Origin of the sequence: Roseovarius aestuariivivens, from assembly GCF_004761875.1 — a bacterium.
GTDB classification, from domain to species: domain Bacteria; phylum Pseudomonadota; class Alphaproteobacteria; order Rhodobacterales; family Rhodobacteraceae; genus Roseovarius; species Roseovarius aestuariivivens.
Window position 1 is genome coordinate 1 of the sequence record NZ_SJEY01000005.1, and the last position, 55,067, is coordinate 55,067.

The window sequence follows — 55,067 nt, forward strand, 5'->3', positions numbered from 1 at the left end:
TCTCTACACGCATGCTTCTCTTGGCCTTCCCAGAAACGAGATGGAAGAGGAGCGAGAGCCTGACTTAGTCGTAATCGATGAAGGCTTTCTGAGCAGTATGGTGGGTGACTTCCCAAAGGTATCCGCAGAAGATGTTCGGAGACACATCAAGCACGATTCATACCGTTATCTGGGTAGGTGGATTGTCGATGCATTAGCTGACGAGGATGGGGCAAGGTGTTTCGAGCTATTAAAAGATAATGGTGTCACGAAGGAAGACCTGAGCGAGATCGACCTGTCGGCGATTGCTCCGAGTGTTTCGTTTGAACCAGAGTCCGACCGCCCTGCGAGCCTGCCGTCAGCGAAGACATGCAACGCTCTGAGGGGGTTGATCCGCGTGCTTCGAGAGGAATGGGACTTGCCACACCGGACGTCTCCAGCACGTCTCTGGTACGACGCTGACAGCAATGAGGTCACAGTATGCCGAAGGAAAGAGCTTAGGATAAATGACCGAACACCCGTCTTGTTGCTGGATGCGACAGCGGACCCGCTCTTGTTGGACGAGTTGTTGCCGTTCACTGACTTCAGTCGGATAGACGTGCGCCAGAACGCCATTGTTGTTCAGGTTTACGACCAAACCGGCAGCAATACGTTTTGGAACGAAAACGAAGACAAGGTCGAACAGCTTGTTGAAGTGCTGAAGGCTTGGGTCTCTAGTGGTGAGAGGCCGTTACTGATTTCTCATAAGCCTCTGGCCGCAAGACTTCGGACAATGAATCTGGAAGGCGTAAAGGTGGGCCACTTCGGGGGCATAAGAGGGAGTAACGAGTTTGAATATTGCACGGTGGTCTTCATTACCGGTCGGAACTCGCCGCCCGCTGCACTTGTAGAACAGCAAGCCAGAGCAATCTTCTGGGAAGCTGAGCCACCTTTGGTATTCGAGGACACCAGCGATCACTTGCCTTTGATGCTTCAGGGATATTGGCAGTCCGAGAAGAACCAGCAGCCTCAGTCTGGGGTTTTGATTAACGTGTTTCGGGACCCAAGGATTGCTGCAGTCCATCAACAGATTAGGGAAGCAGAGACAATCCAAGCCATAGCGCGCCTGAGGTTAGTCTGGGCTGAGCACCCGAAGTACGTTTTCATGCTGGGCAACTTGCCTGTTGAGCTACCAGTGGACCGCCTGCGTACCGCAAGTGATATGTTTCCCGATAGGCTTGAACTGGAGTTGCTGAAGGACGGTCATATCCCTCTGACAGCTAGGAGTTTGAGAAAGCTGAAACCAGACCTTTGCACCAGCGAAGATGCGGCAAGGATGATGTTAAGCAGGTCCAACGTTACCGATCCGACCGCACTCGATTTTCTCACTCCGCAGATGAAAGCTCTGGCCACCAAAGCTACTTATCGTGCCGGTGATCCACGCCTCACTGAACATACCCATTTGTTTCTGCCGACGTGCATCGAGCCTCTCGAAGAAGGGAGCCATGTTCTGTTTGACGGGACTGTTGGCAATTTTCGGGACCTCAGCGAGATCGAGGCGCTCTTGGAGGAAGGCTGGGGGGAGGGCAACGTGCAAGACTTGCGCATCGACGGGTGGGCAGCAGACGGGACAGAGGTAGACCCGTGATCCTTAAACGAACAAAGTCCTATAAGTATCCTATAGCTTCTTGTTCGGTTAACGGTTGATTCAGGTGTCCCGACTTGGCAATCCGGCTTTCCCTTGGCGGCACGGCATGAACAACAAAAGGTAAAAGAGCAGACATTCACGGCGAGTTGCGTCAAGTTCTGCTGTGCGGACAAACCATCCGGTCCGTCATCATAATTCGAGCTGTGTTATCGGCCCAAAGCGGACCTTCGGCAACGCCTCCACGACCGCGACCACGCCTGTAAAGCTAGATCTGAGGGACAGCTATGGGCAGTGGCATCACATGAAGCACGGTCCAAGCGGCGTTGCGCATTAGGCGAGTCCTTGCGCAGAAGGCGAGGCGTCGATGCCTGCATAGATGAGTTTACTGGACAGTTGGATGCAAGCGACCGACATCTGTGCCGTTCGTTGACTTGGCATTGCTGTGCTAAACTCGTGACAGGCTTACTTTGGAGGGCGCAATGGTACTTGATGAATCAGACGATACGGACTTTGTGAAATTCTGGAACGCGGTTTTAGAGCCCAAGTTCACCAAGTACCGACATATTCTCCAGGGAGGCCTCTCGCGTCATTCAGCAGCCGTATTGCCAAATTTGCCCTTAGTTAAGGGCATGAAGGTTCTCGACGTGGGCTGTGGTTGGGGCGACATGTCTGTTCAGGTTGCCGAGATCGTGGGGCCCGAAGGGCACGTCGTCGGTATTGACTGCGTGGATGCCTTCCTCGAGGAGGCGCGCGCGGACGCAGCGGCCAAGGGGCTGGATAATGTCGAGTTCCGTCGCGGGGATGCTGAAATCGCTCTGCCTGAAAACGCGTTCGATTACGTCATTGCCAGATTCGGCACGATGTTCTTTGCAAACCCGGTCGCCGCTCTGCGCCGGATGCGCCTTGCACTCCGACCCGGCGGGCAAATGACCCACATCGTCTGGCGGCGCCGCGAGGACAATCCGGCCTGGCAGGCAGCAAAGGACATCACCCTTCGCCACCTTCCCCCGCCCGGCGATGATGCAGACACATGCGGCCCGGGTCCTTTCTCGATGGGCAATCAGGAAATGGTCACGGCCATGATGGAAAGTGCAGGATATGAAGACATCGTCTTTGCGCGCGTCGACGAGAAAATCATGGTCGGAACGTCACCTCAGGAATGCATCGATTTTGCACTTGCCGTGGGTCCGGCAGGCGAGGTCTTTCGCGAGGCTGGCGCGGAACTCGCAGATGCAAAACGATCCGAGATCGAAGCGGACATGAGAGACTTTTTCGAAAGCCAGGAAATAGATGAAACAGGCATTTGGGTGCCCACATCGTCTTGGGTCATTTCGGCGCGCAATCCTGCTTGAGCCATGGATTGCTTGCTGGGCGGGAGCATTCGATGGCCTGCAAGCAAAATACGAAACGACGCCAACCTGTGATACCTTGCGCATAGCCATAAGAACTGGGGAGGACAAAAATGGCCGATTCACATAAAGGACAGTGTTTTTGCGGGGCCGTCGAAATCGAGGTTACGGGAGAACCGGCTGGCATGGGATACTGCCATTGCGAGAGCTGCCGACACTGGTCCGCAGGCCCGGTCAATGCCTTCACGCTCTGGGAACCCGAAAAGGTCAAGGTGACGAAGGGCGAGGAGCATTTGCAACAATACAATAAAACGGAAAACACTGACCGGAAGTGGTGCGCCAAGTGCGGCGGTCACGTCATGTCCGGACATCCTGGCCTGAAGCTTGTGGATGTGTACGCAGCAATCATACCTGATCTCGCGTTCAAGCCGGGCCTGCATGTAAACTACTCCGAAACGGTGTTGCCCATGAAGGATGGCCTGCCCAAGATGAAGGACTTCCCGGCAGAGTTCGGCGGATCCGGTGAGGAAATGCCGGAGTAAGCGCCACGGGTGCGACGTCGCCCCTGTCAGGTTGCACGGGACTTGGCGCTCTTTGATGTCGCGAGCCGGTCCGTATCGTCTGGCCGCGCGGAAACGATTTTCTGCAGGCCAGCTCGATCTGGGTCGGGTCCGCGACATGAAATTCAGTCGCCTGCAATCGGCAACCAACAGACCTCGTTGGGAGGCAAAACAAGCTACCACCCCCTTTTAGATCAGGAGACGATCATGGCGGATCTCAAAACAGCCTGTGACACGATCTTGTCCGATGCCGTAAATGGCCCACTGCGCGTTCCTGGTGTGGTTGCCATGGTGACGAACCAAGACCGGGATATTTACTCGGGGGTCATGGGTGATCGGCGGATCGATGGTCCAGCCATGACCGAAGATACCGTCTTTGCGATATTTTCAACGACCAAGGCGATTACAGCGACAGTCGCACTGCAATGCGTTGAGGAAGGTCTGCTCGACCTGGATGCACCTGCAGCGACCTACGCCCCCTGGATCGCCAAGCTTCAGGTGATCGAGGGGTTTGGCGACGACGGTTCGCCAATACTTCGCGCGCCGCGAAACGAAATCACGACCAGGCAGCTTCTGCTGCATACGGCCGGCTTCGGATATGACTTTTTCAACAAGACTTACCAACGCCTCGTAGAAGAGCATGGGCAACCCTCTGTCGTGACAGCCTTGCGCGCCAGTCTCGAAACACCCTTGCTGTTCGATCCCGGTGACCGCTGGGAGTACGGAACCGGCATGGACTGGGTAGGACAGGTGGTCGAGGGCGTGCGCGGCAAAAGGCTGGGCAAGGTTATTCAGGATCGTGTCTTCGACCCACTCGGGATGCAGGATGTCGCGTTCACGCGCACCGACGACATGAAGTCGCGCACCGCGACCATTCATGCCCGAGGCCCGGACGACGGCCTTACGCCCATGGATGACTTCGCTCTTCCTGACGACCCGGAGATCGACATGGGCGGGCACGGGCTCTACGGAACAATCCCTGAATACATGAAGTTCATCCGCATGTGGCTGAACGATGGGCGGGGACCGAATGGGCCTGTGCTCAAACCCGACACAGTTGAGTGGGCTGTGAAGGGCTCTCTGGTGCCGCCACAACAGGTCAAGATGTTACCGGGGGTTAACCCGTCTCTTTCGAATGATGCCGATTTCTTCCCCGGGCTTGCCAAGGATTGGTCCTACCCGTTCATGGTGAACCTGGAAGAGGCGCCAACCGGTCGGCCTGCGGGGTCATTGGGGTGGGCCGGCTTGGCTAATTGCTTTTTCTGGATCGACCTGAAAAATCGATTGGGAGGGTTCTGGGCAACGCAGGTCTTGCCCTTTGCAGATCCGGTCTCGTTTAGCGCCTTCATGGATTTTGAAACCGCGGTATATAGAGCGACTAAAAACATTAGTGCACCTTGATGTCGTTAGACGGGAGTGAAACAGAATCTTTGATTAGGTCTCAATTTCGATCAGAAGCCCAACCTTCGGCGCGTTGGGACAAAATCACCCACGGACCCGACGCCATCATCTGAGCCTTTTGGTCTGGGATATCAGTGTTGAACGACCGCTTTTCTGCTAGATTTGAGTTCCATTAGTTTCCGAAGCGAAGGACTAGGAGGCGCCCGGCCTTACTCATGACAGGTAAGCCCGTTTACGCCCGCTTGAAGGTACGCTCGTTGGAGTTCGTCACCGGATGCCGCAACTGCAGAGAACGACTGCTAACCGTCCTTTTGGACGAATGCTGCGGTTCACAGCAACGACTGGCCTGGGCTCACAGCTGCCAATCGCTGCATATCGCCTGAATGACCGCAATCAGCGCCCCTCCGGCTAAGGCCCGGATATTTGTGCAACACCTCTGCAGAGACTCTCTGCCGGTTGCTTGCAGCACGCTCTGATTCCACCTCATGAAAATGTTCTGCCAAGGCCGTCATTTGGGGATCGAACTATGTCTAGCGTTGTGGTCTTAATTGGTTTGTTCACCGTTGCTGGGCTCCTGATTGCTTTGATCACGACTTCGGATAGGGATCGTGTCTGACGGGCATACTCTGCAACGGTTCAAGTGTCCGCAGTTGCTTTGGAATACAGCTCCACAAACACGACTTGCTCCACGCTAGGACTGTCTTAAAAGCGTCCTGCCCAAAGTGATTTACAAACCCCTAGCCCCCATCTCTGGCAGAGGCTGTCTACATAATACCGGGATACCCCCAGTGGCCCATGCCTACCCCCTGCAGTTCCCGTGGTCTCTTCGGCTTGTCGCTCAAGGCTACTGGCAAGCAGATATCGGACTGATCACAAGGGGAATAAGGCGCAATAAGCTGTTAGGTGCTGGGTAGCCTGAGGGCCAGTTCTGGCAGTTTTCTGAGTTCCAAGTATCGGTAAAGCTGAGTACACTCAAACCATAGGTGTCCTTGAAGACAACCGATAGCGCTTTGACGACGCCAGATTCGGGCCACCGTCGGAGCTTCAGGGTCATTTTCGCATAACAAAACACGCGTCCGTTAGCTTGTTCGACAAAAATGGTACACAAATCCAGTGCGAAACGGTACACATTTGCAGACCTAAAAGCCGCGAGACCCAGCAAAACTAGGGATTCAGGAAATTCATGGTGGGCGGTGAGGGACTCGAACCCCCGACATCTTCGGTGTAAACGAAGCGCTCTACCAACTGAGCTAACCGCCCGCTGCGCGCGCTTTAGCAAATCGCACACGGCGCGCGCAAGGCCTGATGCGTCGGGCACGCGATGACACCTATGTGTTGTGTCGCGGAGAAATATCCCTAAAAGTCCCGCCCGGGGAAAAGTCGGATTTCGAACATGTCTGTCTGGTTGCTGATTCTCGGCTTGCCGCTCGCGGTCTACCTCGCTCTGGCGGTTCTACCGGTCGGGCGTCCTGCTTTCCTCGTCAGCCTCGGCTTTACGGCTTTGCTCGGCCTCGCGTGGCTAGCCTTTGCCTATGATATCGCCGGGTTCGCGGGGCGCGAAGGCCCGCGCGGCGCCTACACGCTGGTCGCGCTCAGCGGGCTGAGCGTTGCCGTGGCCCTTGGCGCCAGCCTTCAGGCGCTGCGCCTGCGCCTGCCGGGCGGGTGGCCGGCTTGGGTCTGGCCGCTTTGCGTGGTGCTGGCGCTGATTGCTGTTGCGATACCGCTCATGCGCACATTCTGACGAAAAGCGCGTCCCCGACCCGGCGGGTCAGGATCCGTGTCAGGCCACGGGAGGGGCGATGACCCGCGCCGTGCCCTGCCGCAGATGGTGCACCACCCCCTGCCCGCCCGGCACCGACCCCAGCGCCTCGAGCGCGCGGCCCAACGCAAGACAGCGCAGCATGCGCGACGTGACGCCGTGGGTGACGATCACCGCCGGCCTGTCGAGCGCCGCCAGGAACGCGGTCAACCGCGCCGCCATCTCCTCCAGCCGCTCACAGCCCGGGCCCGTGAATTTCCACAGATGCGGATCGCGTGCTTCCTGCGCCTCAGGGATCTCGGCCACACGCCGCCCCTGCCACGCGCCGAGATCGATCTCGAAAAGCGCGGGATCGGTTTCTATGAGCGGGCCCAGCCCATCGGCCGCAATCCGCGCCGTGTGCAACGCGCGGCCCGAGGGGCTTGAGATCACGCGCAGGTCATGCGGCAGCGCGGCGGAGCGCAGGATCGACCCCTGCGCCCTGGCCTGCGCCATGCCCTGCGCCGTCAGCGGGCTGTCCAGGCGTCCCTGCAGACGGTCCTCGACATTCCATTCGGTCTGGCCGTGGCGCAGAATCCAAAGTTCGGGCAGGCGAAGGGGCTGGTCTGGGGTCATGGCGCGGGCTTTGGCAAGGTCGTGTCCGGCCGGGCCATCCAAGGCGCGGCGCGCAGGCGATAAAGGGCGGACATGGTGGGCGATAGAAGATTCGAACTTCTGACATCTTCGATGTGAACGAAGCGCTCTACCACTGAGCTAATCGCCCGCCGGGGCGTTATCTAGCGCCACTTCCAAAGCGACGCAACACCAAAGGAGAGCGCTTTGGCGCGGGGGCCCGAAAAAACCGCCGCAGCCCCGATCACTCGGCGTCGCTGTCCGCGCCGGTCTCGGCCGAACCGGCCGCGCCGGGCTTTTTCTGGCGGATCTTGACGACGGTCACCCGCGCATTCGGCGTGTCCTTGGTGCGCTGCTGTTTGAGCTTGCCGAATGGCTCGAGGTTGAGTTCGCGGCCCTCCGCGATCGCCTCGCCTAGCACTTCCATCATCGCCTCTACCACGGGCTTGACCTGGTTCTTGTTCATGTCGCACCGGTCGGCCACGAGTTGCAGCAATTCGCGCTTCTTGAGGTCGGATGCCGCGCCATCGGGCTTGGTTTCGGTCACCACACCCGGGTCCGGCACATCCGGTCTGGGGCCTGCGGGCAATGCTGTGACCTTGCTTTTGACGGTGCTCGATTTTGCCATTCTGAACCTTTTTCGTTGTGCTCATGGCAGCGCCGCGCGCTACTGTTGTCACAATACCCCATGCCGGATCAATTGCCAGCGACGAGTTGACCTGTCGCCACACGCGCAGTTATTACCTGAAAAGATACCAATTTTCGGGGAAGTGAAGCCGTGAAGAAACTCATTCCTGTCATCGCCTTGGCCGCGCTTGTCGCCGCCGAGCCCGCGCTGGCCGCCTCTTTGGGAGAGCCTGCAATGTCCTCCGACGTCGTCGCCGCCGATGCGGCGAACTACACGCTCGACAAGACCGACGGTCTGATCCTGACCGTGGCCTATATCGTGCTGTTCATGCTTGCAGGCGGCGCGCTTTAAACCGCAGCGCTTGCCGATAGCGACCCGTTGATCACCCCGCTTGCCGCGCAAGCGGGGCATTTCGCGTTTTGAACCGGTGTCGTGATCCCAACAGCGTTTTTGAACCCCCGCACCGTCCCGCGCGACCCAAGGGACAGACCATGAGACGGTTCATGGCCGACAGCGGAGCAATGGCGCAATGTCCTATATTTATGGAACCAACGGCGACAACTGGCTTTTTGGCACCTCGCAGAACAATCAGATCAACGGCTTTGGCGGCCATGACCGCCTTTACGGCGGCTACGGCAACGACACGCTTTCGGGCGGCGCGGGCAATGACAGCCTTAATGGTGGCTCGGGCTATGACACGTTCTATGCCAGCACCGGGCAGGACGAATATTATGGCGGCGCGGGCAACGACGCGTTCATGTTCTCCTTCGGCTTCGACGCCCCCGCGCGGATCGACGGCGGCACCGGGCGCGACACGCTCGATTACAGCTGGGCCTCGGAGGGTCAGTTCATCTATCTCGACGCGCCTCATGTCTTCCTCGTCGAGGATGCGCGCGGTTCGTCCTTCGACGACCACATGATCGGCACGCAACAATTGGCCAACCGGCTGGAAGGCGAGGGCGGCAATGACACGATCTTTGGTCTTGCAGAGGATGACACGCTTCTGGGCGGCGCGGGGAACGATCAGCGATTTCAACACGCTCGAGGGCGACCAGATCCGCATTTCGATCACCTGGCGCGACTTCGGCACGCATGACACGACCTTTATCGGCGGCGCGGCCTTTACCGGCGCGGGCAAGGAGGTGCGCGTCACCCGCGATCCAAACGATTTCTTCCGCGCGATCGTCAGCATCGACAGCGATGGCGACCGGCGCACGGACGGCCATATCGTGGTGGAAATGACGCATTTCTTCGACCTGCCGGGGGCCGAGGATTTCGTTCTGATCTGAGGCCCGCGCCACAACGAAAAAGGCGCCCCGTTCTCGGGACGCCTTCGGTGTTTTCGCTGGAACAGGGATCAGTGCGCGACCGCGCCCTGCCCGTCTTGACCTTTCATCGCCGTCTCGGCGGCGGCGGCCTCTTCGGCGGCCTCGTCCCACTCGACCGGCTCGGGCGTCTTGACCAGCGCCAGCTTGAGCACATCGCGCACATGCTCGACCGGAATGATCTTGAGCCCTTCCTTGACGTTGTCAGGGATCTCGGCGAGGTCCTTCTCGTTTTCCTGCGGAATAAGCACCGTCTTGATGCCGCCCCGCAACGCCGCGAGAAGCTTTTCCTTCAGACCGCCGATCGGCAGCGCGTTGCCGCGCAGCGTCACCTCGCCGGTCATCGCGATATCCTTGCGCACCGGGATCCCGGTCAGCACCGAGACGATGGAGGTCACCATCGCAAGGCCCGCGCTCGGCCCGTCCTTGGGCGTCGCGCCCTCGGGCACGTGCACGTGGATGTCCCACTTTTCAAAGCGCGGCGGTTTGACCCCGATTTCGGGCGCGATGGACCGCACGTAAGAGCTGGCCGCGTCGATCGATTCCTTCATCACGTCGCCCAGCGTGCCGGTGGTCTTCATCCGGCCCTTGCCCGGCAGGCGCAGCGCCTCGATGTTCAAAAGCTCGCCCCCGACCGAGGTATAGGCAAGGCCCGTGACAACCCCCACCTGATCCTTCTCCTCGGCCAGACCGTACTTGAACTTCTTCACGCCAAGGAAATCGGCGATGTTGTCCGCGGTGACATGCACCTCGGTCGCCTCTTTCTTGATGATCTTGGTCAGCGCCTTGCGCGCCACCTTGCCGATCTCACGCTCAAGGTTCCGCACGCCGGCCTCACGGGTGTAATGCCGGATGATCGCGGTCAGCGCAGAGTCATCGAGGCTGAATTCTTTCTGCTTCAGCCCGTGGTTCTTGATCTGCTTGGGCAGCAGATGCTGCTTGGCGATCTCGCGCTTTTCGTCCTCGGTGTAGCCCGCCAGCGGAATGATCTCCATCCGGTCCAGGAGCGGCCCGGGCATGTTGTAGGAGTTCGCCGTGGTCAGGAACATCACGTTCGAGAGGTCGTATTCCACCTCCAGATAGTGATCGACGAAGGTGCTGTTCTGCTCGGGGTCGAGCACCTCAAGCATGGCCGAGGCCGGATCGCCGCGGAAATCCTGCCCCATCTTGTCGATCTCATCGAGCAGGATCAGCGGATTCGTCGTCTTGGCCTTTTTCAGCGCCTGAATGATCTTGCCCGGCATGGAACCAATATATGTCCGGCGATGGCCGCGGATCTCGGATTCATCCCGCACGCCGCCAAGCGAAATGCGGATGAATTCGCGCCCCGTCGCCTTGGCAACGGACTCACCCAGGCTCGTCTTGCCCACACCCGGCGGGCCGACAAGGCACATGATCGGGCCCTTCAGCTTTTTCGACCGCTGCTGTACGGCAAGGTATTCGACGATCCGCTCCTTGACCTTCTCAAGGCCATAGTGGTCCTTGTCCAGAATGTCCTGCGCCCGGCTCAAATCCTTCTTCACGCGGGATTTCACCCCCCACGGAATTGACAGCATCCAGTCGAGATAGTTGCGCACCACCGTGGCCTCGGCGCTCATCGGGCTCATGTTCTTGAGCTTCTTGAGCTCGCCCTCGGCCTTTTCCTTGGCTTCCTTGCTGAGCTTGGTAGTGGCGATCTTTTCTTCGAGTTCGGCAATCTCGCCTTCGCCCTCTTCGCCGTCGCCAAGCTCCTTCTGAATGGCCTTCATCTGCTCATTCAGATAGTATTCGCGCTGCGTGCGCTCCATCTGGGACTTCACGCGCGTCTTGATCTTCTTCTCGACCTGCAGAACGCTCATTTCGCCCTGCATCAGGCCATATACCTTCTCAAGCCGCTCGCTCACGCTCAGCGTTTCCAGAAGCTCCTGCTTCTGCGCCACTTCGATGCCCAGATGGCCCGACACCAGATCGGCCAGCTTCGCGGCATCGTCCGCCTCCGTCACGGCGGCCAGCGCCTCGTCGGGGATGTTCTTCTTGACCTTGGCGTAGCGTGCGAACTCATCCGTCACGGTCCGCAAAAGCGCTGTGATCGTCGCCGCGTCGCCCGGCATTTCCTGCAGGTATTCCGCACGCGCCTCGAAGAAGTTCTCGTTCTCAAGGTAGTCGGTGATCTTCACTCGCGCGACGCCCTCGACCAGCACCTTTACGGTACCATCGGGCAGCTTCAGCAGTTGCAGGACATTGGCCAGCACGCCGGTCTTATAGATCCCGTCGGCAACGGGGTCGTCCTCGCCCGGGTCGATCTGGCTCGACAGCAGGATCTGCTTGTCATCCTGCATCACCTCCTCCAGCGCGCGCACCGATTTCTCGCGGCCCACAAAGAGGGGCACGATCATGTGCGGAAACACCACGATGTCCCGCAGCGGCAGCACCGGGTAAGAGGCGTTGAGTGGGTCTTGCATGCTCGTTTTCCTGTTCTAGCAAGAAGGCACCGGTCCCGCGTCTGCAGCAACCCCGGCCTTCTCCGTTTCGCTTCCGGATATTTGGGGCTCTCGGGACCCCATTTCAACCGCGCTCCGCGCAGAATGCCCCTTGCGCGCAGGCAGGGCAAGCCGCAATTCCCGCCCGCGCGCGTCGCGCTCAGGCCAGCATCAGCGCCGCCAGAACCGCCACACCCGCCCAGCTTGCCGTGAAAATCGCATAGGCCATGACCCAATCCTCCTGCCAGTTTTGCCTCTATGCGTCGGGCTTAGGCGGCAAAGGGTTCACAATCTCTCAAAGGACGCGGGCGCGATCCTAAGAATTGTCGTCAAAGCGCCCCGACACGATCCGCGCGTCGCCCAAATCGGGTGTTAGACGGCCAAGGCTACTTACACGCGAAAGGACCCGCCCGTGTTCGCCCGTCTTGCCCGCCAGTACCGCCGCTTTTTGCTCGGCTCGGTCCTGTTGACACTCATCATGGGCGTCGCGGTGCTCAACGGTCTGGTAGATCCCGGCGCGCTCGATCCGCCGCCCGCCACGCCACTCATCGGCGTGCTTGCCTGGCTCATCCTGCTCGTTCTGCTGATCGGAACGCCGATCCTTGTCTTCGGCCTGTTTCTGCCCGGGCTTCTGCCGCTGGGAGAGATCTGGCTTCTCGCGCTGCTCGGCCTGACGCTGATCGACCCGCTGATCCGGGGCGCGATGACGGCGCTCGGCCTGCCCGGCTGGGCCTATTGCCTGGTGCTCTTCACCGCCTTCCTCGTGACCGAGCGCAGCCTTTACGGCCCGTGGTTCGCGCGGCTGGGCCGCCGCGACATGCGCCCGCGCAGCAAGACCCTGATCCTGCCCGGCACGCCAGAGACGCTCTGGCCCGCGCTGGTGCCCGACCCGTCTCATGCGGGGCGCTACTACTGGCCGGGCGCCAGTTTTCTCGCGCCGAACGACGACAGCGGTGCGGACATGATCCTCTGCCTGCCCCGACGGATGGGCGCCAAGGACACGCTTTACGAGATCCATGTCGATGCCTGCCGCGCTCAGCGCGACATACGCTATCGCGCCCTGCCGCGCCCCGGCACGCAGGACCCCGCGCAGGCGGTGTCGATCACCCTGACACCCGTGACCGACACCGAGACGCGCGTCACCTTCACCCGACAGCTTCTGGACGTACCCGCCGGGCAACGGCTTTTCCTCTGGCTCACGCATGACTTTCGCGACAGCTGCGCCAGCCTGCGCGCGCGGCTTTCCGGCCGGCCGGACCGCAGCCTGCAGGGTGCGCAGATGCTTCGCACCTGACCGGCCCCTCCTTTAACTGCGGCACCTCCTCACCTAGGTCGAAGGGAGACACTTAGGAGGACCAATTGCCCGGAAGCCCGACACGCTCTCCCGAAATCGACGCAAAGAACGCCGCCCTGATCGAGGAAGCAGGCGCCACCATCACGCCGCTCGATCCCATCGGCACCGAGGTGCGCGGCCTCGATCTCGCCTCGGACACGCCCCCGCCGCGCCCGGTGCTCGACGCGCTGGAACTGGAAATGGCGCGCCGCGGCTTTCTCGTGTTCAAGAACGACCGCGAACTGGGGCACGAGGATTTTCTGAAGGCCAGCTGCTGGTGGGGCGGGCGCGACCTGCACAGCACCCATGGTGTGCATCCCGAAACGCCGGACGGCAATCCGCATATCTTCCGCCTTTCGAACGACCGCCGCCATGGCATCCCCGATGTCGGGCCGCAATGGCACAATGACGGCAGTTTCCTGCCTGCCACCTTTTCGCATTCCGGCTATCATATCATCCGCCCGGCCGAGCACGGCGGCGGCACGCATTTCGCTCATCAGGGTCTGGCCTTCGCGGCCCTGCCAAAGGCCACGCAAGAGCGCTGGCAAAGGCTGTCCTCGGTCAATTCCGCCTCGGGCGTCGTGCATCCGATGGTGCATGAGCATCCCCTGACCGGAGAACCCTGCATCTGGCTGCATCTGGGCATGACCGGCGCCATCATCGAAAAACTGCCCGACGCGGACGGCTTCCGCCTGCTCGACGCGGATGAGATGAAATCGGTCTGCCACGCCTATAACGACATTCTCAATGCCGGGCTGGACCACGGCTATGCCACGGCGTTCGAGTACAGCCGGAACGACTGCGTCTTCATCGACAATCTGGCCATCGCCCACCGCGCCGCGCCCGAGGCGCATAGGCCCGCCGAGCAGCAGGGCCTGCGCATCATGCACCGCAGCACGGTCCGCGGGGTTCACGACCTCGCCCCGCGCCACGGCCTGCCGCAATACGCCAGGATCGACGGCCCGAATCCGACTGGACAAGGCGTCTGGCAGGGCGGCGATGTCGGGTTCCGCTGGGACGACCATATTCCGATGCGAAACTAGTCTCCGGGACGGCGGGCGGGGCGACCCGCCCCGAGGCTGGAGCGCCGGACCGCCGTCACACCGACAGCGTCAGAGCGGCGGGATATCCCCGTCGGCACGGCCCGCGTGAAACGCGGCCTCCCATTCGGCAAAACGGCCGTCAGCGATGGCCCCGCGCATCCCCGCCATGATCTCCTGATAGTAACGCAGGTTATGCCAGGTCAGCAGCATCGAACTGATAATCTCCTGGCTGCGGAAGACGTGGTGCAGATAGGCTCGTGAATAATTCCGGCAGGCCGGACAGCCGCACGTCTCGTCCAAAGGCCTCGGGTCGTCCTGATGCCGTGCATTCTTGATGTTGACCACACCGGCCCTGGTAAACGCCTGTCCGGTCCGCCCCGAGCGTGACGGCAACACGCAATCCATCATGTCCACGCCACGCTTCACCGCGCCCACGATATCGTCGGGCTTGCCCACCCCCATCAGGTAGCGCGGGCGGTCCTGCGGCAGATACCCGGTGGCATAGTCCAGCACGCCGAACATGGCCTCCTGCCCCTCGCCCACGGCCAGCCCGCCGATGGCGTAGCCGTCAAAACCGATCTCCACCAGCGCCTTGGCACTCTCCTCGCGCAGCTCCTGCGTGACGCCGCCCTGCATGATCCCGAAAAGCGCGTGCCCGGGCCGGTCGCCGAAGGCGGCCTTCGACCGTTCCGCCCACCGCATGCTGAGCCGCATCGCGCGCGCCACCTCCGGGTCTTCGGCGGGAAGCGCCGGGCATTCGTCGAAACACATCACGATATCCGAGCCCAGAAGCGCCTGGATCTCCATGGATCGCTCGGGCGTCAGCGCGTGCTTGGACCCATCGATATGGCTCTTGAAGGTCACGCCCTCTTCGTCGAGCTTTCTCAGCCCCGCAAGGCTCATCACCTGAAAGCCGCCGCTATCGGTCAGGATCGGGCGCTCCCAGTTCATGAACTTGTGCAAGCCGCCCAGCCGGGCAATCCGCTCTGCCGTGGGGCGCAGCATCAGGTGATAGGTGTTGCCCAGCAGGATATCCGCGCCCGTCTCGCGCACGCTTTCGGGCAGCATCGCCTTCACCGTCGCCGCCGTGCCCACCGGCATGAAGGCCGGCGTGCGCACCTCGCCGCGCGGCGTGCGCAGCACCCCGGTGCGCGCGTGGCCGTCCTGCGCCAGTTTTTCGAAGGTCACCCGCACCTGCTTGCCCCGTCTTAGCTTCGCCTCGGGCGTCTCCTTACTGCGCTTTGCCCGCCGGTGCAAAAGCCAATCCGATTGTGCGCGCGCCCGGCCCGGTGTATCCCGGACCGGCCCGCTATCGCCGCCTCAGGAAAGCCCCGGACATGCCCCCTAAGGACAAATCGGCCTATTCCCGCACCTGGGACGCGTATGTCACCAAGTCGTTTCCCAGGATCAAGGCCGGCCCGCCCCACCAGGCCGAGAACCTGCAGCCCTGGCAGGTTCTGAACACGACCGATGCGGAATACACCTGGCCCGGCGACGAATGGGGCGACGCCCGCGCGGTCGCGCAGATCCTCGACACGTGCGTCGCGCCTTATCTCGGTGCGGCGCCGCAGGCGATCTGCGAAATCGCCTCGGGCGGCGGGCGTTTCACGCAGGCGCTTCTTGACCGGTATCCGGATACGCGCCTTCATTGTTTTGACATCTCGCAGGCCTTTCTCGACCAGATGCAGCGCCGCTTCGCCGACGAAATCGCCCTGGGCCGGGTCCGCACGCACCGCCTGACCGACCGGCCCGCGCTGATGTTCAAGACGCTCGAAAAGGCCGGTCTGCGCAGAACGCTCGACGCCGTGGTGTCCTTCGATGCGATGGTGCATGTGGAACTGCACAGCGTGCTGATCTATGTCGCCACCGCCGCCGCGACGCTAAAGCCCGGGGGGCTTTTGGCGATGAATGTCGCCGACGGGGCCAACCCGCGTGCGTTTGAGAAACTGCTCTGCAACGCGCCCGGCGCGTTCCGCCTTGGCGGACAGGCCGGCCCCCATTTCCAGTTCATGTCGCGCGAGATCGTGGACACCATGCTGTCCCGTATGGGGTTCGTCTACGACCTGCACGACTGCAACGGGCGCGATCTTTTCTTCTCCGCCCGTCTGGACGATCCCGAGGCCGCGCCCCGCGCGTTCAAGGACGCAGGATCAAACTGGTTGCCCGCGGCCTGACAGGGTCAGGCTTGCGGCGGCTCACTTGGGCGGCTTTTTCGAACTGGAGGTGCCGCGCAGGGCCATGATGCCTTTCCAAAGCGCGCCCAGCAGCACACCGGCCGCCAGACCCACCGCCATCAGCACCAGGATACCGCCCTCTGTATCCGGCTCGGCCATGGTGACAAGGAACAGGCCCAGCCCGAAGCCGATCGCGCCGAAAGGGCCCCATTTCAGAAAGAACTCGCTCATCCCTCGTCGGGTCCCCAGCCCATCATCGTCATGACCGGTGCGCCCCAGCGATCCGCCCAGGCCCCGATTAGATCCCACATGTCTTCTTCCTGCCAACCGTCGATCCAGAGGTCCTGACGCTGTTCGACTTCGGCGCCCCAGGCGACGAAGCGCTCGCGAAAGCGCGGCGCGGTGACGACATCGCTCATATCGACCCGCAGGATCAACGCATCCGGCTGGCCCTTGGCCGTGCCGGGATTCCACGCAAAGAGAAACGGGCCGCGCGCCTCTCGGATACGCGCCTTGTCCTCGGCGCTGACCTTGACCGAAAGCTCGACGTGATCGAGCGCCGTCTGTGCGAGGGCCAGACCGTAGTGATCGACGGCATGGGTGCATTTGCCAAGGATATCCGTCTCGGCGGCAATGGCCTCGACCGCCGCCTGATCCGTCAGCGGCCAGACCGTCACCAATTGCCTGTCGCGCGGCACCGCGGCCTCGGACGGCGTCATGAGAGCCGCGAGATACCCCTTGCAGGCGTTGAGGCGGCGCAGCCGGTCTTCCGGCAGGACGCGCGACTTGAACACCACGATGGCATAGGCCGCGAATTCCTCGGGCGGAAAGGCGCCCGGCGCGGCGAAGATGCGCGTCGCCCGACCGTCGGCGCGCTGCGCCGGAGCCGTGTCCGCTCCGGCCGTGGTTTCGGACCAGCCATAGCCCGACCAGTTGCCGGCAGGCTGGCCCGGCCTCGGCGGGTACGCGGGATAGTAATTCTGGTACCCTGAGGCCCCCGCCGGACGGTCCGCCGTCGTCACGCCCCCGATGCCGCGCGTCTGCGATGATCCGTTCGGCGCCGGACAGATGAACCGGTCGTCCACAAAATAACAGCCGGGCGCGTCGGGCCATATGGTCGACTGATCCGCACCCAAAGGCGCGGCAAACACTGTCGCGGCCACCAAGGCCGCCAATCCCTGTCGAAAAAACATCGTCGCTTCCTCATAAATCAACTTATGAAAGCGTTGCCAGCATAGCAGAAAATCCAGCGTTGAGTAAGGGCAAGGCCCGCCCACGCGACCGTCCCGGGCGGCGCGGCACCTTGAGTTCCCCTGCCAGACGTGATGCAATGGTGCCTCACCAGGATTTCAGGGGCCGCCTTTCGCGGCCCTTTTTTGAAGACCACGACGAAAGGACAGCCCATGACCACACCTCCCGACATGCCCGAACCCCTGCAATTCGGGTGGGAGGAATGGATTGCGTTGCCCTCTCTCGGCGTGCCTGCGCTGCGCGCCAAGGTCGATACCGGCGCGCGCACCTCGGCGCTGCATGCGTTCGACATCGAAACCTTCGGCTCTTCGACAAAGCCCAAGGTCCGCTTCACCGTGCACCCGATCCCGGGGCGTGACGATCTGGTGATCCCCTGCTCCGCGGCCATTATCGACCGGCGCGAAGTCGCGTCATCGAACGGCGAAAAGGAACTGCGCTACGTCATCGAGTCGAAGCTGTCGGTCAACGGGCATTCCTGGCCCATCGAGATCACACTGACCAACCGCTCTTCGATGACCTCGCGCATGCTTCTGGGCCGGCAGGCGCTCAAGGATCACATCTCGATCGTCGCCACCGACCGCTTCCTGCAGCCTGAACTCAGCTTCGACATCTACCACACCCAGAAGATCCGCGAGGCACAGCCCAAGCGCGCGCTGCGCATCGCGGTCCTGAGCCGCGAGGACAACTATTCCACCCGCCGCCTTGTCGAGGAGGGCGAGAAGCGCGGTCACACGGTCGAGGTGATCGACACCACGCGCTGCTACATGACGATCAACACGCTGGCGCCCGAGGTGCATTACGACGGCAAGCGCCTGCCCCGTTACGACGCGGTGATCCCGCGCATCGGGGCTTCCATCACCCCTTACGGCACGGCCATCGTCCGCCAGTTCGAGACCATCGGCACCTATTGCGTGAACCCCTCGTCGGGCATCACCGCCAGCCGCGACAAGCTGCACGCGCATCAAATCATGTCGCGCGCCAAGGTGGGCATGCCCAACACCGCGTTTGCCGCCTCGCCCAAGGACACCGGCAACCTCATCGGGCTGGTGGGCACCGCGCCGCTGATCGTCAAGCTGCTGGAATCGACCCAAGGTAAGGGCGTCGTGCTGGCCGAAACCAAGAAAGCCGCCGAAAGCGTCATCGACGCCTTCCGCGGTCTGCGCGCCAATTTCCTCGTGCAGGATTTCGTCAAGGAGGCCGCGGGCGAGGATATCCGCTGTCTCGTCGTGGGCGGCAAGGTCGTCGCCTCGATGAAGCGCACCGGGGCCGAGGGCGATTTCCGCTCCAACCTGCATCGCGGCGGCTCAGCCAAGTCGATCCGCATCACCAAGGAAGAACGCGACACCGCCCTGCGCGCTTCCCGCGCCTTTGGGCTGGGGCTGGCGGGCGTCGACCTGCTGCGCTCCGAGGCGGGCCCGAAAGTGCTCGAGGTCAACTCCTCGCCGGGCCTTGAAGGGATCGAGAAATCCACCGGCAAGAATATCGTCGCCAAGCTCTACGAGGATATCGAGGCCAAGGTCCGGCCCCTGCCCGTCAAACGCCGCACGGCCAAATCCGCCAAAACCGAGTCGTCGGCCTGACGTCGCACAACCCAGAGCCTTCATAAGGTTTGATTTTTCGCGCGCCTCCGGGCAGGTTTTTTGCCATATGACCTGTCCGAGAGGCGTTTTCATGCGCGAAGCGGACAAGCTTATCGCGAAGTGATACGGTCCTTTAGCTAGAGGCGCTCATGCATCCAAGAACCGCACTTTACGGAGGACGGATGAATGATCATGCGAATATTTCAAGTCGTGACCAGGCCAGGCAAAGAGGAAGAGTTCGGAAAGTTCTTTCATGAAACTGCGATCCCCTTGATGAAGGGTACGAATGGCATCGTTCATGTGCTTCCTGGTGCCCCGCGCACCGAAACACCAAGGGAATTCAGCTTCGTCATGGTGTGGGACAGCTTGGAGTCACTGAAGGCATTTGTCGGCGACGACTACCAGAGCCCACACATTGATCCCGCAGAGGCTGAGTTGGTCGAGTCACGGTCGATCAAGCACTATGAACTGGTCGAATAGAAGTTGTTGATCGCAGTTTGAATCAGCTGCTTGGAGGATAAGATGCTTAAAGGGAAATGCGGCTGCGGCGCAGTAACATATCAAATGGCGGCACCGCCAATGTTTGTGCATTGCTGCCACTGCAGCGAATGCCAGCGACAGACTGGAGCAGCCTATGTATTGAACGCTATCATCGAGGCTGATCGGGTAGAATGGGAGGGACCAACCACAGAACATGAGCTTCCCACGCCAAGTGGAAAAGGTCAGATCATCACTCGTTGCCGGGATTGCGGTGTCGCCGTGTTCAGTAGCTACATGATCCGCCTCGGCAAGCTAAGATACGTGCGTGTCGGAACGCTGGACGATCCGGATCAGTGCCCTCCCCACGTGCAGATCTTCACAAGCAGCAAGCAAGCCTGGGTGCCACTCAGCGAGGACATTCCCATCTTCGAGGAGTTCTACAAGTTCGATGAGGTGTGGTCGCAGGTATCGCTTGATCGCTTGAAGATTGCGCTGGCCTGACCGGACTAGTCGCCACGGCAGGATGGTAGCTTCTTGCGCATAGCAACCGCGCCTTCGGCTGATTTGCATCTTCATTGTTCTTGGATAGTTCGGAAATTCTTCGGAAGCTAGTTCGACTTTGCGCCCGAAGACGTGCGTGAAGGCTGTGAACGAAAAACAAGTCCAATGCAGAGCGACCCAAATTTACGCGGCGTCATCCATGGGCCAGAATTAACTTTTGAACGTCTTGTACCTCATCACACCCCCGGTGTACGACCTGTGTACGGCTTGTGTACGGATGTCACAGCGCCCCATCCACCCAAAATCCAAAGGTTAATCCACCGCACGCCCTCTGGACCTCGCGCGTCATAAATCTTATATGTTTGGTCAGGAAACGAGGCCAGGAGCCGGTATGACCCAGCACGCAGACCCCATCGAAGGCGCGCCCCTGATTGCGCCCTCCAGCACCGATCACCCGCTCTACGATCAGGTCGTCGAGGCCTGCCGCTCGGTCTATGATCCTGAAATTCCAGTGAATATCTATGATCTGGGCCTCATTTACACGATCGACATCGACGCCGAAAACGCCGTCCACGTCACCATGACCCTCACCGCGCCCGGCTGTCCCGTTGCCGGCGAGATGCCCGGCTGGGTCGCCGAAGCCATCGAGCCCCTCGCCGGCGTCAAGCAGGTCGACGTGGTTCTGACCTGGGAGCCGCCCTGGGGCATGGACATGATGTCCGACGAGGCCCGCCTCGAACTGGGGTTCATGTAAGCAAGTCAAAATACTTGCATTTTGAAAAAGCAAGCCTTATAGCTTGCATCATGACCTCGCAGAACAGCCCTCCTATTTACGCCGTATTCACCGGCGATCTGATCGGATCGCGGGATGCCGAACCTGATGCCGTCGAGGCCAGTTTGTCCGTGCTTCGGGACACCGCCAACCGCCTCGGCGAGCAGCATGATTTCGATCCCCGCTTCACGCGGTCACGCGGTGACGGCTGGCAAATCCTGCTCCCCCAACCGCGCCGGCTGTTCGACACCTACCTCGCCCTCGTGGCCAGCCTCACCGCGCAAGACACTGGTTTGGCGACAAAAATTTCCATCGGCATCGGCCAGGTTTCTTCGGCGGGCAGCACGGATCTCTCCGATGCGGACGGGCCGGCCTTTGTTGCGGCCGGCGACATGCTGGATCACCTGAGCACCTCTTCCGGCCCTATACGCGTCGCGATTGAAGGCCCCGGCAGCACCCAATGGCAAAGGGGCATTCTGCGCATGACCGATTGGATCTGCCAATCCTGGAGCCGCCAGCAGGCCGAGGCTGTGGCGCTCTACCTCCTTCGCCCGGACCTAGGCGCGAACGCCGACCGGGCCGCCGTGCTTGGCATCACGCGACAGGCCTTCGAGGCCCGGTTCAAGAGTTCTGGCTTCCCTGCCCTCGACTATGCCCGTCAGGCCTTTGCTGACCATGATTTCGGATCTCCCGCATGATCGAAACCTTCCTGGCCCTGCTATTTGCCCATGTTCTGGCCGATTACGTGTTTCAGCCCGGCTGGATGGTCGCCCGAAAACGCAACCCGTTGGTTTTGCTGCTTCATTCCGCGCTGGTGCTGGCGCTCTCGCAGGCCGCTACTGGGCATGTGATGGCCGAACCCGTGGTCTTCCTCGCCCTTGCCCACGGCGCGATCGACGCAGTCAAGACCTGGGGCTTTCGCGATACCCTGGCTACGCATCTTGTCGACCAAGCCGCGCATCTTGTCGTCCTTGCCGCCATCGCCGCACATGCGCCCAACCTGTGGTCGACCGGGTCCTGGGCTGACCTGTCCGCCTGGCTCCCCCATCTCATGGTCCTTGCGTCCGGGGCCCTCCTGGCCACCCGGGCGGGCGGTTTCGCGATGGAAAAACTGATGGCGCCCCTGGCCGAAAGCTTCACCTCCGACGGCCTGCCGCGCGGCGGCATGCTCATCGGCCAGCTAGAGCGAGGCCTCATCTTCCTGCTGATCCTCTTCGGGCAGACCACCAGCGTAGGTTTCCTGATCGCGGCCAAGTCCATCATGCGCTTCGAGGCCTCGAAAGAGCAGAAAGCGGCCGAATACGTTATCATCGGCACGCTGGCCTCTTTCGGCTGGGCCATCCTCGCCGGACAGGCCACGGTCGCCCTCTTCGACCTGCTCCCACCCCTTGAGATCACCAGCGGCATTCCATAGATTAGGCATGAAACGGAAGGATCAAACCGCATGTTCGGCATTCCCGGAAAACAGGCCGTCACGATGACCCCCAAAGCGGCGCATCAGATCGCCAAGCTGATGGCGCGCGACAACCATCAGGGACTGCGCATCGGCGTCAAGAAAGGCGGCTGTGCGGGCATGGAATACACCATGGATTACGTGACCGAGGTCGACCCGCATGACGAGGTGGTCGAACAGGACGGCGCGCGTGTGATGATCGCGCCGATGGCGCAGATGTTCCTCTTCGGCACCGAGATCGACTATCAGGTGTCTTTGCTGGAATCCGGCTTTGTCTTCAACAATCCCAACGTGACCGAGGCCTGCGGTTGCGGCGAGTCGATCAAGTTCGAAGGCATGTAAGCATTGCGCCCCATGCCCCTGAGAGTTAACACGAAACCGATCTGATACAGGGGCTTGAACACGATGCGCAAACTGGCGGCCGGAAACTGGAAAATGAACGGGACCCGCGCCGCCCTGTCAGAGCTTGAGGCCCTGGCGCAAGCGCATCCCACCCCCTCCGTCGACATCCTGATCTGCCCGCCCGCCACGCTTGTTCAGCCGGCGGCCGCCCTTCTGGCCGACGCGGCCGTCGCCATTGGCGGACAGGATTGCCACATGGCCCGGGCCGGCGCGCACACCGGCGACATCGCAGCGGCGCAATTGGCGGATGCCGGGGCGACGGCGGTGATCGTCGGGCATTCCGAACGCCGGGAGGATCACGGGGAAACTTCGGACGTCGTGCGCGAAAAGGCGAACGCAGCCCATGATGCGGGGCTGATCGCGGTCATCTGCGTGGGCGAAACGCTGGCCGAGCGCGATGCCGGACATACGCTCGATGTCATCGGCGCGCAACTGGCCGCCTCCCTGCCCGAAACCTGCACCGCTGCCAACACGGTGATCGCCTATGAGCCGGTCTGGGCCATCGGCACGGGCAAGATGCCCACGCTGGATCAGATCGCCGAGGTGCACGGGTTTCTGCGCGACACGCTGGCCGCACGGTTCGGCGACAGCGAGGCTGCGGGCATGCGCCTTCTTTACGGCGGCTCGGTCAAGGCGACCAACGCCGCAGAGATTTTCGCGGTGGCCAATGTAGACGGCGCGCTTGTCGGTGGCGCCAGCCTGCGGGAAGACGATTTTTCACAAATTATCAGCGCCTTGCAGGACGCCCTTTAAGCCACATCAAAAGGCAACATCGTTGTCGACTTGATTTCCTCCATCGACAAAAGCGCGGTCACATTGTGCACTTTCACCTCTGATATCAGCGCCTGATAGAACGTGTCATAGGCGCGGGCATTGGCCACGACGACCTTCAGGATATAATCGATATCGCCCGCCAGCCGGTGCGCCTCGAGCACTTCCGGACGCGCGTTAAGCGCCTTGAGAAACCGCGCCTGCCAGTCCGCGTCATGCTCCGACGTGCGGATCAGCACGAAAAAACACGCCTCGAACCCGAGCGCTTCGGCATCGAGCAGGAAGGTCTGCTGTTTGATCACACCCGCCTCGCGCATCTTGCGAATCCGATTCCAGACAGGCGTCTTGGAACTGCCCACCTGCTTGGCGATCTCGTCCAGCGACTGCCCACCGTCCTGCTGCAGCTCGTTGAGAATTTTCCGATCCAGATCGTCCAGACGAACGGCCATTCCAGCTTTTCCCTTTTCTTGAAACGTCCCACATGACTTTCTGCGAAACAGGAACGTTTGTTCTTATCTTCTCAGCCATATGGCGAATAAGTGGGAATATTTTCTATATTGGGGTCAAAGTCAATCGGATCACAAGGTTCGACCTCATGAAACATTTTCCCATCTTCGTCCGTCTCGAAGGCCGGCGCGTGGTGCTTTCGGGCGGCGGCGAAGCTGCGCTGGCCAAGCTGCGCCTGCTTCTCAAGACAGAGGCGCATCTGACCGTCTTTGCGCCCACCCCCGCGCCCGAGATCGAAGGCTGGGCCGCCGAGGGCCGTTTGCGCCTCGTCCGCCGCGCGATGGAACCAGGCGATGCGACCTGCGCCGTGCTATTTTACGCTGCGGATGAGGACGACCTTGAAGACGCGCGCACAAGTGCTCTGGCCCGCGCGGACGGGGCCATGGTCAATATCGTCGACAACCTCGAAGACAGCGCCTTCATCACCCCCGCCATCGTCGACCGTGATCCGGTGACCGTCGCCATTGGAACCGAAGGTGCCGCCCCGGTTCTGGCGCGTGCGATCAAGGCCGATCTGGAGGCGCGCCTGCCCGCGACGCTGGGAACGCTCGCTCGTCTCGGCAAAGCCTTTCGTCGCGCGGCGGATGTGCTGCCGATGGGCCGCAAGCGGCGTGACTTCTGGGCCGATTATTATTTCGGCGCAGGTCCCCGCGCCTTGCAGGATGGTGGTGAGGCCGGCGTGAAGGACGCGCTGCAAGACCTTCTTGAAAAACACGAAAATGTGGCCGAGCGCGAGGGACATGTGGCCTTTGTCGGGGCCGGTCCCGGCGATCCCGAGCTTCTAACGCTAAAGGCGCGCAAGGCGCTCGATTCCGCCGACGTAGTGATCCATGACCGCCTCGTGACGCCCGAGATCCTCGAACTCGCCCGCCGCGAGGCGATCCTTATCGATGCCGGGAAAGAGGGCTTCGGCCCCTCCATGAGCCAGAACGAGATCAACGCGCTGATCGTCGAACATGCGCAGGCCGGCGCGCAGGTCGTTCGGCTCAAGGGCGGTGATCCGACCGTTTTCGGTCGTCTGGACGAAGAGATCGACGCGGTCACGGTCGCCGGCATCGCGTGGCACGTGGTTCCCGGCATCACCGCCGCCTCGGCCAGCGTCGCGGCCATCGGGCAAAGCCTTACGAAACGCGGGCGCAACGCCTCGGTCCGCCTGCTTACGGGCCATGACATGAAGGGCTTTGCCGATCACGACTGGCGCGCGCTTTCGCGGCCCGGAGAGGTCGCCGCCGTCTACATGGGCAAGAAATCCGCGCGGTTCATTCAGGGCCGGCTCATCATGCACGGTGCCGACCGCGCCACGCCCGTCACCCTTGTCGAAAACGCGTCACGCCCCGATCAGCGCCGCATCGCCACCACGCTCGACCGGCTGGTGCGCGACATGGACGACGCCGATCTCACCGGCCCCGCCCTCATGCTGATCGGCCTCGCGCCGCGCGCCGTCGAGGTAGAAGACACCAAGACAAAACAGGAGTTTGCCTGATGGCCAAGCCCTTTACCCCCAAGATCGTCACCGCCAATGCCCTGCTCGAGGGCGACGTGGTCTACCTCACCGCCGATGACCGTTGGACGCGGGCCATGCACGAGGCCGAGCTTATCACCGACGCAGACACCGCGCGCCTGCGGCTGCTGATCGCCGAGGGCCAGCCCGAAGAGGTCGTCGGGCCTTATCTGGCCGATGCGAAACCGTCGCCCACAGGCCCCGAGCCGGTGCATTTCCGCGAGGAATTCCGACGCACCGGCCCCTCCAACTATCACCACGGAAAACAAGAGGCGCTCTGAAGATGTACGACTATACCGAGTTCGACGCCGCTTTCGTGGCCGAGCGTAACCGCCAATTCCGCGCCCAGGTCGAGCGCCGTATTGACGGCTCTTTGACCGAGGACGAGTTCAAGCCGCTGCGCCTGATGAACGGGCTTTACCTGCAGTTGCACGCCTACATGCTTCGCGTGGCGATCCCTTATGGCACGCTCAACAGCGGTCAGATGCGCCAGCTCGCCTATCTCGCCGAGCGGTGGGACAAGGGCTATGGCCATTTCACCACACGTCAGAACATCCAGTACAACTGGCCCGAACTGCGCGACGTGCCGGACATGCTCGATGCGCTGGCCGAGGTGGGCATGCACGCGATCCAGACGAGCGGAAACACGATCCGCAACGTGACCGCCGACCATTTTGCCGGGGCCGCGGCGGACGAGGTCGCAGATCCGCGCCCCGTCGCCGAACTCCTCCGGCAATGGTCCACCGACCACCCGGAATTCCAGTTCCTGCCGCGCAAGTTCAAGATTGCGGTCACCGGGTCCGAGAACGATCGCGCCGTGATCCGGGCCCACGACATCGGCCTTCAGATCGTCGCGCGCGACGGGCAATTGGGTTACCGCGTGATCGTCGGCGGGGGCCTTGGCCGCACACCGATGATCGGCAAGGTGCTGAATGACTTCGTCGCGCAAGAGGACCTGCTGCCGTATGTCGAGGCCGTGGTCAGCGTCTGGAACCAGCTTGGCCGGCGCGACAACAAGTACAAGGCGCGCATCAAGATCACGGTGCACGAGCATGGTATCGACGAGATCCGGCAGCGCGTGGAAGACCGCTATGCCCTGATCCGCCCGACCTTCGCCGGCATCGACCAGCAGCTTTTCGAAGACATAAAGGCCGCTTTCGCGCCCCCTTCCTTCAAAACAGCCAGCACCGCCGTCTTCGAGACCGCGCGCAAGACCGATCCGATCTTCCGCGCGTGGTCCGACACCAACCTCGCGGCGCACCGTGCACCGGGCTATGCCATCGTGCAGGTCAGTCTCAAGGCCCACGGCGCCACGCCGGGCGACGCCACGGCCGAGCAGATGCGCGTACTGGCCGACCTGGCGGAATTTTACGGCCATGACGAGCTGCGCATCAGCCACGAGCAGAACGTGATCCTGCCGCATGTCCATAAATCCGACCTGCCAAGCGTCCACGCGATCCTGAAAAAGCACGGGCTGGCCACCGCCAATATCGGCCTCATCTCCGATATCATCGCCTGCCCTGGCATGGATTACTGCGCGCTGGCTACGGCGCGTTCGATCCCCATCGCGCAGGAGATCGCCACGCGCTTTGATGAGCTGAGGCTCGAGCACGAGATCGGCGAGCTCAAGATCAAGATCTCGGGCTGCATCAACGCCTGCGGGCATCACCATGTGGGCCATATCGGCATTCTGGGCCTCGACCGCGCGGGCGTCGAGAACTACCAGATCACGCTGGGCGGCGATCACACCGAAACCGCGGCCTTGGGCGAACGCACAGGCCCTGGCTTTTCGGCGGACGAGATCATCCCGGCCATCGAACGCCTGATCGACGCCTATCTCGACCATCGCTGCGGTCCGGAAGAGACCTTTCTGCAGACCTACCGCCGGCTGGGCATGGCCCCGTTCAAGACTGCACTCTATGACCGAGAGGCCGCCTATGCCGCCGAATGACGTCACATCGCGAGTTCAGGGCCTGAATGACTGGTACCGGCAGCATGCGGCGGTATCGGTGCTGGAGCATGCGCTCTTGCGGCCCGAGACGGGGCGCATCGCACTCGTGTCCAGCTTCGGCGCGGAGTCGGTAGTGCTTTTGCACATGATCTCGGTCATCCGGCGCGACACGCCGGTGATCTTTCTCGATACCGAACTGCTTTTCACCGAAACGCTGGTCTACCAGCAGGAGCTCAGCGAACGTCTTGGCCTGAAGGACCTGCGGATCATCCACGCCGACAGGGTCGAGGCACAGGCCGAGGACCCCGACAAAACGCTCCACCAGCGTGACCTGGAGGCCTGCTGCGCCCTGCGCAAAACGCGGCCCTTGGAGCGCGCGCTGCAGGGCTTCGACGGCTGGATCACCGGGCGCAAGCGCTATCACGGCGGTACCCGCACGGCGCTCGACTTCTTCGAAACCGATGCCGCGACGGGCCGGATCAAGGTGAACCCTCTGGCCCATTGGACCAAGGATGACGTGCAGACCTACATGGAGGAAAACCGCCTGCCCCGGCATCCGCTGGTGGCCAAGGGGTATCCGTCCATCGGCTGCATGCCCTGCACCGCGCCCGTGGCACAAGGCGAAGACATACGCGCGGGTCGCTGGCGCGGCTCGGACAAGACCGAATGCGGCATTCATTTCGTGAACGGCAAGGCCGTCCGCCAAGGAGAGAGAGCATGACCGACACCATCCTCGTGACCGATCAGGGCTTTGGCCCGGATGACTTCGACGCCCCCATCGCGGCGCTCAACGACGCGCATCCGGGCTGCGGCATCGACCTTGCGTCGTCCAATGATCCGAATGAACTCGCCGGGCGGCTGGCGGATATCCCGCTCATCCGCGTGGATTTCCCCAGCTTCGCGGACGGGCGCGGGTTTACCATCGCACGGCAGTTGCGTCTGATGGGCTATCAGGGGCGGCTGCGGGCGCGCGGGCATGTCATCGCGGATCAATACGCGATGGCGCGCCGCGCCGGGTTCGACGAGGTGGAAATCCCCGCCGATCTGGCAAAACGTCAGCCCGAGGAGCAGTGGCTTTCCCGCGCCGACTGGCGCGCGCATGACTACCAGGCGCGCGTGCGCGGAACGGCATCGGGCCGGATTGCCGCGGAATAACCCCTTCACCTGACCTGGATCAATGAGTATCAGAGGGTGTCCGTGCGAGAGCACGGGCATGACGCATGACATGAACGAGACCGTATCCTTGACCGACGCCAAGCCCGTCAAAGTTCCCACCGTTCCCGACGCCCAGACCGTGACCCAGGTCAAGCACTGGACCGACCGGCTGTTTTCCTTCCGCGTGACACGGCCCGCAAGCTTGCGCTTCCGGTCGGGCGAATTCGTGATGATCGGGCTGATGCAGCACGACGAGAAAACCGGCAGGGACAAGCCGCTTCTGCGCGCCTATTCCATCGCCTCGCCGTCATGGGATGACGAACTGGAGTTCTACTCGATCAAGGTGCAGGACGGCCCGCTGACCTCGCGCCTTCAACATATCGAACCGGGTGACGAGATCATCCTGCGCCCGAAACCCGTCGGCACGCTGGTGCACGACGCGCTTCTGCCGGGCAAGCGGCTCTGGCTTTTCGCAACGGGTACGGGCATCGCGCCCTTCGCCTCGCTGCTGCGCGACCCGCAGACCTATACCGACTATGACGAGGTGATCCTGACCCATACCTGCCGCGAGGTAGGAGAACTGAGCTATGGCGCGGATCTCATCGCGAAAATCCGTTCGGACGAGCTCTTGGCGGAACTGATCGGCGAGGGATTTGCGGATAAACTGCGGTATTACCCCACCACCACCCGCGAAGAGAGCCCGAAAATGGGCCGCATCACCGATCTCATGCGCTCGGGCGAGGTGTTCAAAGATCTGGACGTTGCGCCGCTCTCACCGGAAAACGACCGCGCCATGGTCTGCGGCAATCTCGCCTTCAATCTCGAGATCAAGGACATGCTCGAAGACTACGGTCTGCGCGAGGGCGCCAATTCCGCGCCCAAGGAATACGTGGTCGAGAAAGCCTTTCTGGACTGATCCATGCGAGAAATCGGAACGAAAAAACCCGCGCCGGCGACCGGCGCGGGTTTTTTAATTCAACGTACTGGGGCTAATCAGCCTTCGTTCGCCCCAAGCCCAAGCGCGTCGCGGACCCGCTCGAGGATCTGGCTCAGCGCATCGGGATTGTCGCGCGCCTGATCCAGCCCGGTCTTCAGCGTTGTCTTCTCCATGTCGCCAAGATCGGAGTTGTCGATCGCTTCGGTTACCTTGTCGAAATCGAACCCGTCGACGGTGAAGACCTCCTCAAGGCTTGCCATCGCGTCGCTGCCGGCCTCGGCGGTGGCTTCTGCAGCGGCATCCGCGGTTTCGGCGACCTCAGCGGCAACCTCGCCTGCCTCTTCTACGGCGGTCTCGGTGGCGTCCTCGGCCGTCTGCGCGGCACTGTCCACCGCGTCGGCGGTTTCTTCGGCAACATCGCTGGCCGTCTCGGTCGCGGCTTCGGTGGTTTCTTCGGCGGCCACGGCCGTCTCATCCGCCGCTCCCTCGGCCATATCGGCCGCTTCGCTGGCGGTGTCGGACGTGGCATCCACGGCCTCTTCGGCGGTCTCCATGGCGCTCTCCGCCGCATCGCTCGCGGTTTCGCTCGCCTCGGACACGGCCTCCTCGGTGGCCTCTGCCGCCTCGCTGGCGGTGTCTTCGGTGGCTTCTACAGCCTCAGCAGCCGCCTCTTCCGTCGCGTCTACCGCGTCTGCTGCGGCTTCTTGCGTCGCCTGCGCCGCGTCGCTGGCGGTCTCGGTCGCGGCCTCAACGGCCTCTCCGGCGGCGTCGACTGCGGCCTCGCCAGCCTCGACGGCCTCATCGGCGGCCAGCGACAGGGCCTCGCCCGCCTGATCGACAGCGTCCCCGGCCATCTCGGCGGCGGTCTCGCCAGCCTGCGCAGCCACGTCCGCAACCTCGCCAGCGGCCTCTGCTGTTGCCTCCACGGCGTTCTCCACGGTCTCGCCCGCCGCTTCGGCGGCGCTGTCAAGCTCCTCCGGCGCGGTGACCGTTTCGCTCACCTCCGTCGCGATCTCCTGCGGCGACTTGCCAGAAAACAGCATGTATCCGCCGGCCAAGATTAGAAGGGCGACGAGCACCCAAATCAGGTTTCTCATGGTCCAGGACCCCCTTGATTGCCGCGTTCCACGCCGGGAACGCGCGTTTGCATTCATATTAAGCGCAGATGGCCTCCGCACGCAAAAGGTGCAAGCGGAATTTCCACCGACATCGGCCCGCTTCTGCCGATTTTGCCGCTTGAATCGCCCCTCGCCCGGCGCTACTTTCCAGCCTCGAACAGCAACTATTCCGGAAGGATCAAGACCATAGCCCGCAGACCGCACAACGCGCCGCCGACGCGCGACACAGGACCCAGAGTCAACGACCGTATCCGCTGCCCCGAAATCCGCCTAATCGGCGCAGATGGTGAAAATGTCGGGGTGGTCTCTCCGGAAAAGGGTATGGAGCTGGCCGAGCAGGCCGGGCTCGATCTGGTCGAAATCTCCCCCAACGCGACCCCGCCGGTTTGCAAGGTGATGGATTACGGCAAGTTCAAGTACGAACAGCAAAAGCGCGAATCCGAAGCGCGCAAGAAGCAGAAAATCGTCGAGGTGAAGGAGGTGAAGTTCCGCCCCAACACCGACACGCACGATTACGACGTGAAGATGCGCAACGTGATGCGCTTTCTCGAACATGGTGACAAGGTCAAGGTCACGCTGCGCTTCCGTGGCCGTGAAATGGCGCACCAGGATCTCGGCCGCGATCTGCTGCAGCGCGTGGCGACCGATGTCGAGGGCGTCGGCAAAATCGAGAACATGCCCAAGATGGAAGGCCGCCAGATGATCATGATCATCGGTCCGGCCGGCAATAAATAAAGGCATTTCGTAGTCCACGACACGCGGAAATTGATTGGAAAGGCGCGCCGCTTTCGCAAAAAGGGCGCGCCTTGCACTTTTTCCGGACCGGTGGTTCTATGCCCCGGTAGTTAGGTGGTACGTGCGTTTTTTCTAGGCTCCAGCAGGTTCGCGACCATCCTCCGATGCGCCGGTTCAGGCCGCTGTGGCATGACCCCAGAGGCGGATCGAACCGCCCGTGACAGGAGCGCCTGCAATGCATATCTCCCGTTACCTGATCGGTGCGCTGGCCGCACTTGGTCTTGGTCAGGCGGCGCTGGCTGACCGTGGAACCGACGGTCAGGTCAACATCCTCTACTGGCAGGCGCCTTCGATCCTCAATCCCTATCTCTCGGGCGGCACTAAGGATCTCGAGGCGGCAAGCGTCGTCCTCGAACCGCTCGCACGTTACGACGAAACCGGCACCATGGTGCCTTGGCTGGCCGAGCGGATCCCGACGCTTGAGAACGGCGATGTGGCCGAGGATCTGACATCCATTAGCTGGCGCCTACGGAACGGCCTTTTGTGGTCCGACGGCACGCCTGTGACCTCGCGCGATGTGCAATTCACCTGGGAATACTGCACCGCGCCGGGCGGCGGCTGCGCCCAGATCGAGAAATACGGCGGGATCACCGCCATAGACACGCCCGATGCCCGCACGGTCGTCGTCCATTTCGACGGGCCAAAGCCCTTTCCCTATACCGCCTTCGTCGGTGCGCAATCTCCGATCCTGCAACACGCGCAGTTCGCCGACTGCACAGGTCCGCGCGCGCCCGAATGCACGGCAGAGAATTTCGCCCCGATCGGCACAGGCCCCTTCGCGGTCGAGGAATTCCGCCCCAATGACGTGGTGACCTACACCGCCAATCCGAATTACCGCGATCCGGACAAGCCCGCGTTCGCGCGCGTTCTGCTCAAGGGTGGCGGCGATGCCACGGCGGCGGGGCGCGCGGTGCTCGAAACCGGCGAATTCGACTACGCGTGGAACCTGCAACTGGCCCCCGACGTGCTCGACCGGATGGAAAGCGCAGGACTGGGGCAAGTCATTTCCACCTTCGGCGCGCTGGTAGAACGCATCGTGCTCAATCTCACCGATCCCGCGCCGGAACACGGCAATGAGCGGTCCACAAGGGCGCACCCGCACCCTTTCCTGACCGACCCCGCGGTGCGAGAGGCGCTGAGCCTCGCCATCGACCGCCCGCTTCTGGTCGAGCTGGGCTATGGGCCGGCCGGGCGCGTTACCTGCAACATCGTCCCCGCGCCCGAAATCTATGCTTCGGACGCCAATGACGCCTGCAAACTTCAGGATATCGCCCGGGCCAACGCGCTGCTCGACGCGGCAGGCTGGGTTGACAGCGATGCCGACGGCGTGCGCGACAAGGACGGCGCGGCCCTGCGGATGCTGTTCCAGACCTCGACCAACGCCGTACGCCAGGACTTCCAGGCGCTGATCAAGCAATGGTGGTCGGAAATCGGCGTCGCGACCGAGCTGCGCAACATCGACGCCAGCGTGTTTTTCGGCAGCGACCCGGGCAGCCCGGACACCTTCCAGAAATTCTTTGCCGATGCCGAGATGTTCGCCAACAATTTCGACGGCACCGATCCCGAGGCCTATCTTGCCAACTGGCATTGCGACCAGATCCCGACGCCCGAGAACCAGTGGCAGGGCAGCAATATCCCGCGCTACTGCTCGGGGGCCTACAACGCCCTCGTGGACCAGATGCGCCGCACCGGCGATCTGGAAAAACGCGCCGAGCTCGCCCGCGCGATGAACGACACGCTAATGCAGGAGTTCATTCTGCTGCCGCTGGTCGACCGGGGCCGCGTGTCGGCTAATGCCAACAGCCTCGGCGGCGTGCGGCTCAATATCTGGGACAGCGAATTGTGGAATATCGCGGACTGGTATCGCAAGGACGGCTGACGCCCACGTTGCACAGCGCCGGACCCCGGTCCATAGTTGCCCGCATCTGACCCTCAAAGGCCGCCCCGCGCATGCTGAGCTACACGATCCGACGGCTGGCGCTTGCCATCCCGACGCTTCTGGTCATCTCGCTCATCATCTTTCTGCTGCTCGATCTGGCGCCGGGCGATCCCATGGCGCAGGTGCCCCTGACGGTACCGCCCGAGGTCAAGGCGCAGATGCGCGAGGCCTTGGGTCTCGGCGAGCAGGTTCATATCCGCTACTGGAAATGGCTGGTGCAGATGACTTGGGTCGAACCGCAGGTGCTGATCGATCACCTCTTCGGCACCTCGCTCTCCGAGGGCAAGCTGCGCATTCTCAGCTGGCAGCATCGCGGCCCGGTGATGGACGTGGTGGTCCAACGCCTGCCGCAGACGCTCTGGGTCGTGGGCACGGCCTATCTGGTCGGTATTCTCATTGCCCTGCCCATCGGCATTTGGTCGGCATACCGGCGTGCCTCGCTTTTCGATCAGGCGGGCACCTTCGTCACCGTTGTGGGCTATGCCATGCCGCCCTTCTTCACCGGCCCGCTCGTCATTTTCATCTTCTCGGTACAGCTTGGCTGGCTCCCCTCGATCTACGACACCACCCACCGCGTGACCGACTGGAATAGTTTCACGGTGCAGCTTCGCCAGATGGTGCTGCCGGTGATGGTGCTGGCGCTCCAGACCACGGCGCAGATCTCGCGCTACATGCGCGCAGCCGTGCTCGACTCGCTGGGGCAGGATTACGTGCGCACCGCGCGCGCCAAGGGGCTGCCAGAGGCCGCGGTGCTGGGCGTGCACGTGCTGCGCAACGCGCTCATCCCTGTGGTGACGGTGATCGCGCTCGGCCTGCCGGCGGTTTTCGGCGGCGCGATCATCACCGAACAGATCTTTTCCGTGAACGGCATCGGGGCACAGCTGATCGGGGCGATCCGCGCCGGCGATCTGCCAACCGTGCACACGATCACCTTCATCTTCGCCGTGCTGATCGTTCTGGCCAATCTTCTGGCCGATCTGCTCTACGGCTGGCTCGATCCGCGGATCCGCTATGAGTGAGCGCGCCTCCCTCCTCCGCCGCCTCGCGCGGCACCCCGGTGCCGCCACTGGCGGCGTGCTGTTCGCGGCCATCCTGGCGGCGGTCTGGCTCGGCCCGCTTCTCTGGCCGCTGGCGCCCGATGTGATCGACGTGCGCGCGCGCAACCTCGGGCCCGGCCTCGCCCATCCGCTAGGTACCGATCAGCTGGGGCGCGATACGCTGGCAAGGGTTCTGGCGGGCGGGCGCCTGTCGCTCTCGGTCGGGCTCGCCGCCATGGCGATCGCGCTCGGCCTCGGCACGCTCATCGGCGTCTGCGCGGGGTTTTTCCGCCGGCTCGACGGGCCACTCATGCGGCTCACCGATCTCTTCCTCGCGCTGCCGCTCCTGCCGCTCTTGCTGGTCATGCTGCTGCTCTTCCGCGACAGTCTCGCGGGAATTTTCGGCCCCGAGGGCGGGATCTTCGTGCTCGTGGTGGGCGCCATCGGCCTGACCAGTTGGATGCCCACCGCGCGGATCGTGCGCGGCGATACGCTGGCGCTGAAGGAGCGCGAATTCGTTCTGGCCGCCCGCGCCGCGGGCACCGGCCCCATCGGCCTGATGACGCGCCACATCCTGCCCAACGTGCTCTCGCCCATTCTCGTCTCCGCCGCGCTGGGGCTTGCGACCGCCATCGTCACCGAAAGCGCGCTCAGCTTTCTGGGCCTGGGTTTTCCGCCTGATTTCCCCAGCTGGGGCCGGCTTCTCAGCGACGCCACGATCTATCTCGCCGATTATCCCGAACGCGTGATCGCACCCGGCCTTGCCATCTCGCTGACCGTGCTCTCGGTCACCTATCTCGGCGACGGGCTGCGCGACGCGCTCGATCCGCGCCTCGGGCGCTGAGCGCGCCCTGCTTCGTCTTGACATAGATACTCCCGGGGGGCGAACGGCCCCCTGCCCGGCCTCATTCGGGCGCCATGATCTCCAGTTCCGCGCCTTCCCGCACCGCCGTGTAAAAACAGCTGCGCCGGTTGGTGTGGCACGCGGGCCCGGTTTGTTTGACCCGCACTAGAAGACAATCGCGGTCGCAATCCACCCGCATCTCCACCAGCCCCTGCACATGGCCCGAACTTTCGCCCTTCACCCAGAAGGCCTGCCGCGAGCGGCTCCAATAGGTCACGCGACCCGTCTCCAGCGTGCGCGCCACGGCCTCGGCATTCATCCACGCCATCATCAGGACCTCGCCGGTGGCCGCTTCCTGTGCGATGGCGGGAATCAGACCTTGGTCGTTATAGCGCAGGGTCGCGGGATCGAAGATCATGGGAAAAACCTTTTGAAACTCTGTCTTGACCCATTACTTATGAGGCCAAACCGGAAAGGGAAAGCCATGACCGGCGACAGCGACCTGATCAAACTCTACTCCGCGCGCATTCTCGAACTGGCGGCGGACATGCCGCATACGGGCCGGCTCGACGCGCCCGACGCCACGGCCAAGCGCCGCGCGCCGCTTTGCGGCTCCAACGTCACGGTCGATCTCAAGACCGAAGGCGACAGGATCACCGACTATGCCGCCGACGTGAAGGCCTGCGCGCTCGGTCAAGCCGCCGCCAGCGTCGTGGCCCGGGCCATCATCGGCTGCACCGAGGAACAGGTCATTGAGGCGCGCGACGCGCTCAAGGCGATGCTCAAATCCGACGGGCCGACGCCGCCTGCGCCCTTCGACGGGCTCGAGGTGCTGCGACCCGCGCGCGATTACAAGAACCGCCATGCGTCGATCATGCTCACGCTCGAGGCCGCTGCCGAAGCGATGCACGAGGCCCGCGCCTCCGCCTGATCCTGCCGAACCGGTCTTTCCCACACGTCAATTCGTCCTAGCTCTGTCGCAACCGCAGCGGGAGAGACTTGGATGATCGACCAGAACAGCGCCGCCATCGGGCGTTTCGACAAGTCCTTTCTCGTGCACATGATCAAGGATTTCTTCCTGATCCTCGTGCTCGTCACCATCGTCGAATTCTCGATCAAGGCCGCGCTGGTCTACACCAATTACGCCACTAACGGCGAGACAGAGGCCGGTCGCGTCGCCGGCGAACTGTCGGACAATGTGCGTTCGATCATGCGCAACGAGGGCGGCCCGGTGGCCGCGCGCACCATGTATCCGATCCTCGAAACCAACTGGAACGATCTGGGTTATGAGATCGCGATTGTGCCCGCGCCGGTAACCATCGATTCCATCGAGGAAAATTTCGGTTTCACGCCCGAAGGCATTCCCGCCGGTCCCTGGCCCGAAGGGCGCTATAAATCCTTTTCCGAAGATATTGTGGCCGAACCGTTTTGCCTGGCCTGTCACACCGCCGCCGATGTCGGCGATGTTCTGGGCACGGTGACGGTGCGCAACTATCTGGCCAAGGATTTTGTGCTCTGGTTCAAGGACATTCAGCTCTCGGGCGGGCTCGCGATCGGTAAGATCCTCGTGCATTCGGTACTGCTTTTCCTGATCCTGCGCGCGCGGATGGAGCCGCTCATCGGCCTGCGCGCCGTGGTCGCCAACCTTGCGCGCGCCTATGGCGGTCTGCATCACCGCGCCGAAATCCGCACGGCGGACGAGTTCGGCGCGCTGGCACGCGATCTCAACCAGTTTCTCGACCGCATCAGCCGCGTCATCGGCGAGCTCGACGTGGTGCTGGGCCGGGTCGTGACGGTCAATGACGACATCGTGCGCGTCCAGGGCGATCTGCGCGACCGGATCGACAGCGTCATCGGACGGCTGCGCAAGCTCGAACGCGGCGCGATGGTCTCGGCCAAAGGCGAACCGCGACTGTCGCAGCGCTGGTTCGAGGCGGCGCGCCTCTCTCTTCAATCCCGCCAGGAGCAGGACCGCGACCCCGACGCCACCGCCGCCCTGCTGGACGAACTGCAAGAGGTCATCGCCAGCGCCGAGGCGCAGATCCGCAATTCCGAGGCTCTCTTTACCGACCTTGCCGATCTGGGCGAAGAATCCGAGACCCTGCGCGACGCAATGGCCGAAATGACCCGGCTCGAGGAACGTCTCAAAGGCATTATCGAAACCGGCACGACGCTGGTCCAGCGGGTGCGCCCCGATGCCAGCCACGTCAACTCCGACGCCGAAACACCTGAAAAAGCATAAAAAAAACCGCCGCACGCTGGAACCAGCGGCGGCGGAAGGAATGCGGATCCCGTGGGGGCCGTCGCGGCGCCCGGGGCGAGGCAAAAGCCGCCGGGGACCAGACGATGGGACAGTGTCGAATGCGCGTCGGATTTGGGACAGGAGACGCGGATTCAGGCGACGGGCACGGGAAGTCGCAGGCAGAAACGGTTACATCAGACCGGGCAGATAAAGGCTCCCGACAAGCATCACGCTCAGTGCGGCGGCCCCGATGAAATCTCCCAGCAGCGTGTCACTGGAACGCTTTGCGGCGGTCTTGATCTGGCTGAGCATCGGGCGGGTCCTCTTCAGTCGTTCGTGTTGCTCCTTTGTTCTCATTTCCGGACAAAAATGTAAAGAACTTTTTAAGAACATTTGCGAACTTTTAAGGATTTCATGCGAACAGCCCTTGTTTTACAGGACGCGTCAGCCGACGCCGATCAGGCGGATCGCCTCGTCCTGACCCATCAGCCACAAAAGAACGCGCGCCGCCCGACCGCGCTCGGTCACCAGTTCCGGATCGTCGCCCAGTAATTTGCGCGCGTCCGTCTGCGCCACCGCCATCAGGGCGGCCTGCGCTTCCAGATCGCCCACCCGGAATTTCGGCAGCCCGGATTGCGCCGTGCCGATGAGGTCTCCTACCCCGCGCATCTCCAGATCGACCTCGGCGATACGGAACCCGTCCTCGGTCTCGCGCATCGTGTCCAGCCGGCGCTGGCCGCCCTCGCTCAGCGGCGCCTGATACATCAGCAGGCAGGTCGAGGCCGCCTCGCCCCGGCCCACGCGGCCGCGCAACTGGTGCAGCTGCGCCAGCCCGAAATGCTCGGCCCGTTCGATCACCATGATCGAGGCATTGGGTACATCCACCCCCACTTCGATCACCGTGGTGGAGACAAGCACACTCGTCTCGCCGCGCTGAAACGCCGCCATCGCGGCATCTTTCTGCTCGGGCGGCATCTGGCCATGCACCAGCCCCACGCGCCCGTCCCCGAGCGACGCGCGCAGCCGCTTGAACCGCTCTTCCGCGCTGGAAAGGTCCACCGCCTCGCTTTCCTCGACCAGCGGACAGACCCAATAGGCCTGCCGCCCTTCCACGATGGCATTGCGAAGATGCTCGACCACCTCGTCCATCCGGCCCATGTTGACCAGCGCCGTCTTGATCGGTTTGCGCCCGGGCGGCTTTTCATCCAGCACGCTCACATCCATGTCGCCATATTGCGCCAGCGCAAGGCTCCGCGGGATCGGAGTGGCCGTCATCACCAGCACATCGACCGCCACGCCTTTTTTCCCCAGTTCCAACCTCTGGCGCACGCCGAACCGGTGCTGTTCGTCCACGATCGCCAGCCGCAGATCGGCAAAGTCGACATCCTTCTGAAAAACCGCGTGCGTGCCCACAAGGATCTGGATCTCGCCGCTGGCCAGCGCCGTCAGCTTTTCGCGCCGCACCGCGCCCTTGTCGCGCCCGGTCAGCAGTTCGATGCGCACACCCGCCGTCTCGGCCAGCGGCCGCAGGCCCTCCAGATGCTGGCGCGCCAGGATCTCGGTCGGCGCCATCATCACGCCCTGCCCGCCTGCCTCGACAGCGACGAGCAGCGCCATCAGCGCGACCAGCGTCTTGCCCGCACCCACATCGCCCTGCAGCAGTCGGTTCATCTTTTGCGGGCGGGCCATGTCGGTGGCAATCTCCTCGATGGCGCGCCGCTGCGCCGCGGTCGGGCTATAGGGCAGCGCCGCGCGCACCTTGGCCTGAAGATCGCCCGTCCCGACGCTGACCCGTCCCTTGCCGCGCCGCAGTTTGGCCCGCGCCAGCCCCAGCGTCAGCTGATGCGCCATGAACTCGTCATAGGCCAGCCGTTCACGCGCCGGGTGGCTGGGCGACAGCTCTCCGATGGTCAGCGGATGATGCGCCGTCGCGACCGCCTCTTTCCAGTCAGGCCAACCGGCGCGGGTTTTCTGCGCCGGGTCGATCCATTCCGGCAGGTCCGGCACACGCGTCAGCGCGCCCGCCACCGCCTTGGCCATCACCCGCTGCGTGATCCCGGCAGTTAACGGATAGACCGGCTCGAAATCCGGGATCTCGCCGGCCTCCTCTGGCGGCAGGATGTGATCGGGATGCACCATCTGCGCCAGCCCGTCGAAAAGCTCCACCTTGCCCGACACAACGCGCCGCGCGCCGGTGGGCAGCACCTTGGTGAGGTACGTGTCGCGCCCGTTGAAGAACACCAACTGGAAAGAGATCTCGGCATCCTCGACCGTGATCCGGTAGGGCCCGCCGCGTCTGCTGGGCGGCTGATGCCGGCCAACCGTCACCTCGACCGTCACCACCCCGGGCAGGTCCGCGCCCTTGACCGTGCTGCGTTTGCGCCGGTCGATCCCCGAATACGGCAAGGTCAGGATCAGGTCGCGAGGCCGCGCAATATCGAGCGCGGCCAATGTCTGCGCCGTCTTCGGTCCGACCCCCTCCAGCGTCTCCAGCCCCGCAAACAGCGGAAACAGGATTTCGGGCCGGCCCGCCATCGCCTCAGGCGTCCCCGATCAGGTCGAGCCAGCCATCCTCGTCGATCATCTCGACGCAAAGCTCTTCGGCCTTCTTGGCCTTCGACCCCGCGCCGGGACCGGCCACCACCAGATCGGTCTTGGCGCTGACCGAGCCAGACACCTTGGCGCCAAGCGCCTCGGCGCGCGCCTTGGCCTCGGCGCGGGTCATCTTTTCGAGCGTGCCGGTGAACACAACCGTCTTGCCTGCCACCGGACTGTCCGAGGTATCGGGCCGCGCGGCCTCTTCTACGGTCAAGTGCTCGACCAGCCGGTCGATGCTTTCGCGCTCATGGGCCTGCGCAAACGAGGTCACAAGGCTGCGCGCCATCACCTCACCCACGCCGTCTATCCCCAAAAGCCGCTCCCACTCGGGGCCCTCGCAAGCCTTCGCCCCGTCCATCGCCTCGATGAACTCGTCCCACGTGCCGTAAAACCGCGCCAGAAGATTGCTCGCCTGCTCGCCCACATGTCGGATCCCAAGCGCGAAAAGTAGGCGACCAAAGGGAATCCGGCGCTTTTCTTCAATGGCCGCAAAGAGGTTTTTCGCACTTTTCTCGCCCCAGCCCTCGCGGTTCTTGAGCTGCTGCATTCCCTGCCCGAACCGCTCTTCAAGGGTAAAGATATCCGCCGGCTCCTTGATCCAGCCGTCGCGGTAGAACTGTTCGACCTGTTTCGATCCCAGCCCTTCGATGTCGAAGGCCGCGCGGCTGACGAAATGCTTGAGCTTTTCCACCGCCTGCGCGGGGCAGATCAGGCCGCCGGTGCAGCGCCGCACCGCGTCGCCTTCCTCGCGGATCGCCTCGGACCCGCATTCGGGGCACGCTTTCGGAAACTCATAGGCCGCGGCGGCGTCGGGCCGCTTCGACAGGTCCACATCCGCCACTTTCGGAATCACGTCTCCTGCGCGATAGACCTGCACCCAGTCGCCGATCCGGATATCCTTTCCATCGCGGATCGGGTTGCCCTTGGCATCGCGGCCGGCGATGTAATCCTCGTTATGCAGCGTGGCGTTGCTGACCACCACGCCGCCCACGGTCACCGGGGACAGCCGCGCGACTGGCGACAGCGCGCCGGTCCGGCCCACCTGGATGTCGATTGCCTCAAGCCGCGTCCAGGCCAACTCGGCGGGAAATTTATGCGCGATGGCCCATCGCGGCGTGGTCGAGCGAAAGCCCAGGCGCCGCTGCAGGTCGAGATCGTTAACCTTGTAGACCACGCCGTCGATGTCATAGCCAAGGCTCGCACGCTGTTGTTCGATCTCGCGGTAATGCGCCGTCATCTCTTCGGGGCCGTCACAAAGCACGGTCAGCGGATTGGTCTGAAACCCGACAGCCGCCAGACGCTCGATGGCTTTCATTTGCGTGTCTGCAAGGGCTTCGCTGATCTCACCCCAGGCATAGGCGAAGAACCGCAAGGGACGCGCTTTGGTGATGCTGCTGTCAAGCTGGCGCAGCGACCCGGCGGCGGCGTTGCGCGGATTGGCGAAGGTTTTGGCGCCCTGCTCGGCCTGCCGCGCGTTCAGCGCCTCGAAATCCTCGTGGCTCATATAGACCTCGCCGCGCACCTCAAGCACGTCGGGCGCCCCGTTCAGCGTGTCGGGGATATCGTCGATCGTGCGCGCGTTGGCGGTGACATTCTCGCCCACCGCGCCGTCGCCGCGCGTCGCCGCCTGCACAAGCTTGCCCTGCTCATAGCGCAGGCTCAGGCTCAGCCCGTCGATCTTCGGCTCTGCCGTGCACGGCAAAGACGCCTCCGGCCCCAGTCCCAGATAGCGCCGGATCCGGTCGTCGAATTCTTCGATGTCGGCGTCGTCAAAGGCGTTCGAGAGGCTCAGCATCCGCACCGCATGGGTGACCTTGGCAAAGCCCTCCGCCGGGGCCGCGCCCACCTGTTCGCTGGGACTGTCGTCGCGCTTGAGCGCCGGGAACCGCGCCTCGATGGCCAGGTTGCGCGCCTTGAGCGCATCATAGTCCGCGTCCGAAATCTCGGGCGCGTCGCGGCGGTGATAGGCGTCGTCGGCCTGCGCAATCTCCTTGGCCAGCCGCGCCAGCTCTGCGCGCGCCTCCGCCTCGCTCAGATCCGCCACCTTCCGCGTTGCCGCAGATCCCGCCTGGTTCATGTGCGCCCCCTGCCCGATGGGCCGTTCGACCGGCCCGACGTGCAGAGTGTTAGGCCGGGCGGTGGCGGACGTCCAGTCTCAAGCCTGTCCGCGGCACTCGCATCCGCGCCATCGCCGGGCGGGGCGCGGTCTCAGGCTCCCACGGCGAGACGATCGTCGCCGGTCGCGGCCGGATCGGGATCGCGCAGAACATATCCGCGTCCCCAGACCGTCTCGATATAATTTTCGCCACCGGTCGCCTCGGCCAGCTTCTTGCGCAGCTTGCAGATGAAGACGTCGATGATCTTCAGCTCCGGCTCGTCCATGCCGCCATAGAGATGGTTGAGGAACATTTCCTTGGTCAGGGTCGTGCCCTTGCGCAGGCTCAGAAGCTCCAGCATCTGGTATTCCTTGCCGGTCAGGTGCACCGTCTTGTCCGCCACCTCGACCGTCTTGGCGTCGAGATTGATATGCACCTTGCCGGTCCGGATCACGGATTGCGAATGGCCCTTGGACCGCCGGATGATCGCGTGAATGCGCGCGACCAGTTCCTCGCGGTGGAACGGCTTGGTCAGGTAGTCGTCCGCGCCAAAACCGAAGCCCTTGATCTTGTTCTCGGTGTCGTCCGCCCCCGACAGGATCAGGATCGGCGTTTCGACCCGTGCCAGCCGCAATTGGCGCAGCACCTCGTGCCCGTTCATGTCCGGCAAACCCAGGTCCAGCAGGATCAGGTCGTAATCGTAAAGCTTCGCAAGATCGATGCCCTCTTCGCCCAGATCGGTCGTGTAGACGTTCAGGTTGGCATGCGTCAGCATGAGTTCGATGCTCTTGGAGGTGTTCGGATCGTCTTCCACGAGTAGGACGCGCATGTGGGATACTCCATTGAATTCCGTGTACCGGACTAAAGCTGGACAAAATTGGTTAATCGCAGGTTACCGTAGAAGAACAAATAGAGCATTCTACCTTAGGTTGTCCACCTTATTTGAGCCCCGTCACCTTCAGGCCCTCCACACCATAGCGCGACACGGCCTCGAGCCATTCCTGGAATTCCTCCTGGCTCAGCCCGTATTCGGCCTGCGCCTCGGCCTGGGTGATCAGCCCGTGCAGCACACCGCGCACCACGGCAAGCTTGCGCGAGGCCACCCATCGCCGCGTGTCGGGCGGCGGCAGGTCGGCCCGGGTCATCACGGAGCCATCCGGCAAGGTCACCGCGCGCGGCCCGTCGACTTTCCTGAGATACATGACGCTACCCTCTCGTCTGAGGCATTCAGGATCGGCAAACGCGCTTAACGCCCGGTGAAACCCGCCGGGCTTTGTGCTTCGGATTTTTCTAAAAAGCCGTCCCCGGACGAGCCCTTAACATTCCGCCGCAAGGGGCCTATATACGCCGCCAAACCCGGAGACCCGCATGCCCTTCGATCCCGCCCTCAATTCGCTCGGCTTCGCCAAGCCGCCTGCCCAGACCCGCGTGGTCGTGGCCATGTCGGGCGGCGTGGACAGTTCCGTCGTGGCGGCGCAACTGGCCGAGGAAGGCTATGACGTGGTCGGCGTGACGCTGCAGCTTTACGATCACGGCGCGGCTCTGGCCAAAAAGGGCGCGTGCTGCGCGGGCGTCGATATCCACGACGCGCGCCGCGTGGCCGAGGAGATGGGCTTTCCCCACTACGTGCTCGATTACGAGAACATCTTCCGTGATGCGGTCATCGACGAATTCGCCGACAGCTACCTCGCGGGAGCCACGCCGGTGCCCTGCATCCGCTGCAACGAGCGTGTGAAATTCAAGGACCTACTGGAAACGGCGCGGGACCTCGACGCCGACTGCATGGCAACGGGTCACTACATCCAGCGCAAGATGGGCGATCTGGGGCCAGAACTGCACTGCGCGGCGGATGCCAATCGCGACCAGTCCTATTTCCTGTTTTCCACCACGCCCGAACAGCTCGATTACCTTCGCTTCCCGCTGGGGCACCTGGCCTCCAAGGCCGAGACCCGTGCGCTCGCGGCGCGGTACAACCTGCCCGTGGCAGACAAGCCCGACAGCCAGGATATATGCTTCGTGCCCAATGGCGATTATGCCAGCGTGATCGAAAAACTGCGTCCGGGCGCTGCGGAACCGGGCGAGATCGTGCATGCCGACGGGCGCGTGCTGGGCCGCCACGAGGGCGTGATCCACTACACGATCGGCCAGCGGCGCGGGCTTGGCATCGGCGGCCTCGCCGAGCCGCTCTACGTGGTCAAGCTCGACGTCGACAAAAGCCAGGTCATCGTCGGCCCGAAGGACATGCTCTCGACCCGCACGGTTCCGGTACGCGAAATCAACTGGCTGGGCGATCGGCCTTTCGAATCCGCGCCCGAATGGCACGTCTCGGTCAAGGTCCGCTCGACCCGTCCCCCGCGCGACGCGGTGATCCGGCCCATGGGTCCGGACACGGCCGAGGTCGAGCTGCTGACGCCGGAAGAAGGCGTGTCGCGAGGCCAGGCCTGTGTTTTTTACGAGACCGGCGGCAGCCGTATTCTGGGCGGCGGCTGGATCTGGAAGGGATGACGGTGTCAGGGGCGCGCTGAAGCACGCCCTACGCGCGGCGCGCGCTCACCGGTGGGAACGCGAGGGAGGTCAACGACAGGCTCCTGCCCCAGTGCATCCCTGTGATACGAACTGTAGCGCCAGTCGCGCGGCTGTCGCACCAGACCGTGCCGGACCGGATCCGTCCAGCAATAGGTCCGATGCTGTGCAAGATCGGCGGCATCGCGGATATGATGCTCCCAAAAGCGGCGCTGCCAGATGCCCTTTTCCCTTCGTGCGACCAACCGAGGCGTTTCGACCCCTCCGGGCAAACCGCGCGAGAACCGCGCCTTGATCGCCGCCCACCGTGCGGCATAGTCGCAATCGCCATCGGGCAGGGTCCAAATGGCATGCAGATGATCGGGCAGCACCACCCAACTGTCGATGCGAAAGGGCTGCACCTCACGCACCGTCCGAACGGCCTGGCGCAAGCGCGTGATCTCGTCGATCAGCAAGGTGCTCTCTGCCTCTTGCAGGCAAAGCGTGAAAAAGATCGTCGCTCCAGGGCGCCGCGGGCGAATGTACTGGGCCATGACACACAGCTTGCGGCAAACAGGGTTAACGCAAGGTTGACGCCACCCCGTAGGCCGTGCTTCAGCGCGGCCTTGCCCTAGGCATCCTTGTGGCGCGCGTAGCCCGCCATGCCGGGAAACTCCGGCAGCCACGGCTCGCGCCGCACCGTCCAAAGCTCATAGTCGGGCGTGAAAACACCCGGCGCGTCGAGCGTGCCGAGATGAACCTCCACCTCGTTCCCGCTGACCGCAAAAACCGACGACCCGCAGCGCGGACAGAAATGCCGGCCCCGATAGTCCCGCGTTTCGCCCGTGATCCGCACCGCCTCTTCCGGGAACATGGCCGCGGCATAAAAGACCGCGCCATGATGCTTGCGGCAATCGAGACAGTGACACACGCCCACGCGCAACGGCACGCCTCTCGCAACCAGCCGCACCGCTCCGCACAGACATCCGCCCTCGACCTCGTTCATCATTCCCTCCGCAAACGCGCGCGCCTCAGGGCAGCCGCGCCAGAACCGCCCTGGCCGCGCGCAGGCCCGGCGCCTCTCCGCCGCGTCCCAGCCGCTCCATCGTCAGCCGCATCGCCTCTTCCTGCGCATCGGGGGCGTCCAGCACCTCCAGCACCCCCTGGGCGATCAGATCGGCCCGGCACCTTTCACCGTTGAACTCCGGCACGGCACGCGTGTCCGACACGAGATTGACCAGCGTCAGCGTGTCGATGCGCAGCATCCGGCGGATGATCTCGCGGGTGATCCAGTTGACGTCATAGGCGATGACCATCGGTGTCCCCGCCGCCGCGAGTTCCAGCGATACCGTTCCCGACGCCGCCAGCGCCACCTGCGCCACGCCAAAGGCCGCTGCCTTCTCGGCCTTGAACGTGGCCTCGCCCGGCGCGACGACGACCGGCCTGCCCGGCCAGTCTGCAACCAACTCCCGCACTTGCGCCGCACGAGAGGCCGTCGTCGGCAGCACGACCCGCAGATCCGGGCGAGCCTGCAGCACGTTTCGCACCGTCTCGCCAAAGATCGGCCCCAGCCGCGCCACCTCGCCCCCGCGCGAGCCGGGCAGCACGAGCAGCACCTCGGCGTCGCCCAGCCCGTGCCGGTCCCGGAACGCCGCTATCTCCACCGCGTCGGCCTGCTTCTGGCTTACCACGGGGTGGCCCACGAAATCGCATGCCATCCCGGCGGCTTCCATATAAGGCGGCTCAAAGGGCAAAAGCGCCAGCACATGGTCGATCACCTTCGCCATCTTCTCCGCCCGCTTCGGGCGCCACGCCCAGACCGAGGGCGCCACGTAATGTACCGTGCGAATGTCGCGCTCCGCCTTCACGATCTTCGCCACGCGCAGGCAGAAATCCGGGCTGTCGATGGAAATGATGACGTCAGGATCACAGGCCAGCGCCGCCTCCGCCGTCTCGCGGATCCGACGCTTAAGGTGGAAATATTTCGGCAGGATCTCCACGATCCCCATCACGCTCAGCTCTTCCATCGGAAAGAGCGAGCTCAGGCTCTCGTCCTCCATCAGCGGCCCGCCGACGCCCACGAATTCGACCTCCGTCAGGTCCCTGAGCCCGGCCATCAACGCCGCGCCAAGCGCATCGCCCGAGGCCTCTCCGGCGATGACGAAAACCTTCATGCCAGATCGCGGGCGAGGATGAAGACGCCGGTCGCGCCCGCGCGGCGCAGAACCTCGTCACGGTCAAGGATCATCACCCGCCCCGGCGCGATCACCACGCCGGCCAGCCCCGCGTCCGCGATCCCGTCGATCGTGCCCGGCCCGATCACCGGCATATCGATGCGCAGGTCCTGCCCGGGCTTGGGCGCCTTCACAAAGACGCCCTTGTGTCCGCGCCGAAATTTCGGGTCGGTCTCGCCGACAAACCGTAACAGCGCATCCGTGCCCTGCACCGTCTCGATCCCCAGACACTGCCCCCCTGCCACGACACAGCCCTGCCCCAGATCCAGCGGGCCTAGGGTGCGCAGGATTTCACCCGCCCGCGCGGCATCGCGCAGATCGGCTTCATCCAGGGCGGGACCATGGGCAAATCCGTCCTCGGCCACCAGCTCGGGCAAAAGCTCATGCGCGCCCAGCACGGCGAATCCCTGTTCTTCGAAAATCGCGATCACCGTGCGCAAAAGCGCATCATCGCCCTGCGGGATCGCGGCCATAAGGCGCGGCGCGATCCGGGTCATCATGCCGTCGAACTGCCCAGGATCGAAGCCGGGCCGCGCCAGCGCCCCGGCAAAGACCATCCGGTCCACGCCCGCCGCCTTCATCGCCGAAAAAAGCCCGCCGATCTTCTCCAGCCTGTGCCGGTCCGAGCGCGCCTCAAGCTCCGATGGGATCCCCTCCAGCGTGATCACCATCGCATCCGGGTGTGCCTCGGCCAGCCGCACGGGCAGCGCGCCACCACAGGCGAGGATCGCCAGACGTCCCATGGCTCAGCCCGCCCCGGGCGTCAGGAAGGACCGGTCGCTCGCGGCGGTGACGAAATCGACGATCCGTCGAACGTATTCGCTCTCGGTTTCCTCACCCAGACGCCGTGCGCGATCCTGAAACGCGCCTTCGCCCTGGGCCAGCATCTGGAACGCAGCGCGAAGCGCGGTGATGTCCTTCCTCGCCACGCCCCGCCGTTTGAGCCCCACAAGGTTCAGCCCGTCCAGAACACCCCGGGGCGCCTGCACAAGGCCATAGGGAATCACGTCATTCGTGACCATCGTAACCGCACCGATGATGGCGCCCTGCCCGATCCGCACCCATTGATGCACACCCGACAGCCCGCCGACGATCACGTCGTCCTCGATCACGCAATGGCCCGCAAGGGCCGCGTTGTTCACGATGATCACCCGGTTGCCCACCTGCACGTCATGCGCCACGTGACAGCCGGCCATGAAAAGCCCGTCATCGCCCACACGCGTAACGCCGCCGCCGCCCTCGGTGCCGGCATTCATCGTCACATGCTCGCGGATGCGGTTGCGCGCCCCGATCACAAGCCGCGTCTTCTCGCCCTTGAATTTCAGGTCCTGCGGGATCTCTCCGATACAGGCGAAAGGAAAAATCAGGCACTCCGGCCCGATCTCGGTCTCGCCCGAGACCACGATATGACTCTTAAGCTCGGTCCCGTCGCCAAGACGCACCTCCGGGCCCACGTGACAGAAGGGCCCGATGACACAGCCCTGCCCGATCTCTGCGCCCGGCTCGATCACCGCACTGGGATGGATCGTCGTCTCGGCCATGTGGCACTACTCCTTGGGAAGATCCATCATCGCGGTAAACTCCGCCTCGCAGGCCAGGTCTCCGCCAACCTCGGCGCGGCCCGCGAATTTCCAGACCTTTCCGCCGGGCTTGCCGCGCTTGGTTTCCAGATGCATCTCCAGCACGTCACCCGGCACCACCATTCGGCGGAACTTGCAGGTCTCGATGGCCATGAAATAGACCAGCAGGTTACGGTCCTCCATGCCAAGCGCGCTTCCCACCATCACGGCGGCGGTCTGCGCCATCGCCTCGACGATGGTCACGCCCGGCATGATCGGCTTTCCGGGAAAATGGCCCTGGAAATGGGGCTCGTTCATGGTGACGTTCTTGATCCCGCGCGCGCTTTGATAGCCGTCGATATCAACCACCTTATCGATCAGCAGGAACGGATAACGATGCGGGATCAGCCGCTGGATCAGATGGATATCCGCGGATTTCAGCGGCTCGGTCATGCGTGGTCCTTTCCCTCTCCCCCGGGGCTGCGGCCGATGGGCGCGCCCCTCGCCGGGTTAGCAATTTGCCCCCACCGGGGCAAGCGCGCTAATCCTGTGTGGCCGGCTCCGTCTCCGGTTCGGTGCTCGGCTGAGTCTCCGGCTGCGTCTCGCCGGTGGCGTCCCGGCCGTCGCCCAAAATCGCGTCGATCCGCGCCACGGCGATCTCGGTGATGTCGATCACCCCGGCCTGGATCAGCACGTTGCGCCGGTCAAGCACGACAAGACCGCCGGCCTCGCGCATCAGCTCGACCAGTACCGGCTCGACCCGCCGCATGAAATCCACCGGCGCGCGCTCCCGGTTGCGTTCCAGCCGGCGCACCCGCGCATCGCTGTCGCGCCGGATCTGCTGCACCTTCTCATCGAAGGCGTCGGCCATGTCGCGGAATTCCTCGGGGCTGGTGGTATCGCGCAGATCGGTCAGGGCCTGTTCCTCGGCGCTCAGCTGCGCCTCCAGATCGCGGTTGCGCGCGATCAGCGCCTCGCGTTGCGCCTGCAGGTCCGCCGCAAGTGCCTGACCCAGTTTAGAGCGCTCGAAAAGCTGTTCGGGATCCAGCACGAGGATCTGGCTCTGGACGATGCCGACATCCTGCGCACGGACCATCTCGGGCGCCTGCGCCGCGCCCGCAAGCCCTGCCGAAAGGATCAGCGCCGCAAGGCGTCTCACATCAGAAATCCGTTCTGACCGTGATGTCGAATTGCCGCTCGATGTCGCCTGGCTCTTTCTGGAGCGCCTCCGAGAAGTTCATCCGCAGCGGGCCAAAGGGCGATTCCCAGAACAGCGACAGACCGATCACGTGCCGCGCGCGGAAGCTGCTCGATTGCACGCCGCCGAAGGTGTTGTCGAGGTTCCAGATCGCGCCGACATCGTAGAAAGCACCGCCCGACACGCCGTATTCCTCGGGCAGGCCCAGCGGGAACTCGGCATCGAACTTTGCCACGGCGAAGAAATTGCCGCCCAGATGTTCGCCATTCTGCACCGGGCCCATGCCGTTCGATGCGAACCCGCGCATGACCTGAGAGGTAAAGCGGTCCACCGCGCGGGTATTGCGGTCATCGAGGAAATCGATCGTCCCGCCTTCCAGCGTCGCGCGCAGCGTAACTTCCTCGTTGAGCACCCGGGTCTGGCCGATCAGCCGCGCCGTGGTCTTGAGATATTCCAGGTCGCCGCCAAGCCCGCCGTATTCCGCGCCCACATCCACCAGAACGCCCGCGTTCGGGTTCAGACCGGTGCGTCGCGTGTCATAGGTGAAACGATAGCCGATGGCGCTGCCGTAAAGCCCGCCCTGGTTCGACTCGGCGCGCAGCAGGACCGAGTTGCCGCCATTGGCGACCGAAGGATAATCGTCCATCTCCGAATAGGTCAGCGAATAGTACAGCGACAGGCGGCTGTTTTCGGCCACCGGGAAGGTCAGCTGCGGGCGAAACCCGCCGATGACGGTGTCGTAAAAGCTGTTGTTGCCGTCCGTCTCGATCAGCGAGGTCTGCAACGAGAACTCCACGTCGCGGCCCAGAAAGGCCGGCTCGGCGAAGACGAGGTTGTAATTCGCCGTCTCCGCGGACGCGGCGATATTAGCCGTCACGCGCTGCCCCCGGCCGAGGAAGTTGCGCTCGGAGAAACCCAAGGTCAGGCCGAAGCCCGCGTCGGACGAATAGCTGCCGCCGAAGGTAAGCGAGCCGGTGGTCGTCTCCTCCACGTCCACGTCCACCACAACCTGGTCGGGGCGCGATCCCTCGCGCGCGTTCACGTCGGCCGTCTCGAAATAGCGCAGCGCGCGGATCCGCTCGGCGGCCTCGCGCACTTGGCGCGGGTTGAACGGATCGCCCTCGACCACGTCGAACTGCCGCCGGATCACCCGGTCCAGCGTCGTCGTGTTGCCCTCGATATCGATGCGCTCCACGAAAACACGCGGCCCGCGCGTCAGCAGGAATTCCACGTCCAGCGTCAGGTCCCGATCGTTGCGCGTGATGCGCGGCTCGACCCGCAGGAAATCGACGCCCTGCTTGATCCCCAGCCGTTCCATCCGTGCGATCGAGTTTTCCACCAGCGTGGGGGAATAGACGACGCCGGGCCGGATCTTCAGAACACGCTGATAGGCGTCGGCATCCACTTCCGAGATTTCGCTGACCGTGGTGATCTCGCCAAAGCGGAATTGCTGGCCTTCCTGGACGTTGAACGTCACGAAATACCCGTCGCGCTCGCGCGCCAGCTCGGCGTTGGTGCCCGTCACCCGGAAATCCACATAGCCGCGCGACAGGTAGAAATCCTGCAGCACTTGCTTGTCGAACTCAAGACGGTCCTCGACAAAGGTATCGCTGGCGATCAGCGCGCGGAAAAGGCCCGCCTGCTTGCTGTCCACGACCCGGCGCAGGCGGCGGTCGGAAAAGGCGCGGTTGCCCACAAATCCGATGCGCTGCACTTCGATCGCCCGGCCCTCGAAGATCTCGAAAATCAGGTCGACCCGGTTGTCGCTGCGCCGGATCACCTTGGGCGTCACCCGCGCCGAAACACGACCGTTCTGTTCATACGCTTCATTGATGATCGCCACGTCGCGCTCCGCGCGCGTCGGGCTGAAAACCTGCCGGGGCTGGCTTTCGATGAACCCTTCAAGATCCTCGTCCTTGAGCCGGGTGTTGCCCTCGAAGGCGATGCGGTTGATCGTCGGGAATTCCACCACCCGGATCACCAGCGTGCCGCCGCGCGGCTCGATCTCGACATCCTCGAAAAGACCGGTGCCAAGAATGCGCTGGTAGGCGTCGTTCAGCTCGCCGGCCGATACCGTCTCGCCACGCGCGATGCCCGCGTAGGTCAGGATCGTGGCGCCCTCGATCCGCTGGTTGCCCTCGATGGACACGGAATTGAAGCGGTAATTCTGGGCCTCGGCCCGCTCCGGCGCGGCGGTTGCGACAAGAAGAAGAAAAACCGCGAAAAGGCCACGCAGGGCCGCGGTGAAAGTGTCTTGGCGCACGCGGCTCGACGCCCCGTTTCCGCTTTTGATGAACATATGCAAAACCCAGTCAGAAGACGTCCCAGTGGTCTTTTCAGTAACCATTCCGGAAAGGGTTGTCAAAACGCGACTTCGCGGATCCGGCCCGTTGGGCGCGGACCGTGTCGGACAGGCCAGACAGGGCACGCGAAAAGAGCGGATGCAGCCGTGCATCCGCCCTTCATCCTAGTCTCGCAAAGAGGGCACCACCCGGACCTTTCCGGTCCCGGAAGGATGCGATGGATCAGCGTGCCCGTGCTATCGGGTCACCGCATCATCCCATGTCGTTCAGAGCGAGCCGACGTAAGCTCCGGCCCACAATGCCACCGCGATAGTGGCCAGATAAAGCATACGGTCCCAGTTCAGGTCGACCAGAACAGTCATGCCGCGATATCCGTTTTCGATATGTTGCATCTTCCTTGCCTTGTTGTCCGTGCATGTTGCTTGAAGATGCCAAGCAAATATGACGGGTTTCGGCACGAAATCTGGGCAGGAATGTGGCATCTGGGGGCCGCCCGGCCCTAGCCTGGTGGGCCAGGGCGCGCCGCCTCAGGGACAGAAGATGTCGTTGAACAACGCAAAGACCATCACGCTCAGCACCAGCGTCAGACCGGCGGTCATCATCACCCGCAGCGCCTTGTCGCTCGGCGGTCGTCCGGTCGTCGCCTCGTAGGCGTAAAACACCAGATGCCCGCCATCCAGCACCGGGATCGGAAAGAGATTGAGCAGCCCGACCGCCGTCGACAGCACCGCGATGAACCAGATGAAGCTGTCGAGCCCCTGGCTCGCCATCGCGCCCGACACTTCGGCGATGCCGATCGGCCCGGACATGTTGCAGCTGCTGATCGCCCCGGTGATCATGTGGTAAAGCCCCGACACCGAGCCTTCGATCACCCGCCAGGTCTGCGCCACGGCGTCGCCGGTCGCGGCCAGCGGTCCTTTTCGCTCGGTCGCCAGCTCGAAGGCCAGCCCGCCGGCAATCCCGATACGCCAGTTCGTCTCGAACCCGCCCTCGTCGCGCGGCTCGTCCACGCGCTTGGGCGTGAGCTCGTAATCAAGGATCTCGCCGGCTCGCCAGACCGTCAGCGCGGCGGTGGCGCCTTGCGACGATTCGATCACCTCTTTCAGTTGGTCAAATGCCGCGATCTCTCGCCCGGCAATTCCGACGATCACATCGCCCTGTTCCAGCCCGGTCTCATAGGCGGCCGACCGCGGCGCCAGTTGCACCACCAGTGGCGGCATCGGATGCGGGCCGCGCACCTCCCTGACCTCCCCGTCGCGCCGCACCTCGTAGTCCAGGATCTCCTCCTGCGGCAGCGCCTCGACAAAGGTTTCGAAAAGATCGTTTTCCTCACTGCTCCAATCGGGCATCGGCACGCCTTCGATCGAGATCAGCTCGTCACCTTCCTGCAGGGTGATCTCCTCGCTCACCGGCAGCGGGCGCAACTCGCCCACGCGCAGCGGCTCGGCCACCTTGCCCTGCGCCATGATGACCGCCGCGAAGACCAGGATCGACAGCGCGAAATTGAACACCGGCCCCGCCGCAACGGTCAGCGTCCGTGCCCAGAGCGGCGCACCGAGCATGGTTTTTCGTCGCTCCTCGGGCGGCATGGTCTCGACCGTGCCGTCGCTGGTGCCGCTCGCGGCATTGGCGTCGCCCATAAATTTCACGTAGCCGCCAAAGGGCAGCGCGGCCAGTTGCCAGCGCGTGCCATGCCGGTCGACCCGGCTGTAAATCACCGGTCCGAAGCCCAGAGAAAAGACATCCGCCTTGATTCCGCACCAGCGTCCGACGATGTAATGGCCGTATTCATGGATCGCCACGATCACCGAAAGCGCCGCCACAAAGGCCAGCAAGGTCATGAAAAGGCCGCCGAATTGCGGGATCACTGCGAAATCCTCCCTCGTTTGTGTCTATAAGGCGCGGGACGGGCCGCGCGGCGCGGGGTTGTGTGGCACATGGTCCGGTCGACCGCAGGTATCAAGGGCGCAGGTGGCAGTATTAAGGCCAGACCCCGCCCGGAAAGGCGCGTCCTGCGCGCGATTTTGGGGCAAACGCCTCATCCGCCCGTCCCGGGCAACAGCCCCAGCGCCCACAACAACAGCGTCACCGCACTGGCCCCCAGAAGCGCGTCGAACCGGTCGAAGACGCCGCCGTGGCCGGGAATCAGCGACGAACTGTCCTTGACCCCCTGCCGCCGCTTCACCGCGCTTTCGAAGATATCGCCCATCTGCCCCGCAAAGCCCACAAGAACCGACACCACGATCAGCCACGGATCCGCCCCCAGCGGCCCGGCGAAGGCCGCGCCGATCACCGCGGCCAGCGCCCAGCCCGCCACCGTGCCCGACCATGTCTTCTTGGGGCTGAGGCGCGGCCAGAACTTCGGCCCGCCCAGCATGCGCCCGGCGAAATAGCCCATCACGTCCGACGCGATCACCACCGCGATAAGCCACGCAAGCCACAACTTGCCCTCCTCGCTTCTCAGCCAGATCAGCGCGAAAGAAGCCAGCATCACCCACGCCGTCATGCCGAACAGCATCAGCCGGTCGCGCGGCACCTGCCCCGCCGCGACAAAGCCCGGCGCCAGCAGCAGCGGCAGCGCGAGAACGCCCGGCGCCCAGCCCGCCAAGAGCAGCACCACGCCCGCCAGCACGCCTAGGCCCACCGCCTGACCGGCCCGGAACATGCGCGCGGTCTCCCACGCCATCAGGCCGCAGATGGCAGCAGAGAGAAGCGCGAAAAGCGGGCCGCCCATCCAGACCGCAAACAACCCGAAAACCGCCATGGCGATCCCGGAATAGACCCTCGGCGCCAGATCGTGCCATCGCGCGGCTGCGCTCATGCCGACACGGCCCCAAACCGCCGGTCACGCGCGCCATAACCGCTCAGAAGCTCGCCGAAGATCTTGGCGGTGAAGTCCGGCCAGAGCGTGTCGATGAACTCGTATTCCGCATAGGCCGACTGCCACAGCAGAAAGTTGGAAATCCGCGCCTCGCCCGAGGTGCGGATCACCAGGTCCGGATCAGGCAAAACGTAAGTATCCAAATACCTTGGAAGCGTTTCTTCATCCACGTCTTCCGGCCGCAAACGGCCCTCGGCCACGTCGCGCGCCA

Annotated in this window: 58 protein-coding genes and 2 tRNA genes (1 of these 60 running past the window's edge); 32 read left to right on the forward strand and 28 right to left on the reverse strand. The window is 63.3% G+C overall.

The window, feature by feature from the left end; genetic code table 11:
* From EZV60_RS19075 to acmB, 4 genes are all read left to right on the forward strand, one after another.
* On the forward strand, nt 1–1,606 hold a 1,606-nt coding region (locus EZV60_RS19075; protein WP_167853496.1), incomplete at its 5' end, for a hypothetical protein.
* A gap of 467 nt (nt 1,607–2,073) precedes the next feature.
* Nucleotides 2,074–2,958 carry a class I SAM-dependent methyltransferase gene (locus tag EZV60_RS09170; protein ID WP_210115076.1) on the forward strand — a complete coding sequence of 295 codons (885 nt, stop codon included), beginning with the start codon at nt 2,074–2,076 and terminating at the stop codon, nt 2,956–2,958.
* Nucleotides 2,959–3,068: 110 nt separating this feature from the next.
* Nucleotides 3,069–3,497, forward strand: a complete 429-nt coding sequence (locus EZV60_RS09175; RefSeq protein ID WP_135504708.1) for a GFA family protein — start codon at nt 3,069–3,071, stop codon at nt 3,495–3,497.
* Nucleotides 3,498–3,722: 225 nt separating this feature from the next.
* Entirely contained in the window at nt 3,723–4,916 is a 1,194-nt protein-coding gene (acmB, locus tag EZV60_RS09180; RefSeq protein WP_135504710.1) for a methyl acetate hydrolase AcmB, read from the forward strand.
* Nucleotides 4,917–6,100: 1,184 nt separating this feature from the next.
* On the opposite strand, the gene EZV60_RS09185 is transcribed toward acmB, so the two are convergent.
* Nucleotides 6,101–6,176 (reverse strand) — tRNA-Val (locus EZV60_RS09185).
* A gap of 133 nt (nt 6,177–6,309) precedes the next feature.
* Here EZV60_RS09185 and EZV60_RS09190 point away from each other — a divergent pair.
* A complete protein-coding gene (locus EZV60_RS09190) occupies nt 6,310–6,657 on the forward strand; it encodes a hypothetical protein (RefSeq protein ID WP_135504712.1) in 348 nt (115 codons plus the stop codon).
* Nucleotides 6,658–6,696: 39 nt separating this feature from the next.
* On the opposite strand, the gene EZV60_RS09195 is transcribed toward EZV60_RS09190, so the two are convergent.
* The 3 genes from EZV60_RS09195 to EZV60_RS09205 form a co-directional block, all read right to left on the reverse strand.
* Nucleotides 6,697–7,290, reverse strand: coding sequence for a histidine phosphatase family protein (locus EZV60_RS09195; protein WP_135504714.1), 594 nt, complete (start codon nt 7,288–7,290; stop codon nt 6,697–6,699).
* A 73-nt stretch (nt 7,291–7,363) separates the two neighbouring features.
* Nucleotides 7,364–7,438 (reverse strand) — tRNA-Val (locus EZV60_RS09200).
* 93 nt (nt 7,439–7,531) lie between these two features.
* Entirely contained in the window at nt 7,532–7,915 is a 384-nt protein-coding gene (locus EZV60_RS09205) for an HU family DNA-binding protein (protein WP_135504716.1), read from the reverse strand.
* A 150-nt stretch (nt 7,916–8,065) separates the two neighbouring features.
* Here EZV60_RS09205 and EZV60_RS09210 point away from each other — a divergent pair, with 150 nt between their 5' ends.
* From EZV60_RS09210 to EZV60_RS09220, 3 genes are all read left to right on the forward strand, one after another.
* On the forward strand, nt 8,066–8,266 hold the full coding sequence (locus tag EZV60_RS09210; protein WP_135504718.1) for a hypothetical protein: 201 nt from the start codon (nt 8,066–8,068) through the stop codon (nt 8,264–8,266).
* 178 nt (nt 8,267–8,444) lie between these two features.
* Nucleotides 8,445–9,011 (forward strand): calcium-binding protein, encoded by a 567-nt coding sequence (locus EZV60_RS09215; RefSeq protein WP_135504720.1) that lies wholly within the window; start codon nt 8,445–8,447, stop codon nt 9,009–9,011.
* Nucleotides 8,908–9,204: a hypothetical protein gene (locus tag EZV60_RS09220; protein ID WP_135504722.1), complete on the forward strand. Its 297-nt coding sequence runs from the start codon at nt 8,908–8,910 to the stop codon at nt 9,202–9,204. Before EZV60_RS09215 ends, EZV60_RS09220 begins: the two co-directional genes overlap by 104 nt.
* Nucleotides 9,205–9,272: 68 nt before the next feature.
* On the opposite strand, the gene lon is transcribed toward EZV60_RS09220, so the two are convergent.
* Nucleotides 9,273–11,681 carry an endopeptidase La gene (gene lon, locus EZV60_RS09225; protein WP_135504724.1) on the reverse strand — a complete coding sequence of 803 codons (2,409 nt, stop codon included), beginning with the start codon at nt 11,679–11,681 and terminating at the stop codon, nt 9,273–9,275.
* Between the two features lie 430 nt (nt 11,682–12,111).
* Here lon and EZV60_RS09230 point away from each other — a divergent pair, with 430 nt between their 5' ends.
* Together EZV60_RS09230 and EZV60_RS09235 are read left to right on the forward strand one after the other, a co-directional pair.
* The gene (locus EZV60_RS09230; protein ID WP_135504726.1) at nt 12,112–12,993 is read left to right on the forward strand and encodes a hypothetical protein; all 882 of its coding nucleotides are present in this window, start codon (nt 12,112–12,114) and stop codon (nt 12,991–12,993) included.
* A 65-nt stretch (nt 12,994–13,058) separates the two neighbouring features.
* A complete protein-coding gene (locus tag EZV60_RS09235) occupies nt 13,059–14,075 on the forward strand; it encodes a TauD/TfdA dioxygenase family protein (RefSeq protein WP_135504728.1) in 1,017 nt (338 codons plus the stop codon).
* A 69-nt stretch (nt 14,076–14,144) separates the two neighbouring features.
* On the opposite strand, the gene tgt is transcribed toward EZV60_RS09235, so the two are convergent.
* Nucleotides 14,145–15,269 carry a tRNA guanosine(34) transglycosylase Tgt gene (gene tgt / locus EZV60_RS09240; RefSeq protein WP_135504730.1) on the reverse strand — a complete coding sequence of 375 codons (1,125 nt, stop codon included), beginning with the start codon at nt 15,267–15,269 and terminating at the stop codon, nt 14,145–14,147.
* A gap of 143 nt (nt 15,270–15,412) precedes the next feature.
* Between tgt and EZV60_RS09245 the strand changes: the two genes are divergently transcribed.
* Nucleotides 15,413–16,249 (forward strand): class I SAM-dependent methyltransferase, encoded by an 837-nt coding sequence (locus tag EZV60_RS09245; RefSeq protein WP_135504732.1) that lies wholly within the window; start codon nt 15,413–15,415, stop codon nt 16,247–16,249.
* A 21-nt stretch (nt 16,250–16,270) separates the two neighbouring features.
* Here EZV60_RS09245 and EZV60_RS09250 read toward each other — a convergent pair whose 3' ends face one another.
* Nucleotides 16,271–16,480, reverse strand: a complete 210-nt coding sequence (locus tag EZV60_RS09250) for a hypothetical protein (RefSeq protein WP_135504734.1) — start codon at nt 16,478–16,480, stop codon at nt 16,271–16,273.
* Nucleotides 16,477–17,442, reverse strand: a complete 966-nt coding sequence (locus EZV60_RS09255) for a hypothetical protein (RefSeq protein WP_135504736.1) — start codon at nt 17,440–17,442, stop codon at nt 16,477–16,479. The genes EZV60_RS09250 and EZV60_RS09255 overlap by 4 nt, the downstream gene beginning before the upstream one ends.
* 210 nt (nt 17,443–17,652) lie before the next feature.
* On the opposite strand from EZV60_RS09255, the gene rimK reads away from it, so the two are divergent.
* The 8 genes from rimK (at nt 17,653) to tpiA (ending at nt 23,441) form a co-directional block, all read left to right on the forward strand.
* Nucleotides 17,653–19,080 (forward strand): 30S ribosomal protein S6--L-glutamate ligase, encoded by a 1,428-nt coding sequence (rimK, locus tag EZV60_RS09260; RefSeq protein WP_135504739.1) that lies wholly within the window; start codon nt 17,653–17,655, stop codon nt 19,078–19,080.
* A gap of 186 nt (nt 19,081–19,266) precedes the next feature.
* Nucleotides 19,267–19,560, forward strand: coding sequence for an antibiotic biosynthesis monooxygenase family protein (locus EZV60_RS09265; RefSeq protein ID WP_135504741.1), 294 nt, complete (start codon nt 19,267–19,269; stop codon nt 19,558–19,560).
* 42 nt (nt 19,561–19,602) lie between these two features.
* Nucleotides 19,603–20,061, forward strand: a complete 459-nt coding sequence (locus EZV60_RS09270) for a GFA family protein (protein WP_135504743.1) — start codon at nt 19,603–19,605, stop codon at nt 20,059–20,061.
* A gap of 391 nt (nt 20,062–20,452) precedes the next feature.
* On the forward strand, nt 20,453–20,815 hold the full coding sequence (locus tag EZV60_RS09275) for an SUF system Fe-S cluster assembly protein (RefSeq protein ID WP_135504745.1): 363 nt from the start codon (nt 20,453–20,455) through the stop codon (nt 20,813–20,815).
* A 50-nt stretch (nt 20,816–20,865) separates the two neighbouring features.
* A complete protein-coding gene (locus tag EZV60_RS09280; protein ID WP_135504747.1) occupies nt 20,866–21,531 on the forward strand; it encodes a SatD family protein in 666 nt (221 codons plus the stop codon).
* The gene (locus tag EZV60_RS09285) at nt 21,528–22,247 is read left to right on the forward strand and encodes a DUF3307 domain-containing protein (protein WP_135504749.1); all 720 of its coding nucleotides are present in this window, start codon (nt 21,528–21,530) and stop codon (nt 22,245–22,247) included. Before EZV60_RS09280 ends, EZV60_RS09285 begins: the two co-directional genes overlap by 4 nt.
* A 30-nt stretch (nt 22,248–22,277) precedes the next feature.
* Nucleotides 22,278–22,628, forward strand: a complete 351-nt coding sequence (locus tag EZV60_RS09290) for a HesB/IscA family protein (RefSeq protein ID WP_135504751.1) — start codon at nt 22,278–22,280, stop codon at nt 22,626–22,628.
* A 63-nt stretch (nt 22,629–22,691) separates the two neighbouring features.
* Nucleotides 22,692–23,441 (forward strand): triose-phosphate isomerase, encoded by a 750-nt coding sequence (gene tpiA, locus EZV60_RS09295; protein ID WP_135504753.1) that lies wholly within the window; start codon nt 22,692–22,694, stop codon nt 23,439–23,441.
* Here tpiA and EZV60_RS09300 read toward each other — a convergent pair.
* Nucleotides 23,438–23,908, reverse strand: a complete 471-nt coding sequence (locus EZV60_RS09300; RefSeq protein WP_135504755.1) for an Lrp/AsnC family transcriptional regulator — start codon at nt 23,906–23,908, stop codon at nt 23,438–23,440. The genes tpiA and EZV60_RS09300 overlap by 4 nt on opposite strands.
* A gap of 146 nt (nt 23,909–24,054) precedes the next feature.
* Here EZV60_RS09300 and cysG point away from each other — a divergent pair, with 146 nt between their 5' ends.
* From cysG to EZV60_RS09330, 6 genes are read left to right on the forward strand one after another with little or no spacing between them, the layout of a single operon-like run.
* Nucleotides 24,055–25,449: a siroheme synthase CysG gene (gene cysG / locus EZV60_RS09305; protein WP_135504757.1), complete on the forward strand. Its 1,395-nt coding sequence runs from the start codon at nt 24,055–24,057 to the stop codon at nt 25,447–25,449.
* On the forward strand, nt 25,449–25,748 hold the full coding sequence (locus EZV60_RS09310) for a DUF2849 domain-containing protein (RefSeq protein WP_135504759.1): 300 nt from the start codon (nt 25,449–25,451) through the stop codon (nt 25,746–25,748). Before cysG ends, EZV60_RS09310 begins: the two co-directional genes overlap by 1 nt.
* 2 nt (nt 25,749–25,750) lie before the next feature.
* Complete coding sequence (locus EZV60_RS09315) at nt 25,751–27,418, forward strand: nitrite/sulfite reductase (protein WP_135504761.1); 1,668 nt, start codon at nt 25,751–25,753, stop codon at nt 27,416–27,418.
* The gene (locus EZV60_RS09320; protein ID WP_425353561.1) at nt 27,387–28,139 is read left to right on the forward strand and encodes a phosphoadenylyl-sulfate reductase; all 753 of its coding nucleotides are present in this window, start codon (nt 27,387–27,389) and stop codon (nt 28,137–28,139) included. Before EZV60_RS09315 ends, EZV60_RS09320 begins: the two co-directional genes overlap by 32 nt.
* Nucleotides 28,136–28,573, forward strand: a complete 438-nt coding sequence (locus tag EZV60_RS09325) for a DUF934 domain-containing protein (RefSeq protein ID WP_135504763.1) — start codon at nt 28,136–28,138, stop codon at nt 28,571–28,573. The genes EZV60_RS09320 and EZV60_RS09325 overlap by 4 nt, the downstream gene beginning before the upstream one ends.
* 58 nt (nt 28,574–28,631) lie before the next feature.
* On the forward strand, nt 28,632–29,489 hold the full coding sequence (locus tag EZV60_RS09330) for a ferredoxin--NADP reductase (protein ID WP_425353562.1): 858 nt from the start codon (nt 28,632–28,634) through the stop codon (nt 29,487–29,489).
* Nucleotides 29,490–29,566: 77 nt separating this feature from the next.
* On the opposite strand, the gene EZV60_RS09335 is transcribed toward EZV60_RS09330, so the two are convergent.
* Entirely contained in the window at nt 29,567–30,607 is a 1,041-nt protein-coding gene (locus tag EZV60_RS09335) for a hypothetical protein (RefSeq protein ID WP_135504765.1), read from the reverse strand.
* Between the two features lie 132 nt (nt 30,608–30,739).
* Here EZV60_RS09335 and infC point away from each other — a divergent pair, with 132 nt between their 5' ends.
* The 4 genes from infC to EZV60_RS09355 all read left to right on the forward strand — a co-directional run bounded on the left by infC (nt 30,740) and on the right by EZV60_RS09355 (nt 35,243).
* Nucleotides 30,740–31,363 carry a translation initiation factor IF-3 gene (gene infC / locus EZV60_RS09340; RefSeq protein WP_425353563.1) on the forward strand — a complete coding sequence of 208 codons (624 nt, stop codon included), beginning with the start codon at nt 30,740–30,742 and terminating at the stop codon, nt 31,361–31,363.
* 235 nt (nt 31,364–31,598) lie between these two features.
* Nucleotides 31,599–33,302, forward strand: a complete 1,704-nt coding sequence (locus EZV60_RS09345) for a peptide ABC transporter substrate-binding protein (protein WP_135504767.1) — start codon at nt 31,599–31,601, stop codon at nt 33,300–33,302.
* 71 nt (nt 33,303–33,373) lie between these two features.
* Nucleotides 33,374–34,381, forward strand: coding sequence for an ABC transporter permease (locus EZV60_RS09350; protein WP_135504769.1), 1,008 nt, complete (start codon nt 33,374–33,376; stop codon nt 34,379–34,381).
* Nucleotides 34,374–35,243: an ABC transporter permease gene (locus EZV60_RS09355; protein ID WP_135504771.1), complete on the forward strand. Its 870-nt coding sequence runs from the start codon at nt 34,374–34,376 to the stop codon at nt 35,241–35,243. The genes EZV60_RS09350 and EZV60_RS09355 overlap by 8 nt, the downstream gene beginning before the upstream one ends.
* 61 nt (nt 35,244–35,304) lie before the next feature.
* On the opposite strand, the gene hisI is transcribed toward EZV60_RS09355, so the two are convergent.
* Nucleotides 35,305–35,661 (reverse strand): phosphoribosyl-AMP cyclohydrolase, encoded by a 357-nt coding sequence (gene hisI / locus EZV60_RS09360; RefSeq protein WP_135504773.1) that lies wholly within the window; start codon nt 35,659–35,661, stop codon nt 35,305–35,307.
* Between the two features lie 66 nt (nt 35,662–35,727).
* Here hisI and EZV60_RS09365 point away from each other — a divergent pair, with 66 nt between their 5' ends.
* Complete coding sequence (locus EZV60_RS09365; protein ID WP_135504775.1) at nt 35,728–36,174, forward strand: iron-sulfur cluster assembly scaffold protein; 447 nt, start codon at nt 35,728–35,730, stop codon at nt 36,172–36,174.
* Nucleotides 36,175–36,246: 72 nt separating this feature from the next.
* Nucleotides 36,247–37,485 carry a HAMP domain-containing protein gene (locus EZV60_RS09370; protein ID WP_135504777.1) on the forward strand — a complete coding sequence of 413 codons (1,239 nt, stop codon included), beginning with the start codon at nt 36,247–36,249 and terminating at the stop codon, nt 37,483–37,485.
* Nucleotides 37,486–37,674: 189 nt separating this feature from the next.
* Here the strand turns inward: EZV60_RS09370 and EZV60_RS19455 are convergent, their stop codons facing one another.
* The 5 genes from EZV60_RS19455 to sciP all read right to left on the reverse strand — a co-directional run bounded on the left by EZV60_RS19455 (nt 37,675) and on the right by sciP (nt 43,381).
* On the reverse strand, nt 37,675–37,797 hold the full coding sequence (locus EZV60_RS19455) for a hypothetical protein (protein WP_280952576.1): 123 nt from the start codon (nt 37,795–37,797) through the stop codon (nt 37,675–37,677).
* Between the two features lie 132 nt (nt 37,798–37,929).
* Nucleotides 37,930–40,020, reverse strand: coding sequence for an ATP-dependent DNA helicase RecG (gene recG / locus EZV60_RS09375; protein ID WP_135504779.1), 2,091 nt, complete (start codon nt 40,018–40,020; stop codon nt 37,930–37,932).
* A gap of 4 nt (nt 40,021–40,024) precedes the next feature.
* A complete protein-coding gene (gene ligA / locus EZV60_RS09380) occupies nt 40,025–42,160 on the reverse strand; it encodes an NAD-dependent DNA ligase LigA (RefSeq protein WP_135504781.1) in 2,136 nt (711 codons plus the stop codon).
* A gap of 131 nt (nt 42,161–42,291) precedes the next feature.
* Nucleotides 42,292–43,008: a response regulator transcription factor CtrA gene (gene ctrA / locus EZV60_RS09385; RefSeq protein ID WP_135504783.1), complete on the reverse strand. Its 717-nt coding sequence runs from the start codon at nt 43,006–43,008 to the stop codon at nt 42,292–42,294.
* Between the two features lie 109 nt (nt 43,009–43,117).
* A complete protein-coding gene (gene sciP / locus EZV60_RS09390; RefSeq protein ID WP_135504785.1) occupies nt 43,118–43,381 on the reverse strand; it encodes a CtrA inhibitor SciP in 264 nt (87 codons plus the stop codon).
* Between the two features lie 166 nt (nt 43,382–43,547).
* On the opposite strand from sciP, the gene mnmA reads away from it, so the two are divergent.
* Nucleotides 43,548–44,684: a tRNA 2-thiouridine(34) synthase MnmA gene (gene mnmA, locus EZV60_RS09395; protein WP_135504787.1), complete on the forward strand. Its 1,137-nt coding sequence runs from the start codon at nt 43,548–43,550 to the stop codon at nt 44,682–44,684.
* Between the two features lie 5 nt (nt 44,685–44,689).
* Here the strand turns inward: mnmA and EZV60_RS09400 are convergent, their stop codons facing one another.
* The 12 genes from EZV60_RS09400 to EZV60_RS09450 form a co-directional block, all read right to left on the reverse strand.
* Nucleotides 44,690–45,235 carry an REP-associated tyrosine transposase gene (locus EZV60_RS09400; protein WP_210115077.1) on the reverse strand — a complete coding sequence of 182 codons (546 nt, stop codon included), beginning with the start codon at nt 45,233–45,235 and terminating at the stop codon, nt 44,690–44,692.
* Nucleotides 45,236–45,312: 77 nt separating this feature from the next.
* Nucleotides 45,313–45,687: a GFA family protein gene (locus EZV60_RS09405; protein ID WP_135504789.1), complete on the reverse strand. Its 375-nt coding sequence runs from the start codon at nt 45,685–45,687 to the stop codon at nt 45,313–45,315.
* A 25-nt stretch (nt 45,688–45,712) separates the two neighbouring features.
* Nucleotides 45,713–46,855, reverse strand: a complete 1,143-nt coding sequence (lpxB, locus tag EZV60_RS09410; protein WP_135504791.1) for a lipid-A-disaccharide synthase — start codon at nt 46,853–46,855, stop codon at nt 45,713–45,715.
* Entirely contained in the window at nt 46,852–47,658 is an 807-nt protein-coding gene (locus tag EZV60_RS09415) for an LpxI family protein (RefSeq protein WP_135504793.1), read from the reverse strand. Before EZV60_RS09415 ends, lpxB begins: the two co-directional genes overlap by 4 nt.
* Before the next feature lie 3 nt (nt 47,659–47,661).
* Entirely contained in the window at nt 47,662–48,456 is a 795-nt protein-coding gene (gene lpxA / locus EZV60_RS09420) for an acyl-ACP--UDP-N-acetylglucosamine O-acyltransferase (protein ID WP_135504795.1), read from the reverse strand.
* A gap of 6 nt (nt 48,457–48,462) precedes the next feature.
* Nucleotides 48,463–48,927: a 3-hydroxyacyl-ACP dehydratase FabZ gene (gene fabZ, locus EZV60_RS09425; RefSeq protein WP_135504797.1), complete on the reverse strand. Its 465-nt coding sequence runs from the start codon at nt 48,925–48,927 to the stop codon at nt 48,463–48,465.
* An 88-nt stretch (nt 48,928–49,015) separates the two neighbouring features.
* On the reverse strand, nt 49,016–49,633 hold the full coding sequence (locus EZV60_RS09430) for an OmpH/Skp family outer membrane protein (RefSeq protein WP_135504799.1): 618 nt from the start codon (nt 49,631–49,633) through the stop codon (nt 49,016–49,018).
* A gap of 1 nt (nt 49,634) precedes the next feature.
* Nucleotides 49,635–51,971 carry an outer membrane protein assembly factor BamA gene (gene bamA, locus EZV60_RS09435; RefSeq protein WP_135504801.1) on the reverse strand — a complete coding sequence of 779 codons (2,337 nt, stop codon included), beginning with the start codon at nt 51,969–51,971 and terminating at the stop codon, nt 49,635–49,637.
* A 270-nt stretch (nt 51,972–52,241) separates the two neighbouring features.
* On the reverse strand, nt 52,242–52,367 hold the full coding sequence (locus tag EZV60_RS19460) for a hypothetical protein (protein ID WP_280952578.1): 126 nt from the start codon (nt 52,365–52,367) through the stop codon (nt 52,242–52,244).
* A gap of 135 nt (nt 52,368–52,502) precedes the next feature.
* On the reverse strand, nt 52,503–53,816 hold the full coding sequence (rseP, locus tag EZV60_RS09440) for an RIP metalloprotease RseP (RefSeq protein WP_135505248.1): 1,314 nt from the start codon (nt 53,814–53,816) through the stop codon (nt 52,503–52,505).
* A 197-nt stretch (nt 53,817–54,013) separates the two neighbouring features.
* On the reverse strand, nt 54,014–54,796 hold the full coding sequence (locus tag EZV60_RS09445) for a phosphatidate cytidylyltransferase (protein WP_135504803.1): 783 nt from the start codon (nt 54,794–54,796) through the stop codon (nt 54,014–54,016).
* Nucleotides 54,793–55,067: the 3' end of an undecaprenyl pyrophosphate synthase gene (locus tag EZV60_RS09450; RefSeq protein ID WP_135504805.1), read on the reverse strand. It continues 466 nt past the right edge of the window; the window shows 275 of its 741 coding nt (coding positions 467–741); its start codon lies beyond the right edge, outside the window; the stop codon is at nt 54,793–54,795. The genes EZV60_RS09445 and EZV60_RS09450 overlap by 4 nt, the downstream gene beginning before the upstream one ends.

Coding starts and splice junctions, on each gene's coding strand:
- EZV60_RS09175 (WP_135504708.1), top strand. CDS start 3,069: ATGGCCGATTCACATAAAGGACAGTGTTTTTGCGGGGCCGTCGAAATC.
- acmB (WP_135504710.1), top strand. CDS start 3,723: ATGGCGGATCTCAAAACAGCCTGTGACACGATCTTGTCCGATGCCGTA.
- EZV60_RS09190 (WP_135504712.1), top strand. CDS start 6,310: ATGTCTGTCTGGTTGCTGATTCTCGGCTTGCCGCTCGCGGTCTACCTC.
- EZV60_RS09195 (WP_135504714.1), bottom strand. CDS start 7,290: ATGACCCCAGACCAGCCCCTTCGCCTGCCCGAACTTTGGATTCTGCGC.
- EZV60_RS09205 (WP_135504716.1), bottom strand. CDS start 7,915: ATGGCAAAATCGAGCACCGTCAAAAGCAAGGTCACAGCATTGCCCGCA.
- EZV60_RS09215 (WP_135504720.1), top strand. CDS start 8,445: ATGTCCTATATTTATGGAACCAACGGCGACAACTGGCTTTTTGGCACC.
- EZV60_RS09220 (WP_135504722.1), top strand. CDS start 8,908: ATGACACGCTTCTGGGCGGCGCGGGGAACGATCAGCGATTTCAACACG.
- lon (WP_135504724.1), bottom strand. CDS start 11,681: ATGCAAGACCCACTCAACGCCTCTTACCCGGTGCTGCCGCTGCGGGAC.
- EZV60_RS09245 (WP_135504732.1), top strand. CDS start 15,413: ATGCCCCCTAAGGACAAATCGGCCTATTCCCGCACCTGGGACGCGTAT.
- EZV60_RS09250 (WP_135504734.1), bottom strand. CDS start 16,480: ATGAGCGAGTTCTTTCTGAAATGGGGCCCTTTCGGCGCGATCGGCTTC.
- EZV60_RS09255 (WP_135504736.1), bottom strand. CDS start 17,442: ATGTTTTTTCGACAGGGATTGGCGGCCTTGGTGGCCGCGACAGTGTTT.
- rimK (WP_135504739.1), top strand. CDS start 17,653: ATGACCACACCTCCCGACATGCCCGAACCCCTGCAATTCGGGTGGGAG.
- EZV60_RS09265 (WP_135504741.1), top strand. CDS start 19,267: ATGATCATGCGAATATTTCAAGTCGTGACCAGGCCAGGCAAAGAGGAA.
- EZV60_RS09270 (WP_135504743.1), top strand. CDS start 19,603: ATGCTTAAAGGGAAATGCGGCTGCGGCGCAGTAACATATCAAATGGCG.
- EZV60_RS09275 (WP_135504745.1), top strand. CDS start 20,453: ATGACCCAGCACGCAGACCCCATCGAAGGCGCGCCCCTGATTGCGCCC.
- EZV60_RS09280 (WP_135504747.1), top strand. CDS start 20,866: ATGACCTCGCAGAACAGCCCTCCTATTTACGCCGTATTCACCGGCGAT.
- EZV60_RS09285 (WP_135504749.1), top strand. CDS start 21,528: ATGATCGAAACCTTCCTGGCCCTGCTATTTGCCCATGTTCTGGCCGAT.
- EZV60_RS09290 (WP_135504751.1), top strand. CDS start 22,278: ATGTTCGGCATTCCCGGAAAACAGGCCGTCACGATGACCCCCAAAGCG.
- tpiA (WP_135504753.1), top strand. CDS start 22,692: ATGCGCAAACTGGCGGCCGGAAACTGGAAAATGAACGGGACCCGCGCC.
- EZV60_RS09300 (WP_135504755.1), bottom strand. CDS start 23,908: ATGGCCGTTCGTCTGGACGATCTGGATCGGAAAATTCTCAACGAGCTG.
- cysG (WP_135504757.1), top strand. CDS start 24,055: ATGAAACATTTTCCCATCTTCGTCCGTCTCGAAGGCCGGCGCGTGGTG.
- EZV60_RS09310 (WP_135504759.1), top strand. CDS start 25,449: ATGGCCAAGCCCTTTACCCCCAAGATCGTCACCGCCAATGCCCTGCTC.
- EZV60_RS09315 (WP_135504761.1), top strand. CDS start 25,751: ATGTACGACTATACCGAGTTCGACGCCGCTTTCGTGGCCGAGCGTAAC.
- EZV60_RS09320 (WP_425353561.1), top strand. CDS start 27,387: ATGACCGAGAGGCCGCCTATGCCGCCGAATGACGTCACATCGCGAGTT.
- EZV60_RS09325 (WP_135504763.1), top strand. CDS start 28,136: ATGACCGACACCATCCTCGTGACCGATCAGGGCTTTGGCCCGGATGAC.
- EZV60_RS09330 (WP_425353562.1), top strand. CDS start 28,632: ATGACGCATGACATGAACGAGACCGTATCCTTGACCGACGCCAAGCCC.
- EZV60_RS09335 (WP_135504765.1), bottom strand. CDS start 30,607: ATGAGAAACCTGATTTGGGTGCTCGTCGCCCTTCTAATCTTGGCCGGC.
- EZV60_RS09345 (WP_135504767.1), top strand. CDS start 31,599: ATGCATATCTCCCGTTACCTGATCGGTGCGCTGGCCGCACTTGGTCTT.
- EZV60_RS09350 (WP_135504769.1), top strand. CDS start 33,374: ATGCTGAGCTACACGATCCGACGGCTGGCGCTTGCCATCCCGACGCTT.
- EZV60_RS09355 (WP_135504771.1), top strand. CDS start 34,374: ATGAGTGAGCGCGCCTCCCTCCTCCGCCGCCTCGCGCGGCACCCCGGT.
- hisI (WP_135504773.1), bottom strand. CDS start 35,661: ATGATCTTCGATCCCGCGACCCTGCGCTATAACGACCAAGGTCTGATT.
- EZV60_RS09365 (WP_135504775.1), top strand. CDS start 35,728: ATGACCGGCGACAGCGACCTGATCAAACTCTACTCCGCGCGCATTCTC.
- EZV60_RS09370 (WP_135504777.1), top strand. CDS start 36,247: ATGATCGACCAGAACAGCGCCGCCATCGGGCGTTTCGACAAGTCCTTT.
- EZV60_RS19455 (WP_280952576.1), bottom strand. CDS start 37,797: ATGCTCAGCCAGATCAAGACCGCCGCAAAGCGTTCCAGTGACACGCTG.
- recG (WP_135504779.1), bottom strand. CDS start 40,020: ATGGCGGGCCGGCCCGAAATCCTGTTTCCGCTGTTTGCGGGGCTGGAG.
- ligA (WP_135504781.1), bottom strand. CDS start 42,160: ATGAACCAGGCGGGATCTGCGGCAACGCGGAAGGTGGCGGATCTGAGC.
- ctrA (WP_135504783.1), bottom strand. CDS start 43,008: ATGCGCGTCCTACTCGTGGAAGACGATCCGAACACCTCCAAGAGCATC.
- sciP (WP_135504785.1), bottom strand. CDS start 43,381: ATGTATCTCAGGAAAGTCGACGGGCCGCGCGCGGTGACCTTGCCGGAT.
- mnmA (WP_135504787.1), top strand. CDS start 43,548: ATGCCCTTCGATCCCGCCCTCAATTCGCTCGGCTTCGCCAAGCCGCCT.
- EZV60_RS09400 (WP_210115077.1), bottom strand. CDS start 45,235: ATGGCCCAGTACATTCGCCCGCGGCGCCCTGGAGCGACGATCTTTTTC.
- EZV60_RS09405 (WP_135504789.1), bottom strand. CDS start 45,687: ATGAACGAGGTCGAGGGCGGATGTCTGTGCGGAGCGGTGCGGCTGGTT.
- lpxB (WP_135504791.1), bottom strand. CDS start 46,855: ATGAAGGTTTTCGTCATCGCCGGAGAGGCCTCGGGCGATGCGCTTGGC.
- EZV60_RS09415 (WP_135504793.1), bottom strand. CDS start 47,658: ATGGGACGTCTGGCGATCCTCGCCTGTGGTGGCGCGCTGCCCGTGCGG.
- lpxA (WP_135504795.1), bottom strand. CDS start 48,456: ATGGCCGAGACGACGATCCATCCCAGTGCGGTGATCGAGCCGGGCGCA.
- fabZ (WP_135504797.1), bottom strand. CDS start 48,927: ATGACCGAGCCGCTGAAATCCGCGGATATCCATCTGATCCAGCGGCTG.
- bamA (WP_135504801.1), bottom strand. CDS start 51,971: ATGTTCATCAAAAGCGGAAACGGGGCGTCGAGCCGCGTGCGCCAAGAC.
- EZV60_RS19460 (WP_280952578.1), bottom strand. CDS start 52,367: ATGCAACATATCGAAAACGGATATCGCGGCATGACTGTTCTGGTCGAC.
- rseP (WP_135505248.1), bottom strand. CDS start 53,816: ATGACCTTGCTGGCCTTTGTGGCGGCGCTTTCGGTGATCGTGGCGATC.
- EZV60_RS09445 (WP_135504803.1), bottom strand. CDS start 54,796: ATGAGCGCAGCCGCGCGATGGCACGATCTGGCGCCGAGGGTCTATTCC.